The sequence below is a fragment of the Chitinivibrionales bacterium genome (assembly GCA_035516255.1).
In the GTDB taxonomy this organism is placed as follows: Bacteria; Fibrobacterota; Chitinivibrionia; order Chitinivibrionales; family FEN-1185; genus FEN-1185.
Genome location: DATJAL010000036.1, coordinates 1 through 50,503, shown reverse-complemented (window position 1 = coordinate 50,503; position 50,503 = coordinate 1). Strand labels below are relative to the sequence as shown.

General features: G+C 55.4%; 43 protein-coding genes and 2 tRNA genes. 26 read left to right on the top strand and 19 right to left on the bottom strand.

Going from position 1 to position 50,503, the window contains the following annotated elements; translation table 11 throughout:
- Positions 1–459: 459 nt before the first annotated feature.
- Both VLX68_11085 and VLX68_11080 read left to right on the top strand, forming a co-directional pair.
- On the top strand, positions 460–1,080 hold the full coding sequence (locus tag VLX68_11085; GenBank protein ID HUI92780.1) for a hypothetical protein: 621 nt from the start codon (positions 460–462) through the stop codon (positions 1,078–1,080).
- The gene (locus VLX68_11080; protein HUI92779.1) at positions 1,081–1,923 is read left to right on the top strand and encodes a hypothetical protein; all 843 of its coding nucleotides are present in this window, start codon (positions 1,081–1,083) and stop codon (positions 1,921–1,923) included.
- A gap of 765 nt (positions 1,924–2,688) precedes the next feature.
- Here the strand turns inward: VLX68_11080 and VLX68_11075 are convergent.
- The 4 genes from VLX68_11075 to VLX68_11060 form a co-directional block, all read right to left on the bottom strand.
- Positions 2,689–3,582 carry an AraC family transcriptional regulator gene (locus tag VLX68_11075; GenBank protein HUI92778.1) on the bottom strand — a complete coding sequence of 298 codons (894 nt, stop codon included), beginning with the start codon at positions 3,580–3,582 and terminating at the stop codon, positions 2,689–2,691.
- A 42-nt stretch (positions 3,583–3,624) separates the two neighbouring features.
- Positions 3,625–4,803 (bottom strand): carboxymuconolactone decarboxylase family protein, encoded by a 1,179-nt coding sequence (locus VLX68_11070; GenBank protein HUI92777.1) that lies wholly within the window; start codon positions 4,801–4,803, stop codon positions 3,625–3,627.
- 139 nt (positions 4,804–4,942) lie between these two features.
- Positions 4,943–5,482, bottom strand: a complete 540-nt coding sequence (locus tag VLX68_11065; GenBank protein ID HUI92776.1) for a flavodoxin family protein — start codon at positions 5,480–5,482, stop codon at positions 4,943–4,945.
- Between the two features lie 75 nt (positions 5,483–5,557).
- Positions 5,558–6,547, bottom strand: coding sequence for an aldo/keto reductase (locus tag VLX68_11060; GenBank protein ID HUI92775.1), 990 nt, complete (start codon positions 6,545–6,547; stop codon positions 5,558–5,560).
- A gap of 254 nt (positions 6,548–6,801) precedes the next feature.
- Here VLX68_11060 and VLX68_11055 point away from each other — a divergent pair, with 254 nt between their 5' ends.
- The 3 genes from VLX68_11055 to VLX68_11045 all read left to right on the top strand — a co-directional run bounded on the left by VLX68_11055 (position 6,802) and on the right by VLX68_11045 (position 8,924).
- Positions 6,802–7,377 carry an adenylate kinase gene (locus VLX68_11055; GenBank protein HUI92774.1) on the top strand — a complete coding sequence of 192 codons (576 nt, stop codon included), beginning with the start codon at positions 6,802–6,804 and terminating at the stop codon, positions 7,375–7,377.
- A 237-nt stretch (positions 7,378–7,614) separates the two neighbouring features.
- Positions 7,615–8,364, top strand: coding sequence for a hypothetical protein (locus VLX68_11050; GenBank protein HUI92773.1), 750 nt, complete (start codon positions 7,615–7,617; stop codon positions 8,362–8,364).
- A gap of 2 nt (positions 8,365–8,366) precedes the next feature.
- Positions 8,367–8,924: an NUDIX domain-containing protein gene (locus VLX68_11045; GenBank protein HUI92772.1), complete on the top strand. Its 558-nt coding sequence runs from the start codon at positions 8,367–8,369 to the stop codon at positions 8,922–8,924.
- 50 nt (positions 8,925–8,974) lie between these two features.
- Here the strand turns inward: VLX68_11045 and VLX68_11040 are convergent, their stop codons facing one another.
- Both VLX68_11040 and VLX68_11035 read right to left on the bottom strand, forming a co-directional pair.
- Positions 8,975–10,108: a hypothetical protein gene (locus VLX68_11040; protein ID HUI92771.1), complete on the bottom strand. Its 1,134-nt coding sequence runs from the start codon at positions 10,106–10,108 to the stop codon at positions 8,975–8,977.
- A gap of 133 nt (positions 10,109–10,241) precedes the next feature.
- On the bottom strand, positions 10,242–10,655 hold the full coding sequence (locus tag VLX68_11035) for a hypothetical protein (protein HUI92770.1): 414 nt from the start codon (positions 10,653–10,655) through the stop codon (positions 10,242–10,244).
- A gap of 480 nt (positions 10,656–11,135) precedes the next feature.
- Between VLX68_11035 and recA the strand changes: the two genes are divergently transcribed.
- From recA to VLX68_11020, 3 genes are all read left to right on the top strand, one after another.
- The gene (gene recA / locus VLX68_11030; GenBank protein ID HUI92769.1) at positions 11,136–12,209 is read left to right on the top strand and encodes a recombinase RecA; all 1,074 of its coding nucleotides are present in this window, start codon (positions 11,136–11,138) and stop codon (positions 12,207–12,209) included.
- Positions 12,210–12,641: 432 nt separating this feature from the next.
- Complete coding sequence (gene alaS / locus VLX68_11025; protein HUI92768.1) at positions 12,642–15,329, top strand: alanine--tRNA ligase; 2,688 nt, start codon at positions 12,642–12,644, stop codon at positions 15,327–15,329.
- Positions 15,326–16,078: a geranylgeranylglyceryl/heptaprenylglyceryl phosphate synthase gene (locus VLX68_11020; GenBank protein HUI92767.1), complete on the top strand. Its 753-nt coding sequence runs from the start codon at positions 15,326–15,328 to the stop codon at positions 16,076–16,078. Before alaS ends, VLX68_11020 begins: the two co-directional genes overlap by 4 nt.
- Positions 16,079–16,090: 12 nt before the next feature.
- Here VLX68_11020 and VLX68_11015 read toward each other — a convergent pair whose 3' ends face one another.
- The gene (locus tag VLX68_11015) at positions 16,091–16,516 is read right to left on the bottom strand and encodes a hypothetical protein (GenBank protein ID HUI92766.1); all 426 of its coding nucleotides are present in this window, start codon (positions 16,514–16,516) and stop codon (positions 16,091–16,093) included.
- A 490-nt stretch (positions 16,517–17,006) separates the two neighbouring features.
- Between VLX68_11015 and VLX68_11010 the strand changes: the two genes are divergently transcribed.
- Genes VLX68_11010 through VLX68_10995 form a run of 4 tightly spaced genes read left to right on the top strand, consistent with a single transcriptional unit; the run spans position 17,007 to position 23,306 of the window.
- Positions 17,007–18,551, top strand: coding sequence for a Ppx/GppA phosphatase family protein (locus tag VLX68_11010; GenBank protein ID HUI92765.1), 1,545 nt, complete (start codon positions 17,007–17,009; stop codon positions 18,549–18,551).
- Positions 18,552–18,584: 33 nt separating this feature from the next.
- Positions 18,585–19,064: a hypothetical protein gene (locus VLX68_11005; GenBank protein HUI92764.1), complete on the top strand. Its 480-nt coding sequence runs from the start codon at positions 18,585–18,587 to the stop codon at positions 19,062–19,064.
- A 51-nt stretch (positions 19,065–19,115) separates the two neighbouring features.
- Positions 19,116–21,260 carry a polyphosphate kinase 1 gene (gene ppk1, locus VLX68_11000; protein ID HUI92763.1) on the top strand — a complete coding sequence of 715 codons (2,145 nt, stop codon included), beginning with the start codon at positions 19,116–19,118 and terminating at the stop codon, positions 21,258–21,260.
- 60 nt (positions 21,261–21,320) lie between these two features.
- Positions 21,321–23,306: a CHAD domain-containing protein gene (locus tag VLX68_10995; protein HUI92762.1), complete on the top strand. Its 1,986-nt coding sequence runs from the start codon at positions 21,321–21,323 to the stop codon at positions 23,304–23,306.
- Between the two features lie 62 nt (positions 23,307–23,368).
- Here the strand turns inward: VLX68_10995 and VLX68_10990 are convergent, their stop codons facing one another.
- The 8 genes from VLX68_10990 to VLX68_10955 form a co-directional block, all read right to left on the bottom strand.
- On the bottom strand, positions 23,369–24,889 hold the full coding sequence (locus VLX68_10990) for a hypothetical protein (protein ID HUI92761.1): 1,521 nt from the start codon (positions 24,887–24,889) through the stop codon (positions 23,369–23,371).
- Positions 24,886–26,766: a DUF6057 family protein gene (locus VLX68_10985; protein HUI92760.1), complete on the bottom strand. Its 1,881-nt coding sequence runs from the start codon at positions 26,764–26,766 to the stop codon at positions 24,886–24,888. Before VLX68_10985 ends, VLX68_10990 begins: the two co-directional genes overlap by 4 nt.
- 190 nt (positions 26,767–26,956) lie before the next feature.
- Positions 26,957–27,424 (bottom strand): isoprenylcysteine carboxylmethyltransferase family protein, encoded by a 468-nt coding sequence (locus tag VLX68_10980; GenBank protein HUI92759.1) that lies wholly within the window; start codon positions 27,422–27,424, stop codon positions 26,957–26,959.
- 21 nt (positions 27,425–27,445) lie between these two features.
- A complete protein-coding gene (locus tag VLX68_10975) occupies positions 27,446–27,937 on the bottom strand; it encodes a TIGR00725 family protein (protein HUI92758.1) in 492 nt (163 codons plus the stop codon).
- A 180-nt stretch (positions 27,938–28,117) separates the two neighbouring features.
- Complete coding sequence (locus VLX68_10970; GenBank protein HUI92757.1) at positions 28,118–28,534, bottom strand: secondary thiamine-phosphate synthase enzyme YjbQ; 417 nt, start codon at positions 28,532–28,534, stop codon at positions 28,118–28,120.
- A gap of 94 nt (positions 28,535–28,628) precedes the next feature.
- On the bottom strand, positions 28,629–29,972 hold the full coding sequence (locus VLX68_10965; GenBank protein HUI92756.1) for a glucose-6-phosphate isomerase: 1,344 nt from the start codon (positions 29,970–29,972) through the stop codon (positions 28,629–28,631).
- 267 nt (positions 29,973–30,239) lie between these two features.
- Positions 30,240–31,625, bottom strand: a complete 1,386-nt coding sequence (locus VLX68_10960) for a PTS sugar transporter subunit IIA (GenBank protein HUI92755.1) — start codon at positions 31,623–31,625, stop codon at positions 30,240–30,242.
- Positions 31,626–31,635: 10 nt separating this feature from the next.
- A complete protein-coding gene (locus VLX68_10955) occupies positions 31,636–32,748 on the bottom strand; it encodes a 1-acyl-sn-glycerol-3-phosphate acyltransferase (protein HUI92754.1) in 1,113 nt (370 codons plus the stop codon).
- Positions 32,749–32,916: 168 nt separating this feature from the next.
- Here VLX68_10955 and VLX68_10950 point away from each other — a divergent pair, with 168 nt between their 5' ends.
- The 3 genes from VLX68_10950 to VLX68_10940 all read left to right on the top strand — a co-directional run bounded on the left by VLX68_10950 (position 32,917) and on the right by VLX68_10940 (position 34,712).
- Positions 32,917–33,420, top strand: coding sequence for a peptidylprolyl isomerase (locus VLX68_10950; protein HUI92753.1), 504 nt, complete (start codon positions 32,917–32,919; stop codon positions 33,418–33,420).
- A gap of 212 nt (positions 33,421–33,632) precedes the next feature.
- Positions 33,633–33,995 (top strand): rhodanese-like domain-containing protein, encoded by a 363-nt coding sequence (locus VLX68_10945; protein ID HUI92752.1) that lies wholly within the window; start codon positions 33,633–33,635, stop codon positions 33,993–33,995.
- 42 nt (positions 33,996–34,037) lie between these two features.
- Positions 34,038–34,712: a hypothetical protein gene (locus VLX68_10940; protein ID HUI92751.1), complete on the top strand. Its 675-nt coding sequence runs from the start codon at positions 34,038–34,040 to the stop codon at positions 34,710–34,712.
- Between the two features lie 107 nt (positions 34,713–34,819).
- On the opposite strand, the gene VLX68_10935 is transcribed toward VLX68_10940, so the two are convergent.
- A complete protein-coding gene (locus VLX68_10935) occupies positions 34,820–35,287 on the bottom strand; it encodes a hypothetical protein (GenBank protein ID HUI92750.1) in 468 nt (155 codons plus the stop codon).
- Between the two features lie 387 nt (positions 35,288–35,674).
- On the opposite strand from VLX68_10935, the gene VLX68_10930 reads away from it, so the two are divergent.
- From VLX68_10930 to clpX, 9 genes are all read left to right on the top strand, one after another.
- Positions 35,675–36,736: an MlaE family lipid ABC transporter permease subunit gene (locus VLX68_10930; GenBank protein HUI92749.1), complete on the top strand. Its 1,062-nt coding sequence runs from the start codon at positions 35,675–35,677 to the stop codon at positions 36,734–36,736.
- Between the two features lie 110 nt (positions 36,737–36,846).
- Positions 36,847–37,656 (top strand): ATP-binding cassette domain-containing protein, encoded by an 810-nt coding sequence (locus VLX68_10925; protein HUI92748.1) that lies wholly within the window; start codon positions 36,847–36,849, stop codon positions 37,654–37,656.
- Entirely contained in the window at positions 37,653–38,570 is a 918-nt protein-coding gene (locus tag VLX68_10920) for an MlaD family protein (protein ID HUI92747.1), read from the top strand. The genes VLX68_10925 and VLX68_10920 overlap by 4 nt, the downstream gene beginning before the upstream one ends.
- Position 38,571: 1 nt before the next feature.
- The gene (locus VLX68_10915) at positions 38,572–39,273 is read left to right on the top strand and encodes an ABC-type transport auxiliary lipoprotein family protein (GenBank protein HUI92746.1); all 702 of its coding nucleotides are present in this window, start codon (positions 38,572–38,574) and stop codon (positions 39,271–39,273) included.
- A gap of 1 nt (position 39,274) precedes the next feature.
- A complete protein-coding gene (locus VLX68_10910) occupies positions 39,275–41,062 on the top strand; it encodes a hypothetical protein (protein HUI92745.1) in 1,788 nt (595 codons plus the stop codon).
- A 66-nt stretch (positions 41,063–41,128) separates the two neighbouring features.
- Positions 41,129–41,210: transfer RNA gene (locus tag VLX68_10905), tRNA-Leu, on the top strand.
- Between the two features lie 130 nt (positions 41,211–41,340).
- Positions 41,341–42,636, top strand: a complete 1,296-nt coding sequence (gene tig / locus VLX68_10900) for a trigger factor (GenBank protein HUI92744.1) — start codon at positions 41,341–41,343, stop codon at positions 42,634–42,636.
- A gap of 336 nt (positions 42,637–42,972) precedes the next feature.
- Complete coding sequence (gene clpP / locus VLX68_10895; GenBank protein HUI92743.1) at positions 42,973–43,602, top strand: ATP-dependent Clp endopeptidase proteolytic subunit ClpP; 630 nt, start codon at positions 42,973–42,975, stop codon at positions 43,600–43,602.
- Position 43,603: 1 nt separating this feature from the next.
- Positions 43,604–44,857, top strand: coding sequence for an ATP-dependent Clp protease ATP-binding subunit ClpX (gene clpX, locus VLX68_10890; GenBank protein ID HUI92742.1), 1,254 nt, complete (start codon positions 43,604–43,606; stop codon positions 44,855–44,857).
- Positions 44,858–45,303: 446 nt separating this feature from the next.
- Here the strand turns inward: clpX and VLX68_10885 are convergent, their stop codons facing one another.
- Both VLX68_10885 and VLX68_10880 read right to left on the bottom strand, forming a co-directional pair.
- Positions 45,304–46,101, bottom strand: coding sequence for a class I SAM-dependent methyltransferase (locus VLX68_10885; protein HUI92741.1), 798 nt, complete (start codon positions 46,099–46,101; stop codon positions 45,304–45,306).
- Between the two features lie 34 nt (positions 46,102–46,135).
- Positions 46,136–46,211 (bottom strand) — tRNA-Ala (locus VLX68_10880).
- Between the two features lie 345 nt (positions 46,212–46,556).
- Here VLX68_10880 and VLX68_10875 point away from each other — a divergent pair.
- Positions 46,557–46,796: a hypothetical protein gene (locus tag VLX68_10875; GenBank protein ID HUI92740.1), complete on the top strand. Its 240-nt coding sequence runs from the start codon at positions 46,557–46,559 to the stop codon at positions 46,794–46,796.
- Between the two features lie 6 nt (positions 46,797–46,802).
- The gene (locus VLX68_10870) at positions 46,803–48,842 is read left to right on the top strand and encodes a hypothetical protein (GenBank protein ID HUI92739.1); all 2,040 of its coding nucleotides are present in this window, start codon (positions 46,803–46,805) and stop codon (positions 48,840–48,842) included.
- A 125-nt stretch (positions 48,843–48,967) separates the two neighbouring features.
- On the opposite strand, the gene VLX68_10865 is transcribed toward VLX68_10870, so the two are convergent.
- Positions 48,968–50,266, bottom strand: a complete 1,299-nt coding sequence (locus VLX68_10865) for a right-handed parallel beta-helix repeat-containing protein (GenBank protein ID HUI92738.1) — start codon at positions 50,264–50,266, stop codon at positions 48,968–48,970.
- Positions 50,267–50,503: the final 237 nt, after the last annotated feature.

The window sequence follows — 50,503 nt, the reverse complement described above, 5'->3', positions numbered from 1 at the left end:
ACGAGTGCGGCCCTCTTCTAACACCAGACGAATGGCTTCCTTCTTGAACTCATCCGAATACGACCGATTTGCCATAAGACACACTCCTTCTCCTGTAAAATACAGGAATGGTTGTGTGTCCACAAAATCGGGGGAACCTCTAATAAGATTAAAGAAGTGGGCGTTCCCCCCGCGTGCAGGGGCGGTTCGCGAACCGCCCCTGCACGCGGGGGTCGGTTCTCTCTCCGGTCTCGCCTTCGGCTCGGGCTGCCACGGCCCGATGCCGCGAAACGCGGCGGGGTCCGGGCAGCACCGCGCTTTAGCGACGGCCTGCGGTCGCCCCTAACGCAAATACTCCTGTTTGTTCTTACTAAACGTGGTTTAAGGGAAATAAGGAAGATTTTGATTGCAAAAAGGGAAATTATTGGGTATTATTTGGGGTAGAGCAGGCCCGCCTATTTTTCAGCTTGATATTTTTATATGTTTTATTTATTCCAAGCCGATACTTCGCTTATGTATCGGCATAAACCAGGCACGGAATATCCGGTCACCTGTCTTATAGCCCCGCAGACAAATCTGGATTGGAGAAACTACGAGTTCAGCGGGACGATCATCAAGCCGGCAGGTGATGTGTATGACAGCGCTGGCGTTGGGGTAGTTTTCTATGCAAAGGACGCGAAGAATTATTATTCGTTAAGAGTGAATGGAAAGGCGAATGATACGAGCACTAATGCGAATAAGTTTTATTTGGTGAGCCATTTTGAAAGATATGGGATGGAGGTGGATTCGGTGATGGTTCTGGTTTCGGATGTGTTGTTTGAGGGTGGGAATGACACGATGAATTTCAGCGTGAGGGTCAAGACCAGCAATCTCCAGGACACAATAGTTGACGGCGAAACCAGCATTGAGGGTGTAATTTGGCCTGCAAGTGGTGCAAGGCCTGGGTATCCATCGAGTTATCCTGTTGACGTATTGGGCACTCGTAAAAGCGAGGGATATTGTGGGATTATTGTCAATTATGACGGTTCCTCTTTGGGCTACAACACGAACACTTCGGGAATCAAGGTACAAAACATTAAAGTTCAAAAAGTAGGAGAATAAATGGTTCTCAAGAGGTATTTGTTCAGCAATTTGTGTTGCCTTTTCTTAATTCTTCATTCTTTGAGTTTTGGAAAAGAGGAGAGCGGATTGATATTTACTGGAGTAGATACCTTGATAGACGATGCCCAACACAATGGAATGGATTTTGTTTTGGAACGACCTTGCACTTCAGCAACTTCAGATAATGGTTGTGTCAGGCATTTTGGGTTGGATTACATGGGCGCATACAATGCTTATACTGCGGGCGTCCCTGGAGGGCTTGCCGCGGACCTCGGCAAACTCAACCTTGACAGCATCAAAACCGCCCCTCCGGACAGCCTTATGAAATACGACCTTGGTCTAGGTTTGGCGTACATGTTCTTTAAAATCGCCCCCGACTCGCTTTCCAAATGCATCGGCAACGTCTACCTTCTCAAGACCGCCACCGATCCTCGTCCAGTCTGGAACAGACCATTTTACGCAAAGATCAAGATTCTTAAATTCATTGTCGTAGACAGCTCACAGCATCAAATCCAGATGGTGTTTCTGTGGGCATACAATAATTCTGGAACCACAGATCTCCATACATCCGGCCTCGACACCTTTCATCTCGGCGGAACAACTCTCTCACAACCCGTTTCCGGCCGTAAGCAATCTACCATTGGTGCTAGCCCAATGGTTTTCAAAGTAGCAACAGGCAAATTTTCCGTTCCTGCTTATTTACAAGGGAAGAACGCAGTCATTGCAGTATACGACCTTGCCGGGAAAATGCTGGGCCGTGTTTCAGCGGCAAACCAAAAGGTAATGGACCTGCGGAAATTTTCAATCTCAAACGGCGTTGTTGTAGTGAGAGCGATAAAATAGCCGCCGCCTCACCCCGGCCTCCCCTCTACAGGTGGAGAAGGGGAAAAATACAAATTGACTGATTTCCCGCTTTCCCACAAACCAATCCCTATTTTCTTTCTTGAAAAAATCAACCAGGGAGTCCGCCTTAATACCAGCGCCAGGAACGACTGGAGGCCGCGCTGGAGCGCGGTGCTGCCCGGACGCCGCCGCGTAGCGGCATAGCCGCCGTGGCAGCCCGAGGCTGAAGGCCGACGACCCTTGTGACCCTTGGAAATCCCTGACGAAGGAGAAGCACCCGAAGGGGTGGACCGGAAGGAGGGCCGGTGCCGCCTTTCAAGGCGGCAGGCGCCATGATTTTATCTTGTATCTTTTTTACTTTATCTCTCCTCTCTTGCATTGATTCATTCCAAGACTAATGAATGAAATTAAAAAATCAATTTTCATCGCCGCGCAGCGGCATTCCGCAGAGGATGCGTTGCGAAGGTGCGACGCCTCGCGAGCGTAATGCGAGCGACCTCGCGCGCACCTTCGCAGGAGGGGGTGTGCCCCCGGATCACCGGCGCATCGCGACGGAAGCCGGGGGCCAGGGGGAAACGCGAAGCGGTGCCCCCACCAAATATTATAGCATTTGAAGTAACTTTCATCCCTTTAGTATTTTACCTCTCTCCATTGCTCACCCTCACAGAAAGGCATACCATCATGGCGGGAAAAAATATCGTGATGTTGTGTTTCATTTGGCAATCTATGGATTTTTTTAAGAAAAGGACCAAAAAGAGGTGATCTCTAATTAAGAAGGGACTTTTTAAATTCCTTTGGACTTATGCCAACTTCCTTCTTAAAAAGCCGAGAAAAGTAAGGCGGATTTTCAAAGCCGAGTTGATATGCGATTTCTGATACGTTCTGCTCGCCACCGACAAGCATGTTTTTGGCTTCGGAGATCACAAATAGATGAATCAACTCCAACGCGGTCTTTCCGGTTTCCTGCTTCAACAAGTCGCTCAGGTATTTTGGGGACAAGGCCAGCTGTGTAGCCATGTGGTTTACGGTAGGCAATCCCTTTCCCTCTGCTCGACCATTTTCAAAATAGGCCTCAAGGTGTTCGTTGAACCTTGAAACGGTAACGCCGGATAGCGGTTTCCGGTCGATGAATTGCCTTTTATAAAAGCGTTGGGCATATTTCAAGATTGAATCCAGATGCGAGAGGATGATGGCTTTACTAAATTCATCCGGATTGTTGTGGTACTCCGTTTCCATCTTGTAATACAACGACCACATGATTTCTTTTTCCCTTGGCGATAGGTGAAGCGCTTCATGCGTTTCATAGTCAAAGAAGCTGTATTTCTTGATTTCCGCAAAAAGAGGATGCCCCATCAAGAAATCCTGATGACAATGAATAGCAAATCCCTTTTCCTTCAGTTGGAGGCCACGCGTAATAAAAACCTGTGACGGTTTTGCAAAGAACATGAGGCCAGTGTTGTGGTCATATTTTGTCTTGCCGTACAAAAGTTCTCCGGATTTCACTTTCTTGAAGCAGATGATGTAACAATCACAGGTAAATTCCAAGTCCTTCTTGAATCGGCTCGATTTGGTAAGAAGGTTGAGACTGAACAACGGATTCTCCGGCGGCGGGAAACCCTCGGCCTTGTCTAGTTCGCTTATGGTTTTGAAATGCATCATATTTTTAAAATAGGTTCCTTTCCCCTGTTATCCAAAAAATCCTTAATTCACTTCATTCAGACAACGCAATGCGTTCAATGCCCTGGGATAACCTATGAAAGGGATCAATTGTGTCACAGCGGCAAGCAATACCCCTTTGTCATTTCCAACATTCAAATTTCCTTGAATGTGTGCCGTTACCTGATGTTCGCACCCGCCCAGGGACAAGAGCATTGAAAAGGTAAGCAGTTCCCGGATTTTCACGCTCAAACCTTTTCGGGTCAAATAATCCCCGAAGCAATTCGCGGAAAGGAGTCTTTGAATGTGAATTTGATCTGAGGGAGAATCTTTGTACAACTTATCAATCATTTCTCCAAATATCGACTTTTGCAATGCCAACCCATTTTCATATCGTGCCTCGGATGAAGTAGTGGATTGCCCTTCCAAGGGCAATTGAACGCCTCTATTTGCCAAAATCTCATTGGTGGCATGGATGAAATCAAACACTTTTGCCATGCCGACATAGGGTACAGCTTGATATAATATCTCTTTCGCTTCAACCGGCGTCACTCCTATGTTGAGTGCACCGCCAAGCATCACTTTATATTCACCCAAAGCTTGACTCGCAATCGTTGATCCCAAAATCATCATCAATCGTGTTCTTGTGTCGAGATTCCCATAATGGAGCACTTCATCAAAGGCAAAATTGTCGAATGCCTCTATCAGTTCCGGGTCGGTTATCTTCAAGGCCGACTGATGGTTTGAGAAAAGCTCCTGATGGTTTCTGATTGCAGCAGCGGTCAAATTCAGTTTGTTGGATTTCCGATACGGCTGTTGACAGCCGTAATATTCCTCATCGGTTACCGGCAACAACCATTCCACAGCTCCTTGCTTCGAATTATTGGTAATTGCAATATGGGTCAAGCTGCTGTCGCTGGCAGCGCCATGCCAGTGTTCTGTATGGGACGGAATAACTACCGTATCGCCTTTTGTAATCAACCTTGCTGGTTTGCCTTTTTCCTGATAAAAGCCTTTGCCGTCGGTAACGAGCAGGATTTGTCCTGCCGGATGTTTATGCCAGTTGTTTCTGCAGCCCGGCTCAAATACAACGTTACCGATCGCATAATTTCCGGTTTCGTCTTGCGGTACCAGGATATTCAACCATGCAGTACCGGTAAAGTAGTTTGATGATGTTTTTTCACCCTTGGGGAAAATTGCATTTTGATTTTCTAATGCATTCATAAAAGTCCTTTCTCCATAACCTTTTCCTTATTCCAATTCTTCCGGATAGCCACGTATACTATTTTGATTTTACTCAAGGCATGGCAACGAATACCCCCGCCTCCTGCGCTGATCCTGCCGGAACATGATGAAGAGTGCGCTATATTTTGTTACCCATTTCAAATGCTTCATTCATAGCATCACTTTCCTTTATATCTCCAATATTCCAGGCACCCGTACCGAAAATGATGCCTTTTTCCTGTGGTCTGTCAAGACACGACATGAATGCCCTAAATCCTTCGATTGTTCTTTCCATTGCCGGTTTGCTATCGTCAGCTGCCGTCACGATAAAATAGAATTCCTTGTCCTTGATCTCGGTATAGCGCGAGCAGCATCGGTCTATAAACGTTTTCATTTGCCCGCACATTGTGTAAAAGTAAACAGGGGTTGCCATGACAATTACATCAGCCGAGATCATCTTTTCCAGAATACCCGCCATATCGTCTTTTTGCGGGCACGGCTTTTTTCCATTGAGACACGTTCCGCATCCTGTGCAGTAATTGATTTTCTTGTCCTTTAGGAAGAGTTTTTCGGCATGATGCTCGGCTTTCTGCGCTCCTTTTGCAAATTGATCACACAGCAGGTCGGAATTTCCGCCTCTCCTTGGACTCGAAGATAAAATCAAAACCTTCTTGCTCATAAGCTCATTTTCCTCGCATGATTTTTTTCTGATGAAACGCTTTTCACTGGACGATTCCCGCATGGTTTATTTGGCTTAAAGCCCTGTCCTCCGTTCCAGCTCTTCCGGATACCTGGCGCCCTGAACCTTTATTTTTGAAGCTGCGTCCTCAATCTCGTGGAGATCGTCAGCGGTCAATTCGATAGTCGCTGATCCAAGGTTCTCTTCGAGACGATGCAGTTTGGTCGTTCCCGGGATAGGAACTATCCACGGTTTTTGCGCGAGTAGCCAGGCAAGCGCAGCCTGCGCGGGGGTTGCTTTTTTCTTGATTGAAATCTTGGTAAGCAAATCGACAAGAGTTTGATTTGCCTTTCGGTTCTCCGAAGTAAAACGAGGGACGATATTCCTGAAGTCGGTCTTATCGAAGGTTGTACTTTCGTTGATCTTTCCGGTAAGGAAACCTTTACCCAAGGGACTAAAAGGAACGAATCCGATCCCTAGTTCTTCCAAAACCGGCAGCAATTCTTCCTCGGGGCGTCTCCACCACAGCGAATATTCGCTTTGTACGGCAGTCACGGGTTGAACTGCGTTGGCACGCCGGACAGTTTTGGCTCCCGCCTCGGAAAGTCCGAAATGTTTTACCTTGCCGTCCTGAATTAACTGCTTTATCGTCCCGGCAACGTCTTCAATCGGCACGCTGGTGTCAACGCGATGTTGATAAAAGAGATCTATAGCGTCCACCCGGAGTCGTTTCAGCGACGCTTCGGCAACCTGCTTAATGTGGTCGGGCCGGCTATCCTGCCCCAGCTGCTGGCCATTTGGGCCGAACTTGAACCCGAACTTTGTGGCTATCACGACTTGCCCACGGAAGGGAGACAGTGCTTCACCTACAAGCTCTTCGTTGACATAAGGGCCATAAGCCTCCGCAGTATCGAAGAATGTTACCCCTCGTTCGACCGCCTTCCTGATCAGGGAGATCATTTCCTTCTTATCGGGTGCGGGACCGTAGGCAAAGCTCATTCCCATGCATCCAAGTCCAATAGCTGATACTTCCAGATTACTCATACCAAGTTTACGTTTCTGCATATTGTTCCTCCTTAGTTGACCACGTTGTTACCGAAAGCTTACGGTACTAATATAAGCAGCACCTTATATGCCAACCATATACGGAAGGCGGTATTGTTTATACATTTTGCCGAATGATGTTGCCCATACAACGATATCAGGCCGATGGGAAACGATGCACGAAAGACGTAGTCTAGTTGTTGAGCCATGGCTTCCCCTGTACTATTTTACAAATCTTACGCACTCCCTGGACATTCAACAGAAAGGCATATTTTATGTCTAACAACAACATCGTCCTCTTCGGCCCTCCGGGCGCGGGAAAAGGCACGCAGGCGAAAAGACTGGTCGAGCTGCTCTCCCTTCCGCATGTGTCAACCGGCGACATGTTCCGCTTTCACATCAAGAACAACACCGAACTGGGCATAACCGCCAAGAGCTATTCCGACAAGGGCAAGCTAGTCCCGGACGAGGTGACCATCGCCATGGTGAAAGACAGGCTCGGCCAGAAAGATATGAAGGCGGGATTTCTGCTCGACGGCTTTCCGCGCAGCGTGCCGCAGGCGCAGGCGCTCGATAAAATCCTAAAGGAACTCGGCACAAAGCTTGACTCTGTAATCAATATTGCCGTTGCGGACGAAGAAATCCGCTCGCGGCTGCTCAAACGCGCCGCCATCGAGGGCAGGGCCGACGATGCAGACCCCAACGTGATACAGAACCGCATCGACACCTACAAGAGCCAAAGCGAGCCGTGTATCAAATATTACCGGCCCCAAGGAATTGTGAAGGACATAGACGGTGTGGGCTCGATAGACGATGTGTTTGGAAGGATAAAGAAGATTTTTATTCATTAGAAATGAATTTGATAGCATATGTCACTCCCGCGTACGCGGCAGTCCGGTGCTCAAATCAACATGGATTGGTAGGAACCCAAACTCCATTAGTCATGTATGCATAGTCGTTTTCCCGTTTCCGGGGAATGACACATTTAAACGTCATCTGTTTTTATAATAGCCGTGTCGCCAACTCTCAACTGTAAGCCTTTACTCTTGGTGGATAGTCGCGGTTCATATCTAAAAGGAAATTTTCATATGATCCTTCGAAAGTCAGCCGGCAATTTTCCCGCCCTGCCAATCCTTATAGGCGCATTGCTTCTTTGCTTGTGCCAATCAAAGAAGCAGCAGACCGAGGCCGCCTACAGGGAACTTGCCTTTGTAAAACAATCGGTCGAGCGGCAGATAAACTCCCAGGAGGATTGCCTCGCGCAGCAAATCGCGGCATTCGCGGCGGTGGTCGCGGGAGACAGGGAATTTTCCATGAAGCTCCTTGTTGAAAAAGACAAATCGGCGCCGGAAGTCACCGAGATCGCACAGCGCTACCTTGCGCCCATGGGGCTTTCCATCCTTTCCATCACCGATTCCCAGTATGTGATTCTTTCCTGCGGCCATTTTCCGGCAAACGCGGGATCCATGTTCACGTCTGGCAGCCTGCTCGGCGACAAACCCGCGTTCGTCATGGACAATGTCAAGGGTGAAACCGTGCTCACGCTCCAGTCCAAGTCGCCGTTCAAGATCCTCAACGCGGTGTTCTACGTGTGCGGCGGCATGGCCGTGGGAAAAGACTTCCTTGCCAGGCTCTCCTGCTGGCCCGGCTATTCTATCCTGGTAAAGCAGGGAACCACCGTACTGGGCATGGAAAAGGTCGAGTCCATTTCCGATGTCAAGGACAGCACCATCCTCCTCAACAATGTGCGGTATCCCGCGGCGTCAATCGGCCTGCCGTATGCCGGCGCCGGCGACGCTCCGGTCTGCATCGTCATGTCGAACAGGCCCTGCCAATAGCCATGCCGGAACTCCTCGACGTTGTTGATCCCTCGGGAACCCCTCTCGGCAGGGCAAAGCCGCGGGACGCGGTCCATCGCGACGGCGACCGGCACCGTACCGTGCATGTCTGGATTGTCAATAAAAAAAGCGAACTGCTTTTTCAGAAGCGCTCCCTAAACAGAGAATCGTTTCCCGGGACATGGGACGTGTCAAGCGCCGGGCATGTCTCGTCCGGGGATTCTCCGATCAGAACCGCGGAAAAAGAATTATGTGAGGAGCTCGGGATCCGCGCCGCAGCTCAAGAGCTTCGCCTTCTGTTCACCATTGCAACTTCATCGGTGCAGCACGAGGGGAAGTTCATCGACAATGAAATAAGCGACGTATTTCTCTTGCGCCAAGGCATCCCTGTTTCCGGGCTTTCCCTGCAGCGCAGCGAGGTCACAGGCGTGCGGTATTTTCCCATAAACGTCCTTCGCCGGATAGCCGCATCGCCCGGCCCTGATTTCTCCCCGCATCCCGAGGAATACCGCAGGCTTTATGATTTTCTGTCGGCCAAAGAACAAGGCCGGAAAACCTAAAGATTATTCCGGCCTTGACAAACACCATTCCCGGCAAAGAGGGAGTATCGCTACCGCAACTGCACGGACGTCCGCGCAGAAACACCATTTTTCCTGATCACAATAACTTTGTTGATAAAATCTCGATTACTAAGAAGCGAATAGGTGCCCAAATACCGGCCGTCAACCGTGTAACAGGCGGGGGGCAGCGCAGTTTCGCGTCGCACCATCCGGGCCTGCGGCAGTACGGACGCAGCGGTGGGCCACAATGTCACGTTGATCAGCGCATCCGGCGTAGAGGACGGCAGGGTTTGGGTCGTGTCCTTGGAAAAGTATCCCGGTTTATCAACGAGCAGTTCGACGGTGATCGCGCCCGGCGTGTAGGGCTGCCTGCTCTGCACGGAGTAATATCCGCCCCACTGCGTCGTCGTATCTCTCACCGTGAAGAGCAGGTTTTGTCCGTTGCTTACCCGCACGATCACGGTCGCGCCGCGAATCCCCGTTCCGAGCGTGTCGACCACCGATCCGCTCACCGAATAGGTTATGCTGTCGCTCGCGGTGAGTTTGACAAGAAACAGCGTATCGAGACGGATGGTGGTATAACCGGTGGGAAGCGGCCACAGCAGGGAGCGGTATCCGTCTTTCTCGACAAGAAGCGAGGGATAATACCGGTTTTTGTCGGGCTGCAGCATGAAAAATTCCCCGGTCGCGCCGCTTTGTACCGTATCGTTGACGGCGGCACCGCCCACCCCCGCATATCCCCGGGCGATGATTGACGCGCCGGAAAGCGGGAGACGCGTTCCGGCGTCCGCAACGACCCCGGTTATCCTGGCGGTATCGCCGGCGCTCGCGGGCCGCAGGGCGAAATTCTCGGTAACCCTATCCGTGACGCCGTTGTCCGGTTCCGCCACTGCAATACTATTTTCCGCGGGCTGAAAACCGGCGGCCGTGACGGAAATCTGGACGGTCGGCGAAACCGATGTGGTGACGATGCTGTATCCGCCCAGCGCATCGGTGCGCACCGAATCTATTTTGTCAATGCCGGCCGCGCTGCCCATGGTGACGACGACAAGGGCGTTTCTGATCACCACAAAACTGCCCTCCCAGGTAACCACCCCGGAAACCGAAAGCGTATCCGCGGGACAGATGGTGCCGAAGGATATGACGCACAGGACCAAGGCAATGGCGCGAATGTTCATCCTCACGGTTTTTTCCTTCCCCATTGTCTTGCTTGAAGCGGCAGGATCGTGCTGAAAAACAACAGGGGAAAACGCTCCCCTGCTGTCAATATCTCACTCTTTTTTGCAGTATTGAATACGTCGCGTTTTTCTCTCCGTCCTATCGGTGCGCGGCCCTTCTTGCTTTCAGCTCATTCATTCTGTCGTTTATCTGCACGTTCACATCCTTGCGTGCGTCATCGACCTGGGCCTTGAGCATGTCCGAAACCGCCATCTGGGATATGGTGGTTTTTATGAAATCTTCTGCCTTAGCGCGCTCCGTGGTGACATAATTCTGCAAATCCGCAGGGGTCTTCATTCTTAAATTCTCAATGGTTATTGCAGCGCCGAGTATCCGGTCCTTGAGGTCCTGCGGCAGTGCCTGGTACATTTCGTTGTAATTTGTCTGAATGACCGTTTTCGAATCAGCAAACCCGCTCTGGCATGTGCCGGGTTCTGCCGGCGTCTGGGCATTACCAGCGGTAATGCCGCATGCCACGATCAATGCCGCAATAAAAATCCCGCGTATTTTCATAAAAACCGCCTTTTAAAAATATACCTTATTCCACTTTCCCCTTACAAAAACATCAAAGCATAAGCCAAAAAGGTTATTTGATTGATTGGTATATTGTTATGCAAATCGAAAAACATCATAAAAAATTTCCCCTGTGGTGGTGCAACCTCAACCGCCGGAAATGAAACAAGCATATTAATAGTATCTTATTGATTTTATGGCGGTTGGGATATTCTTCCAGTTGTTGTGGTGTCTCACCCCCATTTCTACTATATTATACGGGTTTTAAAAACCATGATCTATCTTCCGTGACTGTAGGAGCGCAGTCGTTTTGAAAATATAATATCTTTTTGTCAACTAACTTTTCAGGCTGCCGCCAAAATTATTAACAAATCTTTTTTCCGCCGGCGGTGCGATTTCGTATTTTCACTTACTGTATCTTCGGCCACATCGCTGCCGCGCAGGCGCTGCAGCGCCATTTTTTCATAACCAGGAGACCGTATGGCAAAAAAAACCGAAACAGACCAGGAATTTAAAAACAAGGTCGCGGCGGTTGAGCACGCCGTGGACCAGATCGAAAAGCAGCACGGCAAGGGCGCCATCATGCGCCTGGGCTCGGCAACACTCGAAATCGACGTCCCGGTGATCCCCACCGGATCCATCTCGCTCGACATGGCGCTCGGCGTGGGCGGCCTTCCCAAGGGACGCATCGTGGAAATCTTCGGGCCGGAATCGTCGGGAAAAACCACACTCGCCCTGCACGCGATCGCGAATGTGCAAAAGGCGGGCGGCATCGCCGTGCTTATCGATGCCGAATACGCCTTCGACGCGTTGTACGCGAAAAACCTGGGCGTCGACATCGACAACCTGCTCGTGTCGCAGCCCGACACCGGCGAGCAAGCGCTCGAAATCGCGGACACGCTCATCAGGAGCGGCGCGGTTGACATCATCGTGGTCGACAGTGTGGCCGCGCTCGTGCCCGCGGCCGAAATCGAGGGCGACATGGGCGACTCGCACATGGGCCTCCAGGCGCGGCTCATGTCGCAGGCGCTGCGCAAGCTCACCGCCATCCTCTCGAAATCCAAGACCTGCCTCATTTTCATCAACCAGCTGCGCATGAAAATCGGCGTCATGTTCGGCAACCCGGAAACCACCACCGGCGGCAACGCGCTCAAGTTTTATTCGTCGCTGCGCCTCGACATCCGCCGCATCGCCGCCATAAAGGACGGCGACAACGTGATTGGCAACCGCACCAAGGTGCGGGTGGTGAAGAACAAGGTGGCCCCGCCGTTCAGGGACGCCGAGTTCGACATCCTTTACGGAAAGGGAATCTCTTTCGCCGGCGACGTCATCGACCTCGCCACCGCGAACAACATCATCGAGAAAAGCGGCACCTGGCTCTCGTACAACGGCGAGCGGCTGGGACAAGGACGCGACAAGTCGCGTGATTTTCTCGAGGAAAATAAAGACATCATGGCGAAGATCGAAAAGGAGCTGCGGGAAAAGTTAAAAACACTGGGGAAAAAGCCGGCGGGAGATGAAGGAGAAAAAAAGGAAGAGAAAGAAGAAAAATAATAAATCATTTCGGGGGAGAAGTATACCCCTTCGGGTACTTCCAAGGGTCGTCTCCCCCGGCCTCGGCCTCCTCGCCCCAAGCGGGGCTGCGGGGTCCTCGGCACCCCCCTCTCCTGGGTGCGGCCGGTACCGGCATCTGCAAGCTCCATACATTCGCTGGGCGCACCCGCGAGCGGCAGTTGATTATGGTATCCTTTTGAGGATGTAATAAAGTGGTCGTTAGGCGCCGCAAAAGTATGTTGACTAATTAGACATTCGCCGCCGCGTTAGGAACGACCGGAGGCCGCGCCGGAGAGCGGTGCCGCCCGGACCCGCCGCGGAGCGGCATACGGCCGTGGCGGCCCGAGCCGAAGGCGAGACCGGAGGGAGGGCCGACCCCGCGAAGCGGGTAACGCTCATTCTAAATCGATAAAAAAGGAAATTACAACAGCCATGACCAAATCAGGGAATCAAATACGGCAGGAATTCATAGACTTTTTCAAAAGTAAAGGCCACTTATTCGTTCCTAGTGCACCGGTCATCCCGCAGGACGATCCTACTTTATTATTCACCAACGCGGGAATGAACCAGTTCAAGGCGATATTCCTCGGCGAGAACCGGCAGGGCTACACGCGCGTGGCAAACTCGCAGAAATGCATGCGTGTGTCCGGAAAGCACAACGACCTCGAGGAAGTGGGACGCGACCATTACCATCACACATTTTTCGAAATGCTCGGCAACTGGTCGTTCGGCAACTATTACAAGAAAGAGGCGATTTCCTGGGCGTGGGAGCTGCTCACCGAAGTATGGAAACTGCATAAGGACCGGCTGTTCGTCACGGTGTTTGAGTCCGACGACGAGGCGGAAAAACTGTGGAAATCCGAAACCGACATCGAGCACTGGCGCATCATGCGTTTCGGCGAAAAATCCAACTTCTGGGAAATGGGCGATACCGGGCCGTGCGGCCCGTGCTCGGAAATCCATTACGACATCGGCGACGCAAAGGACCGCAAGCAGGTGTTCAACGATCCCGTAAGGGGCGTCAACGGCGCCAACGACAGGTTCCGCGAAATCTGGAACCTCGTGTTCATCCAATACAACCGCGGCAAGGACGGAAAGCTTTCCGAACTGCCGAGCAAGCATGTCGACACGGGCATGGGCCTCGAACGGGTGGTTTCGATTCTCCAGAACACCACCTCCAACTACGGCACCGACCTCTTCTTGCCCATCATCGCCGAGCTCGCGAAAAAGAGCGGCAAGCCGTATTCCGCCGACGCGTCCGGCACGCCGTTCCGCGTCATCGCAGACCACATCCGCGCGCTGGTGTTCGCCATAACCGACGGCGGCGTGCCGTCGAACGAGGGCCGCGGCTACGTGCTGCGCCGGCTGCTGCGGCGCGCCAGCCGCTTCGGACGCGAACTCCGGTTTCATGAACCGTTTCTGTTCTCGCTCGTTCCGGTCGTGGTGAACATGATGGGCGACGCATTCCCCGAAATCAAGCAACGCACCGGCTACGTTTCCGACGTCATCCGCTCGGAAGAGGAGCGTTTCGGCGCCACGCTCGAGCAGGGCATCGAAAAGTTCGGGCAGATCCTGGCGGGGCTTGACAAATCAAAAGCGAAAACCGTCCCCGGCGGCGACGTGTTCATGCTGTACGACACCTACGGTTTTCCCATGGACCTCACGCGGCTCATGGCCGAGGAAAAAGGCTACGCCGTCGACGAAAAAGGCTTTGAAAAAGAAATGGGCAAGCAGCGCGAGCGCGCACGTGATGCTGCCAAGAAAGGCGACGAATCGGGGCTCACCGCCGAAGGCTGGGTGACCCTGCGCCAGGTGCAGGGAACGCAATTCGTGGGATACGAAAGCGATACGGCGCAGTGCAATGTGTGCCGCTACAAAATCACGGTATCGGACGGGCCGCGCATTCGCGAATGCCTTCTCATCCTCGACAAAACCCCGTTTTACGCCGAATCGGGCGGACAGGTGGGCGACGCCGGCGTGCTGACCACGGCCAGAGGCACGGTCCTCCGCGTTTCAGACACCATCAAGTGGAACGACATGACCGTGCACATCGCGGCCTCTGGCGAGTCCTTTGGTGCGGATGAGTTGAAAGAACCGGTGCGGGCCGAGATCCTTTCCACCGACAGACGCCATACGAGGCGCAACCACAGCGCCACACACCTGCTACAGGCCGCGCTGCGGAAGGTGCTCGGCACGCATGTGCAACAGTCGGGCTCGCGGGTAGCGCCGGAATCTTTGCGGTTCGACTTTACCCACCATAAAGCATTAACTCCTGACGAGCTCCGCAAGGTGGAGGACATGGTGAACGAGTGGGTGCTTGCCGATTTTCCCGTGGCCACGGCGGTGAAATCAACCGACGAGGCGAAAAAGGAAGGCGCTATGGCGCTGTTCGGCGAAAAATACGGGGAAACCGTGCGCGTGGTGAGCATGGGCGGCGTCAGCAAGGAATTGTGCGGCGGCACGCATGTTTCTTCGACCGGAACCATAGGGCTGTTCCACATCACGGCCGAAATGAGTATCGCGGCCGGCGTGCGCCGCATCGAGGCAATCACGGGAATGAATTCCGTGAAATACCTTTCGTTGAAGGAATCGACCGTCTCCGAACTGTGCCGCATGCTTAAGGTGAACGAAGACGCGCTTGTCAACAGGGTGGAAGGGCTCGGCGGGCGCATCAAGGAACTTGAACAGAAAATGGCGGGGCTTTCCCAAGGACAGGTGAAAGGCCGGGCGGACGCAATCATCGCCGAGGCGCAGGCGAAAAAGGCAATCTGCTCCTGGACCATGAAAGACCTCGGTGCGACGGACAAGGAAACCTTTTCCTCCCTCTGCGACGCCATTTCCGACGCAATTAAAAGCCGCAACCTCGGTGGCCTCGCCGTCATACTCGGTGCTTCCATTGAAGGCCGCGTTCTCTTTTTCGCCACCGCAGGCCAGAAAGCGGTCAAGGACTGCGGCGTCCACTGCGGCGAGCTTGTCAAGGCCGCGGCCCAGATAGCCGGCGGCAGCGGCGGCGGGAGCCCGACGCGGGCCCAGGCCGGCGGTAAAAACCCGGAGAAACTTGGCGAGGCGCTGGCTGCGGTGAGGGAAATCTTGGAGAAGAAGGCGGGACAGCACGTATGAAATCAAACACGGTGTTCGAGGCGATCCGGAAAAAAGCGTCCGCGAAGGCCCCCGCGTACTGGGTTCTTCTCGACCCCGACGACTTTTCCCCCAAAGACGGCGCGGCCATTGCGAAGGCCGCCCAGACGGCGGGCGCCGACGCCCTGCTCGTCGGCGGCAGCCTGCTGCACACCAACCGCTTCGACGCGTTTGTCGCATCTGTCAAAAAGGGCGTGAAAATCCCGGTGATTCTTTTTCCCGGCGACGCGACCCAGCTTTCGGGTCACGCCGACGCGCTGCTGTACCTTTCGCTCATTTCCGGCCGCAACCCGGTGAACCTGATCAGCGAGCACGTGAAAGCGGCGCCGACCATAAAACAGCTCGGCATAGAACCTATTTCAACGGCATACATGCTCGTGGAATCGGGAACCGTGACCTCCGTCGAATTCATGAGCAACACCCGTCCCCTTCCCCGCAACAAGCCAGCCATCGCGGCGGCCCATGCGCTCGCCGCGCAATACATGGGAATGAAGCTTATCTATCTTGAGGCGGGCAGTGGCGCGCTCCATCCCGTGCCCGACGAGATGATTTCGCTGGTGAGCTCCGTGGTCGACATCCCGGTGATCGTCGGCGGCGGCATCCGCGACGCGAGGACCGCGAAGGAGAAAATCAGGGCCGGCGCCGACATCATCGTGACCGGCAACCTGCTGCAGGCAAAAGGCGGGATTGCGGCGATGAAAGAAATCGCGGCCGCGATCAAAAACATTTAAAGGAAAAATTGTTCAGGGCTTTACCCGCACCTGAAGTTTTCGTTCCTCGATTGCCGGAACACTGTCTTGAGGCAGGCTGTAAACGGCCTTCAAGGTGTGATTCCCCACCTTCGCTCCCTTGGTGTTCCAGAATATCTCGGTTGAGTCCGAGCTTTGAGGCGGAATAAGAGGATACCAATTTTCGATGGTGTCGCCGCTTGCGCTGTCGATGAGGCTCACCGCAGCCTCCGCGACACGCCTGCTTTTGTTCATAACGCGGACCATTAACACCAGCGTGCTGTCGTGCGCGACGGAATCGCGCGAGGACAGTGTAATGTTTGCAGTGTCGCATGAGGAAACTGGCGTTCGCAAATCCTGGGCAACCGCGCCGGCAGCGAGCGCGAAAAGCAGGACAAGGAGTCCGGCGAGACGGTTGACGGCAAGGCAAAGGTATTTCATAGATTGTGCGTATTGAAAAAATACTTTCCGACGAATCATTGCATTCATTTTTACTAAGACCTCGAACCAGGATTATTTTGAGGTTCTGCAAGTGTCGTTAAAGTAAAAAATGGCGTATTATCCCGGCTCCTTCAATTGTAATGAAAAATACTGTTCGTTTTTATGTTTCGATGTGACGCCCATCACAAAATACATTTCCCGCAAAAACGGCCTGCAAAGGAAAACAGGCTGTAATTCCCTATCATTCAGGACCGCCATTATATATTCTTGATGCCTCATTGCTCTTTTGGATGATTTTGCGCGATGTTTTTATCCTTAATATATCAAATATTTTACGGGTTTTCAGTAGAAACCCTTGCTTTCCGGCCGCGTAATTCCCTCTTTTCCGGAAGTATTTGGATTCCGTTAGCGCAACGTTTAACAACTTTCCTTTGCGTATCCTTTACTATATTTCATACTTATGCATGAAAAGCCTCCTGTACAGGAATCCGTGTTTTCCATCGCCGTCATTGACATCGGCACCACCTCGATACGCATGACCGTCGCCATTGTAGAGCCGGACGGCGCGGCGCGGCCGCTGGAATTCCTGCAGCAGGCGGTGAGCCTGGGAAAAGACACGTTCACCAAGGGGTACATCGAAAGGGGAACCATCGAGGAGTGCGTGCACTGCCTCAAGAATTTCCGAAGGGTGCTTCTTGAATACGGCATCACGCGCGAAGACCGGGTCCGCGCCGTGGCGACCACGGCGGTGCGCGAGGCGCAGAACCGGGACGCGTTCATCGACCGCGTGTATATCGCGACCGGCCTCCGCATCGAGACGCTCGATGACATGGACGTGGCGCGACTCACCTACCTCTCCGCGCGATCGCTGCTGAAAAGGGACCCGATGCTGTCCCGCGGCCAGATTGTCATATGCGAAATGGGCGGCGGCAGCATCGAGATGCTCCTGATGGCAAAAGGCAACATCGTCGCCACGCACTCGTTCCGGCCCGGCGCGCTCAGGCTGCGCGAGGTGCTCGAGAAATTCCACGCGCCTTTGGCCCGGCAGCGCACGCTCATGGAAAACGAAATACGGCGCGCCATCGCCCAGATCCTGCACAGCGTCCCGCCGGCAGCCATAAAAACCATGATCGCGCTCGGCGGCGACATGCGCATCGCCGCGAACCGGCTGATACCGGATTACAATCCGCTCGTCCCGACCCGCGTTTTGCTTGGCGCGCTCGAAAAGTTCACCGAGGAAACGCTGTCGCTGTCGGTAAACGACTGCGTGCGCAAATACAAAATTCCGTTCCCTGACGCCGAGACGCTCTCGCCCGCGCTGCTTTTTTACTGCATGCTGGGCCGCGCGTTTTCACTCAAAAGCCTCGTCGTGTCCGACATCTCCATGCGGCACGGCATCCTTCTGGAAATGGCCAAAGCGGAACCATCGGGCGACGATTTCGCCCGGCAGATCATACGGTCCGCGTGGGAAGTGGCGAAGAAATACGGCGTCGAGGAGTCGCATGCACGTCATGTGGTGTCGCTTTCGGCCGCGCTCTTTGCAAGCCTCAAGGAGGAGCACCTGCTCGGCCCGTGGTACGGCCTGCTGCTTTCGGTGGCGGGAATTCTGCACGACGCAGGCGTGTTCATTTCGGCGCGGAGCCACCACAAGCATTCGATGTACCTTATCCAGAACAGCGAGCTGTTCGGGCTTTCGCGGCGCGACATCCTTCTCGTGGCGCTCATCGCGCGGTACCATCGCCGCGCAGCGCCCAAGCCGGAGCACAGGGAATACGCGGACCTTGACAGAGAGGGAAGGCTCGCCGTCGCCAAGTTGGCCGCCATCCTGCGGGTCGCGGACGCGCTCGACCGCTCGCACAGCCAGCGCATCGCGGGAATCGAGTGCCGCCGGGAAAAGGACCGGTTCGTGATCGCGGTGCCCAACGCGGACGACCTCACCTTAGAGCAGCTCGCGCTGCAGAACAAGGGAGACATGTTCGAAGACGTGTACGGCATGAGCGTGGCGGTTGAGAAAAAGCCCGATAAATCCTCGTGATCAGCTCGGAAACAACCGCAGAGGAAAATATCAATGAATAAGGTCAAATTAATTTCCCTGTGCGCCGCAATTTTATTCATGGGAATGGCAAGCAATCCGGTGAATGTCGAGAAGAACGCCTCAATTTCCATTGCGGTCGACAGTTGCCTGGTTATTGACGGGAAAAACACCGTCAAGATCCGGCTGGTGAACAAATCAAAGAACGATTATTGGATAAATACCTGGAACATCCGCGTTCTTCTGCGGCATGAAAACGGGAAAATGGTCGAGGAGGCGGACAACAAACGGGCGCCCGAGGGCCCTTTTGATCCTCAATTCGAGCTGTTAAAGGGGACCGGATCGTTTGAAATGATTCAGGAAATAAATTTTTCCGATCAATACAAAATTTCAGCAACCGCGAAATACCAGATTGAATGCAATTATGAAAATTCGATGGAGCAGGACAACACGAAATTCAAGACCTTGATCGGCTTTGCGCGCAGCAATGCCGTGAACGTATCATTTTGCAGATAAGAGAGCGTCGGTAAGCAACACAATTCCCACCTCATTCAAAATCATCTCATTATGCTCAACCTGAAAAAAACCGAGTTCATCAACCGCGAGCTTTCGTGGCTCGAATTCAACGACCGCGTGCTCGAGTGCGCGCAGAACGCGTCCATTCCCCTGCTCGAGCGGCTCAAGTTCCTTGCCATCACCGGCTCAAACCTCGACGAATTCTTCATGGTGCGGGTGGGCGGGCTGCAGATGCTTTCAAAGAAAAACGACGGCAAAAAAGATCCCGCCGGCATGCGGCCGTCGGAGCAGCTCGACGCCATTTACAAACGCGCCACGGCCATGGCGGCAGACCGGTACGCCTGTTTTTTCGGGCTCGAAAAGGAGCTCACCGGCTCCGGGATCGTGCGTGTAGCGGCGCATGAACTCTCGAAGGAGCAGAGCAGGCACGCCGAATACGTTTTCGAAAACGAGCTGGCGCCGGTGCTGTCGCCCATGACGCTCGCCGACGCCGAGCATGCGCCGCTGCTCGCCAACCGGATGCTGTACATCGCCGTGCGGTTTTCGTCGCCCGACGGCCCCTTTAGCGCAAGGGGGGGGAAAACCACCGCCCGCGGCCGCAGGCTGGCCGTTATTCCCCTTGGTAAAGCGTCAGGCCGGTTTTTCACCCTTCCGAGCGAGGGCGGCTATCACTTCATGCTCGTCGAGGACCTGGTCACCCTGTTTGTCAGCAGGTTTTTCCCCGGCGAGGCGATCGCCGAGACCGCCTGCTTCCGCGTGACCCGGAACGCGGACATGTCGCTGCAGGAAGACGACGCGCATGACCTGCTTTCGGCAATGGAGGACGTGATTGACGCGCGCAAACGCGGCGATTGTGTGCGGCTCGAGGTCGACGCAAAGGCGACGCCCGTCCTCGTGGCTGCGCTCGCCTCGTCCCTCTGCGCGGCCGGCAACACCGTGTACCGCGCCCTGGGGCCTCTTGATCTTTCGGCGTTCATGCAGCTCACCACGCTTTCGGGCTTTGAAAAGCTCCGGTACAAGCCGTGGCCGGCCAAAACGCCTCCCCTTCTGAAATCGCCCTTGTCAATGTTTGAGGTGATTTCCAAACGCGACGTCCTGCTGTATCATCCCTATGAGAGCTTCGATCCGGTGCTCCGTTTTGTCCAGGAGGCGGCAAAGGATGCTGATGTCGTGGCCATCAAGCAGACCCTGTACCGCACCAGCAAGAAAAGTCCGTTCGTGGCCGCGCTCGCCGACGCGGCGCGGGCCGGCAAATACGTCACCGCGCTCGTGGAGCTCAAGGCGCGGTTCGACGAGGAACGCAACATCGAATGGGCCGCCGAACTCGAGGACGCGGGCGTGCAGGTCATCTACGGCGTGAAGGGGCTCAAGACGCACGCCAAGGTGTTCATCGCGGTGCGTCGCGAGCGCGACGGCCTCAAACGCTATGTCCATTTCGGGACCGGCAACTACAACGAAATCACCGCGACCATTTACAGTGACGCATCACTTTTCACCTGCGACGAGGACCTCGGCGCGGACGCTTCCGCCTTTTTCAATTCCATCACCGGCAACTCGCAGCCGCAGAAATACCGGAAGATCGAGTCCGCGCCGCTCGGCCTTAAGCAGCGCGTGATTTCGCTGATCGAGGCAGAGACCGAACGCTGCCGCCAGGGACAGAAGGCCTCCATTCAGGCAAAAATGAATTCGATCACCCATCCTGATATCATCTCGGCATTGTACGCCGCATCGCAGGCAGGGGTTAAAATCTCCCTCAACGTCCGCGGCATCTGCTGCCTGCAGCCGGGCGTGGAGGGCCTAAGCGAAAACATCACGGTCAAAAGCATCGTGGGCAGGTTCCTCGAGCATGCCCGCATCTGGAGCTTCTACAACGGCGGCAGGGAGAGGGTCTTCATCTGCACCGCGGACTGGATGCAGCGCAACCTTGACAAACGCGTGGAACTTTTAACGCCGGTCGAGGACAAGGACGCAAAGGCGCGGCTCCTCCACATCCTCGACTGGTGCTTCAAGGACACGGTAAACTCGTGGCGGCTTTTTCCGGATGGGTCTTGGCGGCGCATAACAGACGGCCGCGGGAAAAAGGAATTCAACTGCCACGAGGCACTGTACGACGAGGTGCGGGAAAAAACGGAAAAGGCCAAGCGGATGAAACGCACCATGTTCGAGGCGCACAAACCGGCAAAGGCAAGAAAATAGGACTTTGCATCTCTAGTTTGACATGAGCGACATCATTTCAATCCGCGAAATTCAAGGCATATGTCCAAAAAGCCGACCATAGAATCCCTCTGCAGAAAATATAAAAACGAGGATGCCCATTCGCGGTTTGTCGCCGGGCTTTCGCTCCAGATATTCGATGCGATGAGCCGTCATCTGAAATTACCGGCGTCCCTTCGCCCGACGCTGAGAGCCGCGGCGCTTCTCCATGACATTGGCTATTTCCAAAAACCGTCCGATCATCAGGCACAGGGCATGCGTATCGTGATGAAAAAGGGGGTGGCGGGCTTTACCGACGAACAATGCAGGACCATTGCGGCCATAATCCTGCTCCACCGCAAGGACTACACGAAGGCGTATTTCGACCGCTTTTTCAAAAATCTTGACAATAAGGTAACCGCCCTCAGGCTTGGCGCGATCCTGCGCGTCGCCGACGGCCTTGACCACGGCCACGTACAGAACACATCGATACTTTCCGTCAAGAACCGCCGCGGCGGCACCCTGCTTTCGGTCTCGAGTCCCACCTACCGGGGCAACATCGCGTGGGCCCGGGCCAAGGCCGACCTGTGGAAAAATATTTTTCCCAAAGAGCTGCGCATCGTCGAAAGCACCCGAGCGGAAGCGGCGGGGAAATTTTTCGGGATCGTGCGGCCCGGCGACGGCGTTCTTGACGCGGCGCGAAGGCTTTTGTATCTCCAGTACCGCATCGTTGCCGAACAGTACGGCGGCATGCTCACCGGGGAAAGCGACGAGCCGCTCCATGACGCCCGCGTGGCCCTGCGCCGGCTCCGTTCCTGCCTGCGCCTTTTTGCGCCGTTCCTCCCGGCGAAAACCTGCCGCGCCATCGATGAAAAAATCGCATCGATCGCGCTTGCGCTTTCGCCGGTGCGCGACAACGACGTTTGGCGCGCTTTCCTGTTTTCCCGGCGGATGTCGGACCGCTTTAGGGGCAGCAGCGATTTCGTCCACTTCTGCGCGCTGCAGTCGCGCATGAAAAAAGCCGACCAGCAGGCGTTGCGGAAAATCCTGGCCGGCCGTGAGTATACCGCTCTTATGCGTCACATCAACCGCTTCCTGCGGATCGAGCTTCCGCAGAAGTCAAATAAGCCGCAGGTCCCGCTTGCACCGTTTGCCGGCCGCAGGCTCGCCGCTCTTTACTTTGAGGTATTGTCGCGGCCGGGCGTGAAACCCGACTATGACGTGAAGCAGATGCACCACCTGCGGAAGCTGTGCAGGCGCGGCCGCTACTGGTCCGAGTTCTTCGCGCCCGTACTCGGCAGACCTGCGGCGCTGTTTGCCCGCCGCTTCAAGGCGCTCGCCGACACGCTCGGCGACCTGCACGACACCGACATGGCGCTCCTGCGCCTGCGCCAGCAGGATTCCCCCGCGGCGCCACAGCTTCTTTTGGCGCTTTCTGCCAGTAAGCGCGTGATCCTCGCCGCGTTCCGCCGGTCGTGGCGTTCCCTGCGGATGTCGTCGATGCTGTATGCGGCGGCCGCGCTGTTTGGTCAGGGCAAAAGCAATGCCGCGTTTCTCCACCTCGTGCGCCATGCGACCGCGGCCGCAACCGGCGGTGAAAAACGCCGGCTTGACACGCAGGGAATACGCGAGGCGCAGACCGCGGGCCGCGCCCTGTCGCTCCTCCAGTGCCGGCCGGGCGTCCTCGCGTCGAGCCCGCTTGCGCGCGCGCACGACACCGCGGCGGTCCTGGCCCAGAATTTCTCGTTCAACGCGCCGGTGACGAAAAAGCAGTGCCTCCTGCCCGACGCCGACGTCGCCGACACACTTGCCTGGCTGAAAACCATTCGCCAGAAGTCCGCAGTATGCGTGGGGCACATGCCGCACCTGGCGCATTTGTCAAAGGCGCTGCTTAAATCCGGCCGGGGAGCGCCGGTTGAGTTCAAAAGGGCGTCGGCGTGCTGCATCTCGTTTGCAGGGAAGATGGAGCCGGGAAAGGGAGCGCTTGAGTGGTACTTTACACAGAGGAAAATGAAACGGATTGTGGAAAGGATTACCGGAAAACTGTAACCTCATTCCGTTTAATCAAACAACGCGATCCGTCCTTCGAAAACCCCGCACGCTTTTAAACTTTATTCCGCCTTCACCTTCGTCCTCACCGGCGTCGCGCCCGTCACCGGCATTTTAACGTCGATCTTCTTCGACGACTTTATCGCATCCACCAGTTTCCTTTCGGGAACCGTAAACCGCGCCGTGGAGAATTCCGGCACGTTGTACACCTTGATGAACGAATCGTAGAACTCCGGGTCGGCCTGGGGCATGATGAACGGTTTTGACGAGGCGCCGGCGGCGTCGATGCGGCAGAGGTAGATCCGCGCGAGGATGCCGCCGTCCCTCTTGCTTGTAAAGGCGATCCACCGGCCGTTGGACGACCACGTGTGCCACGATTCGGAAAAACCGCTGTTGGCCGAAAGCGGCAAATACGCCCTGGTGGAGAGGTTCATGAGGTACAGGTCGCTGGAATGTTGCAAGTACGGCGACGGCCCGTAACGGTGCATGCAGAACAGCACGAATTTTCCGTCGGGTGAAACGCGCGGCTGTGTGATGCTCAGGCCGGTGGTCTCGGACGAGAGCACCACTTCGGGATCGCCCCAGGTACCTGTTTTCTCGTCGTAGGAAATCCGCATCAGGTTGTAGCGAAGCTTTTCAAGCCCGGGCGGCGGCACGGTTTTAAAATCCTTCCACGGGACGGGCGCGCTGGAAAAATACAGGTATTTCCCGTCGGGCGCCCAGCAGGGCCAGGTTTCGAGCTCTTCCTCTTTGTAAATCTGGGGCACGGTCACGACGCTGTGCTTCACGGCATCGTAGACCACGAGGCCCGACGTGAGGTCGAAGGCGTCGCGGAGGTCCCGCCATGCCGCGTGAAAGCACTGGTTGATCTTGTTCAGCGAGCACACCGCGAGCTTTCCGCTCGGGTGCCACGAGGAATAGCCGAGCTTCGTGTTTATCTTCGTGATCGCGCCGTTTTCCACGACCAGCGCGGAATTGCCCAGGTCCTGCGTGCGCACGTGGAACATGGCCCGTGACGGATCGTTGTTGCACAGCGTGTGGCAGTTGCAGCAGCCCGGGAAAAAGTTGCGCGCGTTAAGCACCTCCGATTCCCGGTTCGTCTCGAGGTCGCGTTGATAGATGCAGAGATCGCGCGAAAAATTGTACAGCACGCTCAGGGTGCGGTACACCAGGTACGGGTCGATTTTTTCAAAGGCAATGGAGTCCTCGACCGTTTTATATCTGCTCCACGCCCCCTTGTTTCGCGCGAAAACGTCGATGTGAAGCGGCTTCCCCGCATTGTTCGAAAGGAGCGCGGCCCATTTCTTTTGGGGAATGACGACGCGCGGTCCCGGCGCGAACAGATCGATCGGCGTTCCGCTGGTCGAGGAAATACGCACAAAGAACGCTGACCCGCGCTCGCCGATCACGAAATTGAGCGGCCCGATGTTCGGCGGGACCTTGACGCCGTTGTAATCAGGACGCATCGATGGTAGGCGGTCAACCGCAGTGCTGCGTTGGCTTATATCGGAAAAGTGTCCCCTGCAGCAGCCAATGCCGGCGGCAACGCACAAAAGAATGATATACACTGCGACGCGCCTCACTGTTTTCCTCCGGGGATGAAACCGAACGTGTAGAAGTAAAAGTAGGTGTTCCCGAATTCTTTCAGAAGGGCCTTTTCCGCGCCCGGACGGTTTCCGTATGCGTCAAGCGCTTGAATAAACCGGTCGCCGCGTTCGAACGTTTCTTTGGCAATGCCGGCCTTCGGCAGCACCAGGCCCGCCGATGAATCCGGGTGTTCCCGCTGGTAAACGACAAGCGCCTCCTGATAAAGCCGCGGCGTTTCCGCGTAGCCGAAATCATCGACACGGTACAGCAGTTTCGCCACCTTGTCGGGCCTGCGCGAAAGCAGGTAGTATGCCATGAGGTATTCAAAGGCCATTTTGTTCGCGTGGTTGCTCCGCAAAAGGCTTACCAGCAGTTTTTCCGCGCTGACGTTGTTGAGAATGAAATCCTCACGGTCCATCAGCGACCGGAGCCGCGCGACCTCGGGGTCGGCATGACATAAAGGATCCTTTGCGATTTGATCCAGAAGGCGGCCCGCCGCAATGCCGTACTGCGGCGCATGCCTTAACTTTTGCAAATAGGCTCCGGCAAGCTCCATGTTCCCGCGCGCGATCTGCACCCGTGCGCGAGCGTACATGAGGAAGGGGTGCGGTCCCATGTTTTCCATGGCCTCCCCCAGGAGCTTTTCCGCGAGCGCGGTTGAGCCGAGGTCGAGGGCGACGTCGGCGCCGAGGGCCCAGGCGGGAAAGTACACCAGCCACGACATGTTGAAGAGCAGCAGCGGCTCGGGATCGCATGACTGGGGGAACGAAAGCATGTTCGAGGAAAACTGCCCGGTGTGAAACAGCGCGCGGTAGATCGCATGGGTGACCATGAGCTGGGTGTTGGTAGACCTGGCCGGGAAATCCCTGAAAATGGCCGATTTTCTCATGTCAAGTATTTTGTCCCACTGCCCGTAACGGGTGTAGTGCAGCGCCTGGCCGAGGCCGCGGATGTTCTCCGTCGTGCTGCTTTGAACGGTGAAGACCATCACGCCGGCGAGGAGGGCGGACGTCATTAAAAAACCCGCGACTGCTGAAATGGTTCCAGCATTAGGAGTCTTTTTCGCATTTGTTTTTTTATCCGTTATGGGTAAGCCGGATAAAAGCGCGATGGCCAATGGACACGAGTAAAGGTAGAGGACCGGTCTTTTCACGTCAAACATCGTGGAATAATTGAAAACCTGGTCAAAAGGGAACATGGAGAATTTACAAATGATGACGATGCCGACAACGCACAGGCCGGCAATAAAGGTCGGAAAAAAGGATTTTGACGAATGAAATTCGCAAAGCATGCCGGCCGCCAAAAATAAAAGCCCCGGCAGGCTGAAGGCGTAATAGGAGAGAAGTCCCAGAATAAAAAAAACAACGGGGCGGAGCCTAGACAAACCAGACGGCACGCGCTGAAACAGCGCACAGAGCGCAAGCGATCCCGCCGCCGCGACGATGGCGGGGAAATAATGCATTTCGTACCGTGACACGACCGCAAGCAGCAGCGCCGGCGGTACATACCAGATGAACGAAAGAAACGAAGGCAGGGAGCCGCCGGCCTTTTTTCCGACTGCGATCGGCAGGTAAAACAGCAGCCAGGCCATGCCGGTAGTGAGCAGCGCGCCGAGCCACGGGAGCCCGCACGCCTCGACGAGAAGCGTGATGGTCAATTTTGTCAACCCGCCGGGAACCGATGCTATTCCGGCGGCATATTCTTTTGTAAACTCAAAGAGATAGGAAAACTTATGGGCGCCGTTGAAGGTATAGATGACGCCCGGCTGGACGTAGAAGAGAATGAACAGGTAATAGGCCGAGAAGAAAAGGAGTGCCTGGAAAAACGGAAAATCCCGCTTTAACAACCCGCTCTTGAGACCGGAAACATTCATAAGCTTCTTGTTGACAGGTTGAGAAGGTTTAACAATCTATTATCAATGAAAAGACTGACATCTGCATATCAATGGATTTTCTTCATCATTTTCTCGGAAATCTCTGCGGAAAATTCTTACCCTTCCAACAGGAAAAATAAGCGAGTTCATCCGGAAATTCAAGCCGGATGAATTGCGAGGAAGCGCCTGATCATCTCATTTTCGGAATCCACCGGGGAACTGATTTGCAATACTTCTCGTAAGCCTCACCGAACTTCTTCTTCAACTTCGGTTCCTTATAGAGCGTGATAAAAAGATGAAACGCCACAAATGCCGCGGCAGCGTATCCGAGAAGCCATATCGATTTGAACCAAAAGAAGTAACCAATGAAAATGGTCAACACGCCAAGGTAAATAGGATTGCGAACCTGGCGATAAACGCCGGTGACGACAAGTTTTTTCGGCGGGTCGACCGGCGCGGGCGTGCCACGGCCCTTGAACGTGAATTCCCAGAAGCACCACAGGACGGTCACCGCGCCGATGATCCAAAGGGGAAATGCCAGAAAGGCAAAAATGCCCGTTTCGATTTGCGGACTTTTCGGAAGAAGGGCAAAGGGAACGTAGCCCGCGCCGAGACCTGCCGCGAAAATGAGAAATAAAAAAGATTTGATGGCGGTCACGATATTTCCCGTCGCTGCGGGTCACTTCTTCCGCAAGGCGTCCATTGCCAGCCCCACTGCTCCGTGCGCGTCGAACGCCTCTTTGTAAAGCGCCGCGTCGACCGGTTCTATTTTCTGCAAGTTCCACGCACCGGGCAGGTAGATCACCGGCTTGCCGAGATCGAGCGCCAGACCTATTTCGCTGAGCGTGCCGAACTTCCCCGGAAACGCGACGAGCACGTCGGACGCGTGCACCACGAGCGCGTTGCGCGCAACGCCCATGCCCGTGGGAATCACGATCTGCACATACGGATTTGCCGCGCTCTTATCCGCTCCCGGAATGATGCCCACCACAACGCCGCCGTTTTCGGACGCTCCCCTGCTCGCCGCTTCCATGACGCCGCCGAGCCCGCCGCACACGAGTACCGCGTTGTTGTTGGCGATGTACCTGCCTACTTCATAGGCAATCTTGAGCGTTTCTTCGGAAGCTTCAGATCCGCCTATCACGCCGATTGCCGGGTTTACTTTTGCCATTCAGAAGTCCTTTGCTTTAACTTGATTCAAGAATTCACCGCAGAGGCGCAGAGAGCGCAGAGAAAGCCAAAGTCAGAATGAAACCGAAAACACGACATCATTAAACTCTCTCTATTTTTTTCTTTGCGTACTCGGCGTCTCTGCGGTGATGTTTTTTTATGAAAAATCCAAGAGACAAAATCACTCCCCTATTATTTTAATCAGAACCCTCTTTTTTCTTCTTCCGTCAAATTCCCCGTAAAAAATCTGCTCCCACGGCCCGAAATCAAGTTTGCCGGCCGTGACCGCCACCACCACCTCGCGTCCCATGACCTGGCGCTTGAGGTGCGCGTCGCCGTTGTCTTCAGCGCCGTTGTGGCGGTACCTGCTCACGGGTTCGTGCGGGGCGAGTTTTTCGAGCCAGTCATCGTAGTCCTTGAGGAGCCCGGGCTCGTCGTCGTTGATGTACACGCTCGCCGTGATGTGCATGGCATTGACAAGGCAGAGTCCTTCGCGGACGCCGCTCTTTTGGAGCGCGGCCTCCACCTGCGGCGTGATGTTGATGTATTCGCGCCGGGTGTGAGTGCTAAACTCAAGGGTTTCCCTGTATGATTTCATGATTTCCTCAAGAATGACTCACCACGGAGACACAGAGGACACAATGAATCTATACAACCCATTTTTTTCCCTGTGCTCCCTGCGGTGAATTTTATCATAAACCTAATTTCGCAAGCCTCTGCTTCAATTCACCGCCCTGCTTTTCGTTGCCCGGCTTTGACAAAAGCGCAAACATGTTCTTCTTGTAGGCCTCGACGCCGGGCTGGTCGAACGGGTTCACGCGCAGCAGGTAGCCCGAGAGCGCGATGGCCTTCTCGAAAAAGTAGAACGTCTGGCCCAGCGTCTCCTCGCCCCTGTCCGCAAGCGTGATGGTGGCGCACGGCACGCCGCCGTCAAGGTGCGCAAGGAGGGTGCCGCGGTACGCCTCGGCGTTCACGTCCTCGAAGCTTTTTCCCGCAAGGTAATTGAGCTCGTCGCTGTCGTCGGAAAGTTTCGGCAGCTTCATCGACGATGCGGTCTTCTTGAGCACCACGAAGGTCTCAAACACGTTGCGCACGCCTTCCTGCATCCACTGCCCCAGCGAGTGCAGGTCGGTGGTGTAATCCACGGACGAGGGGAAAATGCCGGTAAGGTTCTTTCCCTCGCTTTCGCCGGCAAGCTGCTTGAACCAGTCGCCCAGGTAATGCAGCTGCGGCGCGAAAAGCGCCATGACCTCGGTGGTCTTGCCGCGGCGGAAAAGAATGTTCCGGGCGGCGGCGTAGCGGCCGGCGATGTTTTTCGCAAGCGATTTTTCACTGCAGAATCCCATTGCCTCTTTTGCGCCCGCGAGCATTTTGCTTATGTCAAGGCCTGCCATCGCGCAGGGGAAAAGTCCCACGGGCGTGAGCACCGAGAACCTGCCGCCCACGTCCGAGGGAATAACGAACGTTTCATATTGTTCCTCATCGGCGAGCTTGCGCAGGGCGCCCTTTGCGGCATCGGTGGTGGCGACGATCCGTTTCGCCGCGTCCTTTTTGCCGTAGCGCTTCTCCATCCACTGCTTTACGATACGGAAAGCGATGCCCGGCTCGGTGGTGGTGCCGCTCTTGGAGATCACGTTCACCGCAACGCTCTTGTCCTTGACAAGCTCGAGCAGGTCAGTGATGAAATCGGAATTGATCTGGTGGCCGGCGAAAATCACGCGCGGCTTGCGCAGGTCCTCGAACGACGGCGACACGAACTCGATCGCCGCCTTCGCGCCGAGGTACGACCCCCCGATGCCGATGCAGACGAGCACGTCGGTTTCCGGACGCAGCGCTGCGGCAATGTCGCTTACCTTCTTCACTTCATCCTTGCCGATGGCCGACGGCAGATCAAGCCAACCGAGAAAATCGCTCCCGGCCCCGGTTTTCTTTTCCAGCATTTCCTGGGCGGCCATAAAGGATTCATTATAGGCCTTCCATTCATTTTCTTTGATCCATTCGCCGAGGCATCGGTCGTCGTAGAATATTCTCTGCATAATTCGGTGATTCTCCTCTTTTTTAATTGTTTGTAAATCCGGGCGTTCCCTTCCAACCGCCGTTCGCGGGTGCGCCCAACTGAAGGGGTGAATCTTGTAACTGTCGGTACCCGGCCGCATCCAGGAGAGGAAAGCGCCCGCCCAACTGGGAAGGGCGGAAAGCGCTTCCGAGGACCCCGCGGCCCCGCCAGGGGCGAGGAGGCCGAGGCCTGGGGAGACGACCCTTGGAAGTACCCGAAGGGGTATACCTCTCCCCCGACTCTTGTCTTACAAATATTTCTGTATCGTACTTTTCTCTCTGTCAACCGGCTTTGAGATCGTCAAGACGATCGCGCCATTTTTAAATAGTGTCACCTGGCCGGTCGACTCCGAAACCGTTATCGACAGCGCTTTCGTGCACGCCGTAATTCCCGCCGCAGCCGCATGGCGTGAACCGAACCCGCTCGGCAGCAATTCAACCTCGGCTTGGGGTCTTAAATAACTTCCACCCGAGAGCACGATGCCGTCGCCCGTGATGATGAATGCGCCGTCGATGGCCGCGAACTCCTTAATGGTTTCGGCGAGCGCCGGATCGATGATGTTGCGCTCGGCCTCGCTGTAGCCGCGGAACGGATTGATGATGAGCTGCGTCACGTATTTGTTCACGGTGTTGGTGTCGCCGAGCACAAAGATCGTTCCCATGGGTTTGCCCTCGCGCCCCTCCACCGCGATCTCCGCCGCGAGCCCGAGCACGCGCTCGAGCACCTCGGGCATGATGTCGGGCGGCAGGAGCGCCGGCGAATTGGAGAAGAAAAACTCGTACTCGCTCGAAACGTCGAGCGCCACGACCGTATCGAACACGCCGGTCTTTGAATTGCCCGACAGGCACACGACCTTGTCGTTGTTGTCAATCAGGTTGCGTGACAGCGACAGCAGCATGCCGATCTTCACCTGGCCGGTGCGCGAGGCCGGAAACGACGGCGCCTGGATGCAGGCGGCGAACCGCTTGTCCTCGGGGTCGAAGCGCGACTTGTTGCTCGTCACCACGATCACCTTGCCCCTGCCCTTCAGCACGTCGAGGAAATCGTTGTCGCGCACCGCGTCGGCGAACACCATGATCGCCGTCGCCTTGATGTCCTTGGCCAGGTCGATGGCGGCGCTGAGCACCGGCGCCGACGCCTTCTTCACCACCTTCTGCGGCTTCTCCTCGTCGGTGACGCCCGCGGCCGGCGAGAAAAGTTCCGCAAAGTCAACGCCGGCGGGGGCCGACAGCAGCTTGGCCCGCACCGCGTCGGCCTTGAAAAAGGAGGCCACCTCCGACAGCAGTTGGATGTGCCCGGTGTTGTCGGCGTGCTCGTTGGTGATCACCAGCACGATGACGTAGGCGAGCGCGCCGCGCGCGGCGTCGTACTTGACGCCCGCGACGCTTCTGCCGACCGCGATGGCGAAATCGTCATTGATGTCGGCGCGCAGGTGCGGGATGGCGATCCCCTGGCCGATGAACGTGGAGGCCGCTTCCTCGCGCTTGAGGATGTCTTCCACAAAGGCCTTCTGCCGGCGACCCACCTTGAGCGCCTTGCACAGCTCCTTCACGAGTTCCTTGATCGCCTCCATCTTCTCGGTGGACTTGAGATCGACCACCGCCGGGACCTTGACATAATCCTGGAACGGCATCTGTTTCCTCCTATTCCATGAGCGCCGACGCGTAATAATCGATGATTGACTGTTTCCGGATCGCGAGCGCGCCACCCTGCATCGAAACAGCTTTCACGCGCCGCAGCTGCTTGAAGCCGATGGCGACGATCTGGTGTTCGGTGAGGGCGTCAAGGGTTTTGGTGTTGCGTTTCTGTTCCCTGAGACGCAGCACAATCTCCTGCACCCGTTCCGCAGCCGCCCGTTTGGCGATTGCCGGGTTTTTCTTGAGAACGCCGGCCACCACATGCTCGGGCAAAAACCGGTACAGCGACCGGAACACCGTAGACAGTTTGTTGCAGACAATCCGCATGGACGCCTGGTGGCCTGAAAAATCATCGCGCGCCTTTGCGTTGAAATTCGCCTTGACATCCACAATTTCATTGACAGCAAGGGGCGTGCCAATGTCGACGTACACCTCGCCCTGCGAAAGGCCGAGCCGCGTGCGCAAAAGAAATTTACCGAACGCGAGAATGTCGGCGCCGAAGTAATATAGGGTGCCGGCGAGCCGTCTGAAAACATTGTTCGATTTCTTCCGCATCTCCTTGCCCTTTCCCAGCATCTCGAAATAGGGAAGTTCGGGCAGGTATTCATAGGAAACGGTGCCGGGAAGCAAATACACTTTTTTTTGGGGGTTCCTCGCCTGGGCAAGGATCGCGGACAAGAGAATGCCGCCCCTGGGCTCCATCATGTCGCCGCCGTAGCTCCTGCCGCCTTCGGGAAACACGAGAATCGGCTCGTTGTCCTCAAGCATTCCCACAACGTCAAGGCAGAGCTGGCGCACGTAATTTTTCCTGAGGGCCATGTCCCGTTTCACGGGAAAGGCGCCGAAAGACTTGAATTTTTTTCCGATGAACGGCAGGGTGGTCAGATTGTCGCCCGCGGCAATGCGGAGGTATTTGACGCCGTTGTTGAACAGCACCCATCCGAAGAGAAAATAATCGGTCTGGCTCCGGTGCGACGACACCGCCATGACCATGGAATCCTTGAGCGTTTCGGGCTTGTATCCGTTCAGATCAACGTGGATTTTTGAAAATGCCCTGGTGAAAAACCATTCCAGGGTTTCCACGATGTTGTCAACCGCGGTCTGATAGGGTTTCTTCATGTGCGTAGTGAAAAATACCTTGTGAGGGAAAACCCTGCCAAATCATTCTATCCCTCAGGACAATTTTAAGTTTTTGAAGGATTTTCCCTTTTCCGGTAGCCGGTTATTTTCTATTATATTGATACATCGAACCTGAATGTATTCCACCATCTTCAAAGGACCACCACCATGTCCGACCTCACCGCCTCGATCAAAACCGAAAAAGGCACCATCAACCTCACGCTGTTCGCCGAAAAAACGCCGCTCACTGCGGCCAATTTCGTGAACCTTGCCAAACGGGGATTTTACAACAACCTCAGGTTCCACCGCGTGATCGCAGACTTCATGATCCAGGGCGGGTGCCCCAAAGGAAACGGCACGGGCGGGCCGGGCTACAAGTTCCGCGACGAATTCGTGAAGGAACTGCGCCACGGCAAACCGGGCATTTTGTCAATGGCCAACTCCGGCCCCAACACCAACGGCAGCCAGTTCTTCATCACGCACGTGCCCACGCCCTGGCTCGACGGTCATCACACCGTGTTCGGCGAGGTGAAGGGCGATCAGGACATGGCCGTGGTCAACGCCATCCGCCAGGGCGACCGCATTGACACGATAGAAATAAGCGGTAATGCGGATGAATTGTTAAAGGAGCAGCGGGAGGAAGTGGAGCAGTGGAACAAGAAGCTGAGATAACTGGAAGTTTACAATAAAGAGCTGGGCGCCTGCCGTCGGCACCGGCCCTCCTTCCGGGCTCGGCTGTCCGCCTCGTTGCCGGACCGCCCTAGTCGCCTTCGGCGAGGAGTCGGCCGGCAATTCGCTCTGGCTCACCCTTCAGTCCGGCCTGGCGCAAACATCATCCTGTTTTTGCCTGTACAACGTATGAAATCCAGTGGAAAAAACCTAGTATGAAACTCCTGATTATCGCCGCGATAATCATCGCGGTTGCGGTCATCGCTTTTAACATTTACAAAAGGGAATCCATGGAAGACCTCTTTTCACTTCCTCCCGGCGAATTGCTCGTGATCGACGTCCGTACAAAACAGGAGTACGATGCCGGCCACTTCAGCACGGCACTCAATATTCCTTATGACCAGGTCGCGGGCCGGATCGGGGAGTTGGAACCGTACAAACTGAAAACCGTGATCCTGTATTGCCACAGCGGAAACAGGGCGGCAACGGCGGAAAAGGTCCTCAAGAAAAACGGATTTGCCAATGTGGTGAACGCGGGCGGATATGATAATATTTCTCGATATGACAGGAAAAAATAAATGCAAATGACGGTGCGCTTTCGCGTCCGCCGGCAACCCTCCATGTCAGCGCGGTCGCTGATCATCCCGATTCTTTTGCTGACATCCCTTGACATTTGCGCCTCCGACACGCTCTCCTACCGTTTCTTCATGGGCAGAGACACGGCACTTTCAACCTGCATCATCACCAAATCCGGGAAATCCGAAACCATGTATTCCGATTGGCGCGCAGAAACGGCGTCTGTGGCGAGCGAGCTCATGATTGATTCGACGGGCATTGAGCGGTCGTGGAAATCAAGCAATGCGTGGGAAGGCACACGGGTGGCTGTCGTTCGTTCCGGCGACAGCCTTTTGCTTTCCGGCATTTTCAGGAAAAAACCGGTGGCAAAATCGTATGCGCTCAAAGGAGCCGCGTGGAAGCAGATGATACCGTTTGACCTCGCGGATTTCGCTTTTTCAAACAACACGTCGCTTGTGTTCCAGACCGTTGCGCTCATGGGGCCGTACCCGCTGAAGACCGCGCAGATGCAGGTGAAGCGCATCGGCGAGGAAACCATAGTTTTCAAGGGCGAAAAAACCGCCGCGGTCCATGTGCGGGCCTCGCCGACAGGCATTTTCGCGGCCCTCTGGCACGCAAACTACTGGTTCAGGAAAAGCGACGGCGTGCTTGTCAGAAGCGAATCAACCGGGATTCCGGGAAGGCCCGGCGCGGCGATGGAGCTTACGGGGAAGAAATAAAATCCATTCGGCCATCAAACAGGATATCGAGCGGATAAAAAAATGAGGATGGCATTGCTGCCATCCTCATTTTGTCCACTTATCCGAGGAAAAGATTTTTCTTGCGACTAGGCGACCTCGTCAACAGCCTCCACGTCGTCCGCTTTGCCCTCCTTTTCCTTGAGCGTCGAAGGCTCGATCTCGATCATCTCGCTTTCCTTCATCATCTGCTCAATGAGGTCTTCCCTGCCGATCTGGCGCAGGTGCCGTATTCTCTTGTATTCGTTCCGGTGCTCAGGACAGTATTTTGGATAAATATACTGGCGCGGATAAATCTTCACCTCAAACTGGTTGTCGCATCCCTCAAGCGCGCAATTGAGCACCATCGTGATTACCTCGGTATAATTGTGCTTGAAGGTCTGGTTCTTGATATTCACATCTTCGGGCTTCGTCCGTTTCCTGATACGGTAACGGTCCTGCCGGTGTTCCGGGCAGTATTTTGAAATGTGAATGCCGAAGAAAATCTTGCCGCACCCCGGATACTGGCATTTTTTTTCACGCAATTTCTGGCGACGTCTGGACTTTGGTAACTGCATAGACGTTCGGTATCCTTTCCAGGTTTTTAAGGTGATTTAGTATCAGGAACTTTGGTTAGCTAAGATGGCCAGAAACCCAATCCTTTACTAAATAAGCATAACAAATATAGGGCTAAATGGCAAAAAAATCAACAACTTTCTTATATTATTTTCTTAAAAATCTTCCGAGATTCGACTCGCCGCATATTTGCAACTCAATGTTATATAATGTCTTACAACATATTATTAATGCGATTTCACCCAAATTTACTATGGGGCAATTTCGAGGAAATTGATTGACAAAAGGATAGACCATTTTGTCAAGCAATCCCGTTCCAAGCCGGTACCGGTCATTTAAGGTTAAAAGGCTCCAACACACCCCTGCGATCAATATATTTTGAACATAGTATGGCCGAAACCGTTCATCTTCCGGCATCCCTGACCAGGGAATGGATTGAAAAAAACGGGCGCACTCTTTTAGCAAGGCGAAACACCGAACCGCTGGTGCTGGATTTATCAAGCACCACACTCTTCGATTCCGCCGGGCTCTCCCTGCTTTTTTTCCTCGGCAGACAGTATGCCAAGGCCGGAAACAAACTCACGCTCCGCAACGCATCCCACGACCTACTTTCCACTTTGGACTCCTACGGCAGATCCGCCGTTGAGAAGCAGGAGGCTTCCGGAAAAAAAGAAAATGCGTTCGCGCGCATGGGAGACTTTGTCTTGGCATTCCGCACCACAGCCGTTGCAGCACTGTCAATGTTTACGGAAATTATTTATTGGGGAACCGCCGGAGTGCTGAAAAAAAGAGATTTCAGGAAAGGGTCGATTGAGCTGCAGATGTTTTTAATGGGATACAAGGCGCTCGGTATTGTGAGCCTGCTTTCATTTCTCATCGGCATCGTGCTCGCGCTCCAGGCGGCGCTGCAGCTCCAGCAGTTCGGCGCCGGCATCTTTCTCGCCCCCATGATGACCATTTCAATGATAAAGGAGCTCGGCCCGCTCATGACCGCGATAATACTCACGGGCCGCAACGGCAGCGCCACAACGGCGGAGATCGCCACCATGGTGGTCGGCGAGGAGATCGATGCGCTGCGCACCATGGGCATTAATCCGGTCCAGTTTGTGATCATCCCGAAATTTATCGCCCTGTCAATCACCATGCCCCTGCTCTCCATTGCCGGCACCATGTTCGGACTTCTCGGCGGTTATCTGGTCGCGGTGTTTTACCTTGACATTTCCTCCGGGCTTTTCATACGGGAAATGATGAAGAACATCGTCTTCATCGACGTCGTGGCGAACGTGGTAAAGTCCGTCGTTTTTTCCTGGCTCATCATCTGGATAGGCTCGTTCCACGGATTCAGGGTGCGCGGAGGCGCGGAATCGGTGGGAAAGGAAACCACGGCCAGCGTGGTGACGGGAATTTTCATTATCATCATGGCGGACGCGGCTTTTTCGTTTATTTTTTAATCAGCGATTGGAATAACGTTGATGTGTAATGATTTGCCCGTCTTTTATTGAAATAAATCGGTTCCCTGTTGTATAATGAGAAATGCTCTTATTCTGAGATAGATCTTTTTATGGCTGAAAATCAAAACGTACCCGTCATAGAAGTCCGCAATGTCAGCGTCGCCTACGGCGAGCACACAGTGCTTGACAATGTAAGCATGAGCGTGCTGCCGCGGGAAATAAAGGTGATTCTCGGCCCTTCGGGGTGCGGCAAAACAACCCTCCTCAAGACCATTGTCGGACTGCTTTCGCCGTCGCACGGCAGCGTGCGGCTGTTCGGCAGGGAGCTTGCGGACCTTGACTCGCAGGAAACCGTTGACCTGCTCAAGCGGGCGGGCATCCTGTTTCAGAACGGTGCGCTGCTCGGCTCGCTCACCGTGGCTGAAAACGTCGCCTTGCCGCTGGAGATGCACACGAACCTTTCGCCCGACTTGATGCGCGAGATCGTGATGCTCAAGCTTTCGCAGGTGGGGCTTGCCCATGCGGCCACGTTGCTGCCCGAGGAGCTCTCGGGCGGCATGCGCAAGCGCGCGGCGCTCGCCCGCGCCCTGGTGCTCGACCCTCCCCTTCTGTTCTGCGACGAACCGTCGGCCGGGCTCGACCCGGTGACCGCGGCCGGCCTCGACGGGCTCCTTCTGTCGCTGCGCGAAAGGCTGTCCATCACCGTCGTGGTGGTGACGCACGAGCTGGCCTCCATTAAGAAAATCGCGGACACCATCGTGTTCCTGCACAACGGCAACGTGCTCTTCGATGGGCCCCTGGCACGCGCCGAGCGATTCGCCTCGGGCCCGGTGTTCGACTTCTTCATGCGCAAGGACAGCACGCCAGCCGCGGCCGCCGCCGCGGGAGCGTCGCTCTTTACCGTGGAGCAGACCGCATGAGCAACATCACCGCCGCACAGCGCGCTCGTCTCGGGATTTTCGTGACCATTGCGGCATGCATACTGGTCGTGCTCGTCGCCATCCCGCTCGGCATCCGCCTCACGCACAAGGACAAGACCTATTTCGCGTACTTTACGGGAGAATCCATGAGCGGGCTCGAGCAGGGATCGCAGGTGAAATATCACGGCGTTCTTATCGGTAAAGTATCCAAAATTTCCTACGATCCAAAAAACCTTTCGAGGATCCAGGTGGTGATCAAGGTGCAGAACGACTTTCCCATGAAGAAAGACATGTTCGCGCAGTCGTGGTCAATGGGAATAACGGGCCTCAACTATCTCGACATCATGGGAGGCACCAACGAGGCGCCGTTGCTGCCGCCCAATTCAGAGATCCCGACGAAAGTTTCCGTATTGAACCAGCTCACCGGTAAGTTCGACGTCATCGTGAGCAAGGTGGAGATCCTCCTCAACCATCTCAACGCCATTTCGGAGCCCGACAGTCTCGCCTCAATCAAAAAAATCCTCGACAACCTCGTCGCGGTCTCTTCCGACGCCAGGAAATTCTTCAGCACCGCGGGCCCGGATTTCACCAACATCGCCGGCACCGCCAGGCACGTCATCACAAAAATTGACAGCATTTCATCCGATATCCATTCGATAACAAAAACGGTCAACCGCAGCCTTCCGGAAAGCCAGCTTTCGCGGATCGTGACCCGGGTCGATTCCACCGTCTTGTCCCTTAAAAATCTGTCCGAAACCATGTTCCTCATTGTACGCCAGAGCCGTGAGGACGTTTCGGTGTCCATGCAGAACCTTCGCGAGGCGCTTGAAAACGCCAACCAGCTTATCAACGAGCTTTCCGAAAACCCGTCGCTCATTCTCAAAGGAGAACAACAGAAAGAGAGAGAACGGTGACATGAAATACAGCCACGCACGAGTGCTATGGAGCATCGCGGTCCTGCTGGCCGTCATCGCCTGCTGCGGCACCATTCCCGTTAAGCAATATTACGTCCTCAATTACGTGCCCTCGGTACTGACGGGCAGGCTCCTTGCCTCACCGTACCCGTTCACGCTGCGGCTCAAGGAATTCAGCATCGAAGACGCCTACAACCGGCCGCAGATCGTGTACCGGCAAAGTCCGTTCGAGCTGCGCTACTACTTTTATAAAATATGGGCGGTTAAACCCAACCGTATGATCACCGACCTTGTGCAGAAGCACCTCAACGCCATCAACCTCGTCAGTCACATCATCCGGCGGTTCGACGAGGGCTTCAAGGCCGATTACGAACTTTCCGGGAACATCGAGGCGATCGAGGAATACGACAGCGACCAATTGTGGTTTGCGCACCTTGCCCTGCGCCTCACGCTTTCCAGGATGAGCGACGGACGCGTTTTGTATTCCCGCGTTTTTGACAACAGGAAACGCGTCTATCAATACTCGCCCGACAATGTCGTGCGCGAGATGTCTTCGCTCCTCGAGTTCATCGTCAACCAGGCGGTCCACGATTTGGACGAGGTGTTCGCCCGCGAATACGGCGCCTCGGGCAATAACGCGGCGAGCGCCGATTCCAGCAGAGCCAAGGAAATTGAAAAATTCCGGGGCGAAGGCGGGGAATAGCATGAAGGCGACGCGCTCCCGCATTTCCACGGCGCTGCGGCCGGCGTGCGTCACGGGCATATGCTACGCCGCCCTTGCGTTTGCGGAACCGCCGCCCGCGCTCCCCGGCGATGAGATCACCGGCGATATGAACGCGAGCGTGCGCCGCGACACCGCCTCGGTGCGGGCGCCAACGATGTCACCCTACGCGCCGGAATGGTATACCGAGGCGGTGAAGACGTGGGACGCGCCCCCCGTGTCGCAGCAGGTCGACGAGGATGAGACTTCCATTCCCATCGGCAAGGGCGCGGTGTTCGTGCCCCGCATGGGGGACCCCTCCCTCGAGCCCGATGTCCAGATCGCCGACTCCAACGGAAAGGTGCTGCAGTCGGGCAAGCCCGGAAAAAAATTCTGCCTCATCCCCGGCACCTACAGCGTGCATTTCGGCAGCGGCTCCACCAAGCAGCGGCTTGTCAAATGGGTGGTCATCGAGGAGGGCAAGACCCTTCCGCTCTATCCCACGTGGGCCGGCCTCCAGGTCGACGTGGTCAGCGAAAGCAACATCCCGTTCCGCGGCAGCTACGAAATGGTGCGGCTTGACGAATTCGAACCGTTCGGCCGGACCTACGGCAGGGACCCCAACCTCGGCGAGCGCGTGAACACGTGGATACTCAACCCCGGGCTGTACAAGATATTCGGCACCGGCGGGAGCTACAACGCAGTTTCCAGTTTTGTGACGGTGCGCCTGCTTCCCGGCGAGCTCACGCATTTCTCCGTGGTGGAGGATTCCGTGACCGGCAAAATCACCAGTGGCGGCGTCACCGTCGCCAGCGAAGCGTCGCGCCGGTTCGCGTCCCACTGGCGGTACGGGCTCGACCTCGGCGGCAGCATCCTCTTCAACACCAGCAACGACACGAACAACTCGGCCATCGTGTTTCTCACCAACCTTCGCGTCAACCATTCGCTGGGCAAGGGGGAATGGGACACGAAATTCTTTTTTGATGAGGAATTCAACTTTACAAATTTACGGGTAACAGAGATCAACAACACGTCGGACGATTTCAGGGTGTATTCCCTCTATGTCTGGCGGTTCATGCCCTGGCTCGGCCCATACGGCCGCATGCAATTCGAGACAAATTTTTTTCCCGTGTACGACCGGTTCCAGGAATCGTCGCAATACCATATGTTTTTGCTTACCGGCGCCGATTCGGTGATCACGGGAGCCGATTCCACGGCTCAGGCGAAAAGGCTCAAGCCCTCATTTTCTCCAATGGACATCGAACTCGGCATCGGCGCGAATGTCGATGCGATCACCTCCGGCGTATTTGACGGCAAATTTAAGGTCGGTTTCGGCTATTCGCAGCGGAATACCTGGGACCAATTCCAGGACGTGGACACCGGGGCCATAAAGACCAAGGAACAGGACCCGCGGTCGATATTTACGCGGGACACGCTCGATTCCCTTTTGTCGCGTTTTCATGGAAATTACAAGGTGGTGCAACAAGAACGCGATAACACCGTCATTTCCTACGGTCCCGAAACTTCAATCAACGCGGCTTTGCGGCTCGAACGGTGGATTACCGCCGAAGGAGAGGTGATCGTTCAATTTCCCATCATCCCGATAATCAAGGAGCACATGCTGCGCCCCACGTATTGGGTGAACACCACGGTCTCCTGGCGCATCGCCCAATCGGTAACCCTGGATTACCTTTACACCTACCAATACAGCCAGCCGCTCTCCACCGACCCCAAGGTCGACCTATCGCAGCACAGGATATGGCTCCGGTTTTCGTTTAACACCTCTCGATAGACGCATAAAAGTTTGTAGGCCGCCGGCCGTATGAGTTATTTTTTAAACAAGGTTTTTCCTTTCTTTGCGAGGATGGCGGAACTGGCAGACGCGCGAGACTTAGGATCTCGTAGGGAAACCTGTGGGGGTTCGAGTCCCCCTTCTCGCAATAAACAGGGCTGCACGGTTCAACATTCGGTGCTCTCCTTTTTAAATCTTTAACCCTGAACGGGGGGGCCTCTGAACCTTGAACGGGGAAGGGTGAACCTATCATCGGTCAACATTGACAGGAGGATTTTTTGAAGGTATCCGTCTCAGAGCCAAAATCATTCATCCGGATCCTCGACATCGAGATTCCCAAGGAAGAAGTTGAAAGCGAATTTACCAAAAAGCTGGCAACGTACACCCGAAAAGCGGCGCTGCCCGGGTTCAGGCCCGGGAAAACGCCGCCCAACCTTATCAGGAGCCGTTTCGGCAAGTCCATTTACTCCGAGAGCGTGGAGGACCTTGTCGAGCGCTCGTTTGAGGACGCCTGCAAGCAGCATTCGATATTTCCCATCAGTAAAGGAAAGATCAGCAACTTGAAGGCCGACGAGGGCGCGCCGGTCTCCTTCACCGTCGAATTCGAGATCGACCCGCCGGTGGAGATCAGGGGCTACCAGAACCTCGGCATCAGCGCGGACCCGAAGAAAATCAAGGACGGCGACGTGGAAAAGGCGGTGGAAGACCTGCGGCAGCGCAACGCCGAATTGAGAGACGTTTCCCGGCCCGCCGAAAAAGGCGACAGCGTCGCCATCGAATACTTCAAGGTCGTCATCGACGGCGTTGAGCGCAAGGACTTTTCAAATCCCAAGTATCCCATCGAGCTCGGCGCCGGCGAAATAAAGGACTTTGACAAGGGCATCATCGGACATTCCGCCGGAGAGGCGGTCGACATTGCCATCAGGTTTCCCAAGGATTTCTCCACCAAGGACCTCGCTGGCAAGGACGCTTTCTTTTCCGTAAAGATCAATGCCGTGAAGGAGAAGGTGGTGCCGGAGCTCACGCCTGAATTCCTCAAGAAGCTCGGCGATTTCGCGGACGCCGGCGCTTTAAGCGAGGCCGTGCGCAAAGACCTTGAGCGACGCGAGAAGGAACGCGCCAAGAACGAGGCGTACGGCAAGGCAATAGAGAAACTGATTGACAAAAACCATTTCGAGGTTCCCGAGGCGCGCATCCAGGCCTACCTCGACCACATGGCCGATGAGGTGACGCGCTACCTGCGTCCGGGTGAGGCGCCGCCCACGCGCGAGGAACTCGAACAGAAATACCGGGCAACCGCCGAGCGCGGCATCATGCGGTACAAGATCATCGACTTTGTCGCGGCGCAGGAGAAGATCAAAGCGACGCAGGAGGAGGTGGACCGCCAGGTTCAGGCGCTTGCCGACGCCTACAAGCAGCCGTTCGAGCAGCTCAAGCAACGGCTGCGGGAAAACGGCACCACAAACCGGATCAGAGCCGATATAAGAGAACAAAAAACGCTGGATTTCTTGATAGGTGAATATACACCTGGGAAAATAGAGGAATCCGGTGACAAGTTGAAAGCTGAAGGTTGAAAGTAAAACAAGAGAATGCCATCTTGTCCGATAAGAAGTTTTTGTTCGATTGGCGCCAAGGCAGGTCGTTGACGAACTAGATCTCCGCCGCCGCGTTAGGCAGGACTGGAGGCCGCTCTGGAGAGCGGTGCTGCCCGGCCCTCGCCCTCAGGCATACAGGGGCCGTGGCAGCCCGAGCAGAAGGACGACGACCCTTGTGACCCTTGGAAATCCCTGACGAGGGAGAAGCACCCGAAGGGGTGGACCGGAAGGAGGGTCGGCCCGAAGCCCGAAGTTTACTGAGGGCGAGGGGAACGCCCAAATAAATTTGAAATTTATTTAACTTGACAAAACCAAATTTATCATGACATCATAAGAACTGGAAAGAAGAGGAATACTATGTCACTTGTCCCAATAGTAGTCGAACAGACCGGCCGCGGAGAGCGCTCGTATGACATTTATTCGCGGCTGCTCAAAGAGCGCATCATCTTTCTCGCCCAGGAAATCGACGAGACCATCGCCGATCTCGTGATGGCCCAGCTCATCTTCCTCGAATACGAGGACGACGACAAGGACATCACCATCTACATCAACTCGCCGGGCGGCATTGTTTCGGCCGGGCTCGCCATCTACGACACCATCCAATACATCAAGCCCAACGTGTGCACCATCTGCATCGGCCAGGCAGCGAGCATGGGCGCCATTCTGCTCGCCGCCGGCGCCAAGGGCAAGCGGTACGCGCTGCCCCACTCGCGCATCATGCTGCACCAGCCGGCGGGCGGCGCCGGCGGCCAGGCAGCCGACATCGCGATCCACGCCAAGGAAATCATGCGCGTCAAGGAATCGCTCAACGAGATCCTCGTGAAGCACACGGGCCAACCCATCGACGTGATCCGCAAGGACACCGACCGCAATTTCTTCATGGACGTCAACGAGGCAAAGGCCTATGGCATCATAGACGAAATTCTTACCAAACGGGAAAAATAACATGACCTCTAAGCCCAAGTACCCCGGCATCAAGTGCAGCTTCTGCGGCAAGAGCGCGGACGCGGTGGCAAAGCTCATCACCGGACCGTCGGTCCACATCTGCGACGAGTGCGTGGAGATGTGCAACGAGATCCTGCGGGAGGACAAGGCGAAGACGCCGGGCGACCTTGCGCTCGATTCGCTGCCCACGCCGCGGGAGATGAAGGCGTTCCTCGACCAGTACGTGATCGGCCAGGACGAGGTGAAAAAAGGCGTGTGCGTGGCCGCGTACAACCATTTCAAGCGCATCCTGTCGCGCTCGCAGGCAACCGACGACGGCGTGGAGATCGAAAAAAGCAACATCCTGCTCATCGGCCCCACGGGCACGGGCAAGACGCTCATCGCGCAGACGCTCGCGAAAATGCTCAAGGTGCCTTTCACCATTGTTGACGCCACGGTCTATACCGAGGCCGGCTATGTGGGCGAGGACGTGGAAAACATGCTCGTGCGCCTTCTGCAGGTTGCAAACTACGAGGTTGCCAAGGCGGAAAAGGGCATCATTTACATAGACGAATTCGACAAGATCGCCCGGAAGTCGCCCAACCCGTCCATTACGCGCGACGTGTCGGGCGAGGGCGTACAGCAGGCCATGCTCAAAATTCTTGAAGGCACCATCGCCAACGTGCCGCCCAAGGGAGGCCGCAAGCACCCGGAGCAGAACCTGATCCCCATCAACACGCGCGACATCCTGTTCATCTGCGGCGGCGCCTACGTGGGGCTCGAGGACATCATCGAGGCTCGAATCGGCCAGAGCCGCATGGGGTTCAACGCGGAGCTAAGGCGCCGGCACGGCAACTCGATCGGCGCTCTCCTCCGTAAAGTGGAACCCGACGACCTCATCAAATACGGCATGATCCCGGAAATCGTGGGCAGGGTGCCTGCGGTGTTCGGGCTCGACCAGCTCGACGACGAGGCCCTGCTTAAGATCCTCACCGAGCCGAAAAACGCGCTCACCAAGCAGTTCCAAAAGCTGTTCGCTATGGAAGGCATCCGCCTCACGTTTTCCATGGACGCCTTGCGCGAAGTGGTGAAGATCGCGCTTGCAAAAAAAACCGGCGCCCGCGGCCTGCGCAGCGTGCTGGAGAGCGTGCTCATCACCATCATGTTCGACATCCCCTCGCGCGACGACGTGAAGGAATGCCTCATCACCCGCGACGTGATATTGAGGAAGATCGAGCCGGTGATCGGGTTGAAGGTTGACAGAAAGATAGCATAAGAAATTAATACAATGTTGTGCGTTCCCCTCGCCCTCAGTAAACTTCGGGCTTCGGGTCGGTCGGCAATTCGCTCTGGCTCACCCTCCAGTCCTGCCTACCGCTGGCGAGCGATAGTGAATAAACCGATGTAGATGCCACGCGAGTCCACTTTATCAATACCGCATTACGCAAATTGATTCCGATCTGTGACCGCTGACTGCCGATCTCTGACCGCTATTTTTTGGGCGCACCCGCGAGCGGTAGCTGTTTTGGTAGGGGGGTCATTGCGAGGAGTCTTCGACGAGGCAATCTCCTTAAAAATATCTTCCAGCACCAGATTTATTAGTCCTCCAGTAACCAGATGGCATTACTTATTGTGCCATTCCCGCGAAATCGGGAACCCATCTTTTATTCCGATCAATAAATGTTATAGACAAATAAATTCTTCTTGACTGAATAATCTTCGTCACTTTGTTACTTTTCCGCCTTGTTTCTTCCTCGCAATTATCAACTCCTCGTCTTGCTTCGTCCTGCTTTTCATCATCATGCGTATTTTCTGGCGCACGAGAAATCCCGTTTTGAGCGCTCTCTTGAATTTTGAATCCGTCAATTTCTTTTTTGTGAACAAATGAATGTTAGAACCATTGGAATACACGTTCAATCCGAAATGTGCGGCGAGAAACGAAAGCGTCTTAAGTGAATAAAACGAAATATGCTGGCCGTGGGTAGGTGCGTAATAGTACCATTGGCCGGCTCCTGGCACCGGCGAGGGAAGCAGATCCGTGGTAAAAAAAATATTCGCCGAGGTCGCAAGCATTGATTGGATCTCCTCGACCGGCCGGGGAAAATGCTCGAAGCACTCGATGGCGGTCACCATTTCAACAGGGCCGTTATGTTCTGAAAGTTCAAAACCGCGTGAGAAAATGTTCTTTGCGTATGCGTCCTTCCAGAAATAATCAAATCCTTGATCCCGCATAAGCCTGCAGAACACGCCGTGGCCGCCGCCGAAATCAAGGAACCGGCCATGAGGATTGAAAAACGAGAAAATGACGGACGGGACGATCTTTGAAAGAAAAAGGTTCCGCTGAAGCGAACCCGTGTCTTCGTCGTTATGCGCCTCTTTGTAAACTTCCTCGAGCCAATACGGCTCTTGGGTGTGGACAAAACCGCAATTTCCGCACGAGAAATACGATACGGCGTATTTGGTGATCACTGTTGCGGAAAACGCAACGTGATTTTCAGTGTTGCAGATGGGACAGCGCATGGCTTGGGGCTCTCAACGGGGAAGAAAAAAGAAGTGGTGGAGCTGAGGGGGATTGAACCCCTGGCCTGTTGATTGCGAACCAACCGCTCTCCCAGCTGAGCTACAGCCCCACAGGGACATAAAAATAATACCCGAAGGACATTACTTCAAGTAACCTTTTTTCGTGATGCGGTTTTTCAATTTTTATTTTGTCAATGGTTGACCGGACCTGCGTGAGGTTTCCGTCAACACTGTTCACTGCTCTTGGCGACAACATATTTTTCTATTGCGCATCTCAGTTGAGTGAACCATCACCGCCGAGTCGCAGAAAACATACATAGTTCAACGTTGGAAGTTGAAAGTTTAAGGTTAATTATTTGTTTTGTCGCTTTCAACCTGCAATTTCCAATTTTGTTTTTCTCTGTGCCCTCTGTGTCTCTGCGGGGATCTTTTCTATGTAAAGGATTAATCCCGCTATGGCCTACATCGGCATCGGGTATTCGGGACAGGACGGCTCGTTCCTTCGGAACCAAGTTGATAAATATTTTTCCTGGCTTCAGGGCGAGAGGCGGCCGCATTTTTTCGGCGACGGCTTTGTGGTGCTGTACGACTCGAACACGGCACGCGAGTTCGCGAAAAAATGCGGCGACGACGCCGGTGCCGGCCAGATCTCGGTGTATCCCATGGACCATCCGCTTTCCCCAGAACGCTCCTGAACCGCTATGACGCTTCACTTTGAAGAAAAGCTCGAGCCCCGCCCCATCCTGCAGCTGCTGCTGCACGGCCTCGACTACTATCTCGCGTCGTGGCACGACCTCGGCGACGGCACCGGCATGTTCGGCGCCACAGACCCCGCCGCCTTCAACATGCGTTCGGTGGCGTCATCGTCGCCGGTGGTCGAATATGTGCTGCGCCCGCACCTGCAGACGCTGTGCCTCCTCGCCGCATATGTTTACAGAAGCGAGACGTGTCTGCTTGAGCCGCACCTGTCAAAGGAACGCCTTGACGATATGCTGCGGAAGGGCGTTGCATGGGCGTGCGACACCCACCTCGCCGGCAACCGCGACGTCGAGACATTCCTGGGACGCAAGCGCTGGGGGGAGAACTGGCGCAGCGGCCTGTGGGCCGCGCTGCTCGGCCTGTGCTGCCGCCTCGCGCAGGATGTTCTGGGACCGGAGCTTGTTGAAAAAGTAAAGCGCGTGGCCGCCTTCGAGGCCGACCGGTTCATCGGCGTGCCGCCGCCCAGCGGGTGCGACGTTGACACCAAGATCGAGGAAAACGCCATCGACGCCTTGTGCCTGAGCTGGGCCATAAATTTGTGCCCCAACAATCCCAACGCCGGGCGCTGGAAGCGCGCCGGCGCAGTCTGGGCGCTCAACATCGCCACGTCGCAGGCCGACAAGGCCGATCACTCGGAATATCTCGAACATTCTGTTTCCCATTTCGCAACAACGCAGACGCTGTTTTCCGACATGACCGCAGAGAACCACGGGTTTTTCCATCCCGAAATCCTGTGCTACGGCATGTGGGTGGCGCTGTCCATGGCCGCCTACACGCTGCACAAGAACCCTGTGCCGGAATATTTCAGGCGCAAGAACCACCAGGAAACGTTCGACCTGCTGCTTCGGTTCTGCCTTCCCAACGGCATGTTCTACGCGCCCGGCGGCCAGGACCTGCCCTACTTCCTGCCCCGGCCGTTCGCCCTTGCCTGGGGCCTGTGGAACAACGACCCGCGCGCGCTTTCGATCACGAACAAACTCCTCACCTGGATGGACGGCCAGCTTGCCTCGCAGGAAAAATCAGGACCGCCGTGGGTGCTTGGTTTCACGCCCGCGCATGAGGGCTGGGAACTTTTTTTCCAGAGCCAGGTGGGCTTCGAGCTCGCCATGCTTGCCGTGCTGCCCTTTCCCGAAGAATTCAGGTTTTACAGCGCGGGCCAGCTCGAGAACGCCGTTGACACGCGGCACATCTATCCGTACGTGGAAGTGTGCTACCGCCGGAACGTGCGCATGACGCGCAGCGTGGCGTGGAAGGCGCTGGGCGGCCATCCCATGGTGGGGCTCAACCTGCACAGCTACCCCGAGCTCATTATGCAGCACAGGGCCGCCATGCTCGGCATCCCGGCCGTGTCCGACCGTGTCAAGCAATGGGAAGTCGTGTACCACAGCGACCGGTTCCAGAAAGACGGGTTCGAAACCATGGGCCGCATCTCTTACCTTAACGCGGCGGGCGAAAAACTGCTGCGCAGGGACGCGCGCGTGGTCACCTGGGCCGACGAGGGCCTCGTGGTGTTCGACAGGATCGTGGCTGAAAAAGACGTGCGGCTCGAGGACCAGATCCTCTCGCCTGTCTATATTGTCAACGACATCTGGACCAAACACCGCGTCGAATTCTCCAGCGGCTCGCTCCGCGAGACGTTCACGCCGTCCCTCAAGGTGTTCAAGGAGGTCCCCTGCCCGTCATTCTGGGCCAGCGTCGAGAGCCGCCTTCTGTTCCAGTTCCTCTGGGGCCGCACCAAGGGCCTTGTGTACCTTCCCTCATCCGCCCGAAACTCCCCTCCCTATTGGAAGAACTGCCGCCTCGACACCATGGGCGTACACGTTGACGGACAGGAAATACGGGCGGGCTCCGTCGCCTACGAAGTGGGGTTCTTCATCGGCGCGGGAAAGAGCCCGCGGCCGTTCAAATGCACCGGGGAGGCGAGGGAGTTTTTTGAGGGGTTGATTATTATGGACGGGAAGAATACGGTTGGATTGAGTTGATAATAATAAAAAGCAATTAAAGCATCACCGGGAATCTTGACTATCGCACATAAAATAGCATTCCTTCCGGCAATAAAAAAGGGGAGCTTTCACTCCCCTTCACTATAAATCCTGTTTGACAAATCCTATTGCTTCGCCGGCTCAGTCTTTTTCGCTTCCTTCTTCTTTGCATCCGCCGGCGTTGCCGTTGTCGCCGGGCCCTGCTGGCCGGCTGCGGACTTCGTTGCCGTCACCCCGGTCTTTGCCGGTGCCGCGCCGGTGGCGGGCATCTTGCCTGGGCCGCCGCCGTCAGGGCAGCCGTCGTCATCCTCGTACCCGTCTATGTCCTCGGGGATGTTGGGGCATTTGTCAAGCTTGTCGGGGATGCCGTCGCCGTCGTTGTCGGGATCAGGGCACCCGTCCTCGTCCTGGTAGCCGTCGTAGTCCTCGGGTTCGTTGGGGCACTTGTCCTGCGCGTCGTAGATGCCGTCGTTGTCGTTGTCGAAATCGGGACAGCCGTCCTCGTCCTGGAACCCGTCCCTGTCTTCGGGGACATCGGGACACTGGTCGACGTCGTCGGGGATGCCGTCGCCGTCCGTATCGATGCGCATTCTGTTAAGCGCCGCCTCCGACATGGGGCCGATGTCGCCGCCGCTCTTACCCAGCCCCGCGAGCGGATAGTTTTTGCCGCCGAAATCGGCAAAGGAGAAGTCCTTGACGCCCATCTCGTTCAGGCCCGGGTCTTTGGCGATGTTGGTCTCGTTGATCACCGCGTACATATTGTAGGAGTTGCGGTTGCCCCAAAAGTCGTTATATACGATGCGCGAGCGCTTCGAGTCCTCGTTGACGTAGATGCCGTACTGCTTGTTGTTGAACAGGATCGTGTTCTGGATCAGCACCTCGCTCTTGTGCGCCAGCATGATGCCGCTGTAGTTGTTCTCGCCGATGAAATTGTGGTCGATGGACGTGCGTTGCGAGTTGGTGATCAGCTCGCAGTACAGGCCGGTCCATTCGTTGCCGTAGATGATGTTGTTCTTGATTTCGGGCAGCGAGATGAGCGCGTGGACGCCGGTGCGGTTGCTGCGGACGATGTTGTGCTCGATGACGGGGTTGGTGTTCTTGCAGATGATGCCCGTGCTCCCGTGCTCGATGGTGAAGTTCCTGATCACCGCTCGGTTTGCTCCCTCGACCACCGGCTTGCTGGCATTGCCGTGGATGATGGTCTTCTCCGCGTCCTGGCCCTCGAGCACGACGTTGTCCTTCATCACGATGCTTTCCTTGTACGTGCCGTTGCTCACGAACACGGTGTCTCCCTCATCCGCTTCGTCAAGCGCTTTCTGGATGGTCGGCGCGTTGGCGGGAACAACGATCTTCCTGGGCGCCGCCCACGGGCCGGCAGCGAAAACGGCCACCGCAAGCAGCATTGCCTGGACACTCAACTTCATAAGACCCCCTGCGCTTTCTTTTCAAAGATTTTCATCCTGACTGCCCTTAAACTACGTCTTCTCTCTCCATTTTTCAAGCGGAAGAAAACCCGCCCGTTACTTTTTCTCGTTATTAAGCTTTTTCTTGAGGTTCTCGATCTCTTTGTTGATATTCTCCTCTTCCTTCTTCGACTTCTCGATCTCCTTCACCTGGCCCGCGCTCTTCATCATGCTCGTCGCCTTCGCCAGCGCGTATTC

Coding starts and splice junctions, on each gene's coding strand:
- VLX68_10915 (HUI92746.1), top strand. CDS start 38,572: ATGAAATACAGCCACGCACGAGTGCTATGGAGCATCGCGGTCCTGCTG.
- VLX68_10970 (HUI92757.1), bottom strand. CDS start 28,534: ATGAAATCATACAGGGAAACCCTTGAGTTTAGCACTCACACCCGGCGC.
- VLX68_11005 (HUI92764.1), top strand. CDS start 18,585: ATGAATAAGGTCAAATTAATTTCCCTGTGCGCCGCAATTTTATTCATG.
- VLX68_10945 (HUI92752.1), top strand. CDS start 33,633: ATGAAACTCCTGATTATCGCCGCGATAATCATCGCGGTTGCGGTCATC.
- clpX (HUI92742.1), top strand. CDS start 43,604: ATGACCTCTAAGCCCAAGTACCCCGGCATCAAGTGCAGCTTCTGCGGC.
- VLX68_11080 (HUI92779.1), top strand. CDS start 1,081: ATGGTTCTCAAGAGGTATTTGTTCAGCAATTTGTGTTGCCTTTTCTTA.
- VLX68_11065 (HUI92776.1), bottom strand. CDS start 5,482: ATGAGCAAGAAGGTTTTGATTTTATCTTCGAGTCCAAGGAGAGGCGGA.
- VLX68_11085 (HUI92780.1), top strand. CDS start 460: ATGTTTTATTTATTCCAAGCCGATACTTCGCTTATGTATCGGCATAAA.
- VLX68_10995 (HUI92762.1), top strand. CDS start 21,321: ATGTCCAAAAAGCCGACCATAGAATCCCTCTGCAGAAAATATAAAAAC.
- VLX68_10925 (HUI92748.1), top strand. CDS start 36,847: ATGGCTGAAAATCAAAACGTACCCGTCATAGAAGTCCGCAATGTCAGC.
- VLX68_10910 (HUI92745.1), top strand. CDS start 39,275: ATGAAGGCGACGCGCTCCCGCATTTCCACGGCGCTGCGGCCGGCGTGC.
- VLX68_11035 (HUI92770.1), bottom strand. CDS start 10,655: ATGAAAATACGCGGGATTTTTATTGCGGCATTGATCGTGGCATGCGGC.
- alaS (HUI92768.1), top strand. CDS start 12,642: ATGACCAAATCAGGGAATCAAATACGGCAGGAATTCATAGACTTTTTC.
- recA (HUI92769.1), top strand. CDS start 11,136: ATGGCAAAAAAAACCGAAACAGACCAGGAATTTAAAAACAAGGTCGCG.
- VLX68_10975 (HUI92758.1), bottom strand. CDS start 27,937: ATGGCAAAAGTAAACCCGGCAATCGGCGTGATAGGCGGATCTGAAGCT.
- VLX68_11075 (HUI92778.1), bottom strand. CDS start 3,582: ATGATGCATTTCAAAACCATAAGCGAACTAGACAAGGCCGAGGGTTTC.
- VLX68_10935 (HUI92750.1), bottom strand. CDS start 35,287: ATGCAGTTACCAAAGTCCAGACGTCGCCAGAAATTGCGTGAAAAAAAA.
- VLX68_11050 (HUI92773.1), top strand. CDS start 7,615: ATGATCCTTCGAAAGTCAGCCGGCAATTTTCCCGCCCTGCCAATCCTT.
- VLX68_11045 (HUI92772.1), top strand. CDS start 8,367: ATGCCGGAACTCCTCGACGTTGTTGATCCCTCGGGAACCCCTCTCGGC.
- VLX68_10865 (HUI92738.1), bottom strand. CDS start 50,266: ATGAAGTTGAGTGTCCAGGCAATGCTGCTTGCGGTGGCCGTTTTCGCT.
- VLX68_11020 (HUI92767.1), top strand. CDS start 15,326: ATGAAATCAAACACGGTGTTCGAGGCGATCCGGAAAAAAGCGTCCGCG.
- VLX68_11060 (HUI92775.1), bottom strand. CDS start 6,547: ATGCAGAAACGTAAACTTGGTATGAGTAATCTGGAAGTATCAGCTATT.
- VLX68_10965 (HUI92756.1), bottom strand. CDS start 29,972: ATGCAGAGAATATTCTACGACGACCGATGCCTCGGCGAATGGATCAAA.
- VLX68_11015 (HUI92766.1), bottom strand. CDS start 16,516: ATGAAATACCTTTGCCTTGCCGTCAACCGTCTCGCCGGACTCCTTGTC.
- VLX68_10920 (HUI92747.1), top strand. CDS start 37,653: ATGAGCAACATCACCGCCGCACAGCGCGCTCGTCTCGGGATTTTCGTG.
- VLX68_10960 (HUI92755.1), bottom strand. CDS start 31,625: ATGCCGTTCCAGGATTATGTCAAGGTCCCGGCGGTGGTCGATCTCAAG.
- VLX68_10885 (HUI92741.1), bottom strand. CDS start 46,101: ATGCGCTGTCCCATCTGCAACACTGAAAATCACGTTGCGTTTTCCGCA.
- VLX68_10985 (HUI92760.1), bottom strand. CDS start 26,766: ATGAATGTTTCCGGTCTCAAGAGCGGGTTGTTAAAGCGGGATTTTCCG.
- VLX68_10875 (HUI92740.1), top strand. CDS start 46,557: ATGGCCTACATCGGCATCGGGTATTCGGGACAGGACGGCTCGTTCCTT.
- VLX68_10955 (HUI92754.1), bottom strand. CDS start 32,748: ATGAAGAAACCCTATCAGACCGCGGTTGACAACATCGTGGAAACCCTG.
- VLX68_10870 (HUI92739.1), top strand. CDS start 46,803: ATGACGCTTCACTTTGAAGAAAAGCTCGAGCCCCGCCCCATCCTGCAG.
- VLX68_10930 (HUI92749.1), top strand. CDS start 35,675: ATGGCCGAAACCGTTCATCTTCCGGCATCCCTGACCAGGGAATGGATT.
- VLX68_10950 (HUI92753.1), top strand. CDS start 32,917: ATGTCCGACCTCACCGCCTCGATCAAAACCGAAAAAGGCACCATCAAC.
- VLX68_10940 (HUI92751.1), top strand. CDS start 34,038: ATGTCAGCGCGGTCGCTGATCATCCCGATTCTTTTGCTGACATCCCTT.
- VLX68_11070 (HUI92777.1), bottom strand. CDS start 4,803: ATGAATGCATTAGAAAATCAAAATGCAATTTTCCCCAAGGGTGAAAAA.
- VLX68_11055 (HUI92774.1), top strand. CDS start 6,802: ATGTCTAACAACAACATCGTCCTCTTCGGCCCTCCGGGCGCGGGAAAA.
- ppk1 (HUI92763.1), top strand. CDS start 19,116: ATGCTCAACCTGAAAAAAACCGAGTTCATCAACCGCGAGCTTTCGTGG.